The sequence below is a fragment of the Streptomyces griseorubiginosus genome, assembly GCF_001514195.1.
Lineage (GTDB): Bacteria > Actinomycetota > Actinomycetes > Streptomycetales > Streptomycetaceae > Streptomyces > Streptomyces griseorubiginosus.
In genome coordinates this window covers 109684-153691 of the sequence record NZ_KQ948734.1, presented here as the reverse complement: position 1 = coordinate 153691, position 44008 = coordinate 109684, and the positions used below count along the sequence as shown (strand labels likewise).

At 70.5% G+C, this 44008-nt stretch carries 39 protein-coding genes; 14 read left to right on the top strand and 25 right to left on the bottom strand.

The window, feature by feature from the left end; genetic code table 11:
• The first annotated feature begins 201 nt into the window (after positions 1–201).
• The 7 genes from AQJ54_RS00745 to AQJ54_RS00715 all read left to right on the top strand — a co-directional run bounded on the left by AQJ54_RS00745 (position 202) and on the right by AQJ54_RS00715 (position 8311).
• Positions 202–1143, top strand: coding sequence for a M56 family metallopeptidase (locus AQJ54_RS00745; RefSeq protein WP_062232832.1), 942 nt, complete (start codon positions 202–204; stop codon positions 1141–1143).
• A gap of 213 nt (positions 1144–1356) precedes the next feature.
• On the top strand, positions 1357–2142 hold the full coding sequence (locus AQJ54_RS00740) for a GntR family transcriptional regulator (RefSeq protein WP_062232830.1): 786 nt from the start codon (positions 1357–1359) through the stop codon (positions 2140–2142).
• Positions 2143–2173: 31 nt separating this feature from the next.
• Entirely contained in the window at positions 2174–2401 is a 228-nt protein-coding gene (locus tag AQJ54_RS00735) for a 4Fe-4S dicluster domain-containing protein (RefSeq protein WP_018568287.1), read from the top strand.
• A 16-nt stretch (positions 2402–2417) separates the two neighbouring features.
• The gene (locus AQJ54_RS00730; protein WP_062232827.1) at positions 2418–3755 is read left to right on the top strand and encodes an ABC transporter substrate-binding protein; all 1338 of its coding nucleotides are present in this window, start codon (positions 2418–2420) and stop codon (positions 3753–3755) included.
• A gap of 44 nt (positions 3756–3799) precedes the next feature.
• Positions 3800–4726: an ABC transporter permease gene (locus tag AQJ54_RS00725; protein ID WP_062232824.1), complete on the top strand. Its 927-nt coding sequence runs from the start codon at positions 3800–3802 to the stop codon at positions 4724–4726.
• The gene (locus AQJ54_RS00720; RefSeq protein WP_062232820.1) at positions 4710–5507 is read left to right on the top strand and encodes an ABC transporter ATP-binding protein; all 798 of its coding nucleotides are present in this window, start codon (positions 4710–4712) and stop codon (positions 5505–5507) included. Before AQJ54_RS00725 ends, AQJ54_RS00720 begins: the two co-directional genes overlap by 17 nt.
• A gap of 11 nt (positions 5508–5518) precedes the next feature.
• On the top strand, positions 5519–8311 hold the full coding sequence (locus AQJ54_RS00715; protein ID WP_062232817.1) for a fumarate reductase/succinate dehydrogenase flavoprotein subunit: 2793 nt from the start codon (positions 5519–5521) through the stop codon (positions 8309–8311).
• A 67-nt stretch (positions 8312–8378) separates the two neighbouring features.
• Here the strand turns inward: AQJ54_RS00715 and recQ are convergent, their stop codons facing one another.
• Positions 8379–10448, bottom strand: coding sequence for a DNA helicase RecQ (gene recQ / locus AQJ54_RS00710; protein ID WP_062232815.1), 2070 nt, complete (start codon positions 10446–10448; stop codon positions 8379–8381).
• 307 nt (positions 10449–10755) lie between these two features.
• On the opposite strand from recQ, the gene AQJ54_RS00705 reads away from it, so the two are divergent.
• On the top strand, positions 10756–11313 hold the full coding sequence (locus AQJ54_RS00705; RefSeq protein WP_062232812.1) for a hypothetical protein: 558 nt from the start codon (positions 10756–10758) through the stop codon (positions 11311–11313).
• 63 nt (positions 11314–11376) lie between these two features.
• On the opposite strand, the gene nuoN is transcribed toward AQJ54_RS00705, so the two are convergent.
• The 14 genes from nuoN to AQJ54_RS00635 are packed head-to-tail and all read right to left on the bottom strand — an operon-like array spanning position 11377 to position 27403.
• Complete coding sequence (gene nuoN / locus AQJ54_RS00700) at positions 11377–13026, bottom strand: NADH-quinone oxidoreductase subunit NuoN (RefSeq protein WP_062232809.1); 1650 nt, start codon at positions 13024–13026, stop codon at positions 11377–11379.
• Positions 13023–14594 (bottom strand): NADH-quinone oxidoreductase subunit M, encoded by a 1572-nt coding sequence (locus AQJ54_RS00695; RefSeq protein WP_062023252.1) that lies wholly within the window; start codon positions 14592–14594, stop codon positions 13023–13025. The genes nuoN and AQJ54_RS00695 overlap by 4 nt, the downstream gene beginning before the upstream one ends.
• A gap of 5 nt (positions 14595–14599) precedes the next feature.
• A complete protein-coding gene (gene nuoL, locus AQJ54_RS00690) occupies positions 14600–16564 on the bottom strand; it encodes an NADH-quinone oxidoreductase subunit L (protein ID WP_062232807.1) in 1965 nt (654 codons plus the stop codon).
• A 14-nt stretch (positions 16565–16578) separates the two neighbouring features.
• Positions 16579–16878, bottom strand: coding sequence for an NADH-quinone oxidoreductase subunit NuoK (gene nuoK / locus AQJ54_RS00685; protein WP_003974374.1), 300 nt, complete (start codon positions 16876–16878; stop codon positions 16579–16581).
• Positions 16875–17717 carry an NADH-quinone oxidoreductase subunit J gene (locus AQJ54_RS00680; RefSeq protein ID WP_062023249.1) on the bottom strand — a complete coding sequence of 281 codons (843 nt, stop codon included), beginning with the start codon at positions 17715–17717 and terminating at the stop codon, positions 16875–16877. The genes nuoK and AQJ54_RS00680 overlap by 4 nt, the downstream gene beginning before the upstream one ends.
• Positions 17714–18355 carry an NADH-quinone oxidoreductase subunit NuoI gene (gene nuoI / locus AQJ54_RS00675; RefSeq protein ID WP_062023247.1) on the bottom strand — a complete coding sequence of 214 codons (642 nt, stop codon included), beginning with the start codon at positions 18353–18355 and terminating at the stop codon, positions 17714–17716. Before nuoI ends, AQJ54_RS00680 begins: the two co-directional genes overlap by 4 nt.
• Positions 18348–19715: an NADH-quinone oxidoreductase subunit NuoH gene (gene nuoH, locus AQJ54_RS00670; RefSeq protein ID WP_062232805.1), complete on the bottom strand. Its 1368-nt coding sequence runs from the start codon at positions 19713–19715 to the stop codon at positions 18348–18350. The genes nuoI and nuoH overlap by 8 nt, the downstream gene beginning before the upstream one ends.
• Positions 19712–22216, bottom strand: a complete 2505-nt coding sequence (locus AQJ54_RS00665) for an NADH-quinone oxidoreductase subunit G (RefSeq protein ID WP_062232803.1) — start codon at positions 22214–22216, stop codon at positions 19712–19714. Before AQJ54_RS00665 ends, nuoH begins: the two co-directional genes overlap by 4 nt.
• A complete protein-coding gene (nuoF, locus tag AQJ54_RS00660; protein WP_211278480.1) occupies positions 22213–23562 on the bottom strand; it encodes an NADH-quinone oxidoreductase subunit NuoF in 1350 nt (449 codons plus the stop codon). The genes AQJ54_RS00665 and nuoF overlap by 4 nt, the downstream gene beginning before the upstream one ends.
• A complete protein-coding gene (gene nuoE, locus AQJ54_RS00655; RefSeq protein WP_062023241.1) occupies positions 23559–24419 on the bottom strand; it encodes an NADH-quinone oxidoreductase subunit NuoE in 861 nt (286 codons plus the stop codon). Before nuoE ends, nuoF begins: the two co-directional genes overlap by 4 nt.
• Positions 24416–25738 (bottom strand): NADH-quinone oxidoreductase subunit D, encoded by a 1323-nt coding sequence (locus tag AQJ54_RS00650; protein WP_062232799.1) that lies wholly within the window; start codon positions 25736–25738, stop codon positions 24416–24418. The genes nuoE and AQJ54_RS00650 overlap by 4 nt, the downstream gene beginning before the upstream one ends.
• A complete protein-coding gene (locus AQJ54_RS00645) occupies positions 25735–26478 on the bottom strand; it encodes an NADH-quinone oxidoreductase subunit C (RefSeq protein WP_062023237.1) in 744 nt (247 codons plus the stop codon). Before AQJ54_RS00645 ends, AQJ54_RS00650 begins: the two co-directional genes overlap by 4 nt.
• Positions 26475–27029 carry a NuoB/complex I 20 kDa subunit family protein gene (locus tag AQJ54_RS00640; protein ID WP_007383964.1) on the bottom strand — a complete coding sequence of 185 codons (555 nt, stop codon included), beginning with the start codon at positions 27027–27029 and terminating at the stop codon, positions 26475–26477. Before AQJ54_RS00640 ends, AQJ54_RS00645 begins: the two co-directional genes overlap by 4 nt.
• 14 nt (positions 27030–27043) lie before the next feature.
• On the bottom strand, positions 27044–27403 hold the full coding sequence (locus AQJ54_RS00635; RefSeq protein ID WP_007383963.1) for an NADH-quinone oxidoreductase subunit A: 360 nt from the start codon (positions 27401–27403) through the stop codon (positions 27044–27046).
• 733 nt (positions 27404–28136) lie between these two features.
• On the opposite strand from AQJ54_RS00635, the gene AQJ54_RS00630 reads away from it, so the two are divergent.
• Together AQJ54_RS00630 and def are read left to right on the top strand one after the other, a co-directional pair.
• Complete coding sequence (locus tag AQJ54_RS00630) at positions 28137–28943, top strand: C40 family peptidase (protein WP_062232797.1); 807 nt, start codon at positions 28137–28139, stop codon at positions 28941–28943.
• Between the two features lie 187 nt (positions 28944–29130).
• The gene (gene def, locus AQJ54_RS00625) at positions 29131–29778 is read left to right on the top strand and encodes a peptide deformylase (RefSeq protein ID WP_062232796.1); all 648 of its coding nucleotides are present in this window, start codon (positions 29131–29133) and stop codon (positions 29776–29778) included.
• A 43-nt stretch (positions 29779–29821) separates the two neighbouring features.
• On the opposite strand, the gene AQJ54_RS00620 is transcribed toward def, so the two are convergent.
• A complete protein-coding gene (locus AQJ54_RS00620) occupies positions 29822–31108 on the bottom strand; it encodes a geranylgeranyl reductase family protein (protein ID WP_030322084.1) in 1287 nt (428 codons plus the stop codon).
• Positions 31109–31218: 110 nt separating this feature from the next.
• Between AQJ54_RS00620 and AQJ54_RS00615 the strand changes: the two genes are divergently transcribed.
• On the top strand, positions 31219–31743 hold the full coding sequence (locus tag AQJ54_RS00615) for a GNAT family N-acetyltransferase (RefSeq protein ID WP_062232794.1): 525 nt from the start codon (positions 31219–31221) through the stop codon (positions 31741–31743).
• 110 nt (positions 31744–31853) lie between these two features.
• Complete coding sequence (locus tag AQJ54_RS00610) at positions 31854–32168, top strand: PASTA domain-containing protein (RefSeq protein WP_079069670.1); 315 nt, start codon at positions 31854–31856, stop codon at positions 32166–32168.
• Positions 32169–32174: 6 nt separating this feature from the next.
• Here the strand turns inward: AQJ54_RS00610 and AQJ54_RS00605 are convergent, their stop codons facing one another.
• From AQJ54_RS00605 to AQJ54_RS00590, 4 genes are read right to left on the bottom strand one after another with little or no spacing between them, the layout of a single operon-like run.
• Entirely contained in the window at positions 32175–32870 is a 696-nt protein-coding gene (locus AQJ54_RS00605) for a demethylmenaquinone methyltransferase (protein WP_062023230.1), read from the bottom strand.
• Positions 32867–34201 (bottom strand): acyltransferase family protein, encoded by a 1335-nt coding sequence (locus AQJ54_RS00600; RefSeq protein ID WP_062232790.1) that lies wholly within the window; start codon positions 34199–34201, stop codon positions 32867–32869. The genes AQJ54_RS00605 and AQJ54_RS00600 overlap by 4 nt, the downstream gene beginning before the upstream one ends.
• Entirely contained in the window at positions 34198–36447 is a 2250-nt protein-coding gene (locus AQJ54_RS00595; protein ID WP_062232787.1) for a bifunctional polysaccharide deacetylase/glycosyltransferase family 2 protein, read from the bottom strand. Before AQJ54_RS00595 ends, AQJ54_RS00600 begins: the two co-directional genes overlap by 4 nt.
• Before the next feature lie 17 nt (positions 36448–36464).
• Positions 36465–36836 carry a hypothetical protein gene (locus tag AQJ54_RS00590; RefSeq protein WP_062232784.1) on the bottom strand — a complete coding sequence of 124 codons (372 nt, stop codon included), beginning with the start codon at positions 36834–36836 and terminating at the stop codon, positions 36465–36467.
• 222 nt (positions 36837–37058) lie between these two features.
• Here AQJ54_RS00590 and AQJ54_RS00585 point away from each other — a divergent pair, with 222 nt between their 5' ends.
• Positions 37059–38066, top strand: a complete 1008-nt coding sequence (locus AQJ54_RS00585; RefSeq protein ID WP_062232781.1) for a chitinase — start codon at positions 37059–37061, stop codon at positions 38064–38066.
• 58 nt (positions 38067–38124) lie between these two features.
• On the opposite strand, the gene AQJ54_RS00580 is transcribed toward AQJ54_RS00585, so the two are convergent.
• From AQJ54_RS00580 to AQJ54_RS00560, 5 genes are all read right to left on the bottom strand, one after another.
• Positions 38125–38664: an imidazolonepropionase-like domain-containing protein gene (locus tag AQJ54_RS00580; protein ID WP_062232779.1), complete on the bottom strand. Its 540-nt coding sequence runs from the start codon at positions 38662–38664 to the stop codon at positions 38125–38127.
• A gap of 7 nt (positions 38665–38671) precedes the next feature.
• Positions 38672–39886, bottom strand: coding sequence for a cyclic dehypoxanthinyl futalosine synthase (mqnC, locus tag AQJ54_RS00575; protein WP_062023214.1), 1215 nt, complete (start codon positions 39884–39886; stop codon positions 38672–38674).
• Positions 39887–39957: 71 nt separating this feature from the next.
• Positions 39958–40686: a prepilin peptidase gene (locus AQJ54_RS00570; protein ID WP_062232777.1), complete on the bottom strand. Its 729-nt coding sequence runs from the start codon at positions 40684–40686 to the stop codon at positions 39958–39960.
• Positions 40683–42482: a serine/threonine-protein kinase gene (locus AQJ54_RS00565; protein WP_062232774.1), complete on the bottom strand. Its 1800-nt coding sequence runs from the start codon at positions 42480–42482 to the stop codon at positions 40683–40685. Before AQJ54_RS00565 ends, AQJ54_RS00570 begins: the two co-directional genes overlap by 4 nt.
• 31 nt (positions 42483–42513) lie before the next feature.
• Positions 42514–43362: a menaquinone biosynthetic enzyme MqnA/MqnD family protein gene (locus tag AQJ54_RS00560; RefSeq protein WP_062023206.1), complete on the bottom strand. Its 849-nt coding sequence runs from the start codon at positions 43360–43362 to the stop codon at positions 42514–42516.
• Between the two features lie 285 nt (positions 43363–43647).
• Between AQJ54_RS00560 and AQJ54_RS00555 the strand changes: the two genes are divergently transcribed.
• Complete coding sequence (locus AQJ54_RS00555; RefSeq protein WP_003992177.1) at positions 43648–43851, top strand: cold-shock protein; 204 nt, start codon at positions 43648–43650, stop codon at positions 43849–43851.
• Positions 43852–44008: the final 157 nt, after the last annotated feature.

Below are 44008 nucleotides of genomic sequence, written 5' to 3'. Positions count from 1 at the left end.
GCGGGGGGGCGCCGAGGTGCCGGGGGTGTCAGAAAGGTGCGTCCGGGGCGGTTGGGACTGTTCGAGTCCTGCCGCGGGAGGCCTCCTCACGGCATACTGGCCGCGGGGGGTCCGCGTGGGACGCGTCGCGACCGCCCCCGCAGCACCTCGTCACCCAGCCCCACCCTCCCCTGCCTCCGATCAGGATCCGGAGCCCGTGGCATGACACTCTGCCTGCTCCTGCTGAGCACCGTCGCCCTGGCGGCCGCCGTGCCGGTGCCGCGCGCGCTCACCCGGGCCGCCTGGCCCGAACGGGAACCGGTGGTCGGCCTGTGGGTGTGGCAGTGCCTGGTCGCCACCGTGCTGCTGTGCTGCCTCGCCGCGCTGGTCCTCGGGGCGGCCGCCGTCTTCCACACGGTCCGCGACCATGTGTTCGCCCCGGCACCGCCCGCCGTGACCGCGGCGTACGACCTCTCGGCGGCGCCGGTCTGGGCGGTCGTCTCGACGCTGCTGCTGGCGGCGGGGGCGGCCTGGACGACGGCGATGCTGGCCCGCGAGCTGGTCGAGACCCGGCGCCGCCGGGGCGCCGCGCGGGCGCAACTGCGGGAGCGGGCACCGGATCTGCCGCCGGGACTCGGGACGCTGGAGCGCGGGCCGCTGCTGGTCCTGGAGGACGAGTACCCGGACGCGTGGTGGATGCCGGGGAGCCCGCCGCAGCTGATCGTCACCACGGGGGCGCTGCACCGGCTCACCGACCATCAGCTGGACGCCGTCCTCACCCATGAGCGGGGGCACGCGCGGGCCCGCCACGACTGGCTGCTGCATCTGTCGACGGCGCTGGCCACGGGGTTCCCGCGGGTGCCGCTGTTCGCCCACTTCTGCGACCAGACGCACCGGTTGGTGGAGCTGGCGGCGGACGACACCGCGTCGCGGCGGTGCGGGCATCTGACGACGGCGCTCGCGCTGATCACGCTGAACCAGCACCGGGGGGTGCTGTCGTGTGCGTCCAGTCATCGGTTGCTGGGTGAGCGGGTGGACCGGTTGCTGGAGCCGCCGCCGAGGTTGTTGCGGCGGCAGAGGGCGCTTACGTCTGCGACGGCTGCGCTGGTGCCGTTGTTGCCGTTGCTGATCGTTTTTGGGCCTGGGTTGTCTGCGCTGGCGTAAGGGTTGTTTCGTCGGCTGCCGGCCGGTGGGGGCTTGTCGCGCAGTTCCCCGCGCCCCTGAGTGAGTGACCTCCCCCTTCGCCTTCGCCATCAGGTGGCACATCTCACCCCACAGCGGGCATCAGCGCAGCTCAGGCGGGTATCCGTCACCCCGTCAGGTGGCGCAACAAAGCGGCAACACTCCTTTTCCTACCTGCTCGGTATGGTTCCAGCCATGCCCTCCACCGACCGTATCCGGGACCACGCCGGCCAAGGAGCGACCACCGTCGCCGCCCGGGCCCGGCGCCGGCTGCGTGCGGACCAGGCGCGGCAGCTGGCCGATCTGCTGCGCCACCAGATCCTCAGCGGGGGGTTCGACAGCGGCACCCTCCCCCACGAGAGCGTCCTCGCCACCGACTACCGCGCCTCCCGCAACACGGTCCGCCAAGCCCTGGACCTGCTCCGCGCGGAAGGACTCGTCGCCCGGCACCCCGGCGTCGGCACCGTCGTCGTCGGCCAGAAGTACCCCCACGGCCTGGACCGTCTGATGGGCCTCGCGGAAACCCTCCACGAACACGGCACGGTCACCAACGAGGTCCGCACCATGGGCCCCGCCCCCGCCCCGCACCCGGTGGCCCAGCGTCTGAAGGTCGCGCCCGGCACCGACGTCCTCTACATCGAGCGGCTGCGCCGGCTGAACGGCCTGCCCCTCTCCCTCGACCTCACCTACATCCCCCTCGACATCGGGACCGCCCTGCTCGGCGCCGACCTCGAGAACACCGACGTCTTCCGGCTCCTGGAGACGATCACCGGCCAGGGCCTCGGCCACGCCGAGATCACCCTGGAGGCCGTCAACGCGGACGCCCACTCCGCCGCCGTACTGGAGGCCCCGCGCGGCGCGGCCGTCCTGATGCTGGAACGCCTCACCCACCTCGCAGACGGCCGCCCCGTCGACCTGGAGTTCATCCGCTTCCGCGGCGACCGCATCACCATGAGCGGCCAACTGCGCCGCTCCCTCTGACCTCTTTCCGAGCCGTTTCCTGGAGACAGCCATGCCCTTGGCGCCCCAGCGGGCCGATGTGCCCGTGACCATCGACGAGTCGAAGTGCATCGACGGCTGCACGCTCTGCGTGGACATGTGCCCGCTGGACTCCCTGGCGATCGACACCAGCAGCGGCAAGGCCTACATGCACGTCGACGAGTGCTGGTACTGCGGCCCGTGCGCGGCCCGCTGTCCCACTGGAGCCGTCACGGTCAACATGCCCTATCTGCTCCGGTGAGAGGTCCCGAACTCCCATGAAGATCAAACCAGTTGTCGCCACCTTCCTGCTGCTCTCACCGCTGACAGCCTGTGGCAGCGCCCAGGCCGGTGACAGCACCACGGTCACCGTCACCGTCGGCTACCAGTCCAAGACCATCAACACCGTCACCGCCGGCACCCTGCTGCGCTCCCTCGGCTACTTCGAGAAGGAACTCGACGCGCTGCACGACGGCAGGACCTACAAGGTCGACTGGCAGGACTACGCCACGGGCGCCCCCATCACCGCCCAGATGACCGCGGGGAAGATCGACATCGGCTCGATGGGCGACTTCCCGCTGCTCATCAACGCGGCCCGCGGCAAGCAGCTCGGCAAGCCGACCCACCTGGTCTCCGTCACCGGCTACAACCTCCGCGGCGGCCTCAACACCATCGTCACCGCCCCGGACTCGAAGCTCGCCTCCCTGGGGGACCTGAAGGGCAGGAAGGTCTCCACCAGCGTCGGCTCCGCCGCCGACGGCACCCTCGTACGCGCCCTCCAGCGGGCCGGCATCGACCCCGACAAGGGCATCGAGAAGCTCAACCAGCAGCCCGCCGTGGGTGCTTCGGCCCTGTCGGCGGGCAGCACCGACGCACTCTCCCAGTTCGTCGCCTGGCCCGGACTCCTCACCTACCAGGGCAAGGCGAAGGCGCTCTACGACGGTGCCGAGCTGAACCTGCCCACCTTCCACGGCGTCACCGCCCGCGAGGACTTCGCCGAGCAGCGCCCCGCGGTCCTGGAGGCGTTCCTCAAGGCCCAGGCCGAGGCCACCGACTACCTCGACGCGTACCCGGTCGCCGCCGCCGAGTCGGTCGCCAAGGCCACCGGCCTGCCCCCCGAGGTCGTCTACCTCTACAACGGCGCCCACGGCATCTCCACCTTCGACCCCGCCCTCAAGCCCCAGTTGGTCTCCGCCCTGAAGCAGGACGTCTCGGTCCTGAAGGCGGCCAAGCTCACCGGCGACATCGACGTGGACGCCTTCGTCGACGACCACTACGTCAGGAAGGCCCTCGGCTCCGGGTACGCCAAGCGCCTCGCCGCCGCCCCGGCCGCCTCCGCGAGCGAGGTCTGGCCCAGGGGCGCCACCGAGACACAGAGCTTCAAGACGCCCGTGGAACTGCTGAAGTACGTCTCCGCGCACCAGAACGGCATCCGCGCCGCCTACGTCCCGGACGCCACCACCGGCACCCTCTGGTTCGCCGACAAGGCGGTCTGGGTGGCCGACGGCGACCGGCTGCTGCCCTTCGTCGCCCCGGAGACCGCGCGAGCCTACGTCGGCGCACACGCCGGAGCCCGGACCGTCACCTACGCGCAGGCACTGGAGCAGGCGTCGTGAGCGGGCGTCCGTCGGTCAGCCGGCGTCGGGCAGGGGGCGGGCCTGTGGCTGCGGGCCGGCGTCCCTTCCCGAGGCGGCCCCTGCCGAAAGCCGGCCGGTACGCGCTCAGGGCGGCCTCGCCGGCGGCCGCCCTCGGTGTGTGGCAGCTGCTGACCAGCCTGGACATCGACCTGTGGCTGCGCTTCTCGCAGTTCCCCACGGTCGCCGACGTGGCCCGCGCCTTCGCCGAGCGGCTGTCAGGACCCGACTACTGGACCGACCTCACCGACAGCCTGACCCGCATCCTCACCGGCTTCCTCCTCGCCGCGGTGCTCGGCGTGGCCACCGGCGTGCTCGTGGCCCGCTCCCGTCTCGCCGAGGACCTGCTCGGACCGGTCCTGGAGGTGATCCGGCCGGTCCCCGCGATCGCCCTGGTCCCGGTCGCGATCCTCCTGTTCCCCTCCAACGAGCAGGGCATCGTCTTCATCACCTGCACCGCCGCCTTCTTCCCCGTCCTGGTCTCCACCCGGCACGCCGTCCGCGCGCTGACCCCGGTGTGGGAGGAGGCGGTGCTGACCATGGGCGGCGGCCGGTGGCGGATCCTCGCCTCGGTCGTCCTGCCGGGCGCCCTGCCCGGCATCTTCGGCGGCCTGTCCGTCGGCATCGGCGTCTCCTGGATCTGTGTGATCTCCGCCGAGATGATCTCCGGACAGTACGGCGTCGGCTACCGCACCTGGCAGGACTACACCGTCGTCAACTACGCGGGCGTCTTCGTCGGCATGGTCACCATCGGCGTCCTCGGCTGGCTCACCTCCACCGCCGTGGAGCTGCTGGGGCGCCGCCTGACGCGCTGGCTGCCGAGGACGTCGTACGACACCGGGGGGCGGCCCCGGAGCGCCCGCGTCGCCGTCACGGCCGTCACCGCCGGGGCCCCCGGCACCCCTGCGACCACCCCGAAGACCGAGGAGGCACGTGATGAGCACCTCGTCTGACACCACCCGCAGGCCCGCTCCCAGGGCGGCGAGCGCATCCGAGTCCGCGCACGGCACCCGCCTCACCCTGCGCGACGCCACCCTCGGCCGCCCGGACGCCCCCGTGGTCACCGGCGTCGGCCTCGACATCGCCCCCGGCGAGATCCTCACCGTCGTCGGCTCCTCCGGCTGCGGCAAGTCCACGCTGCTGCGCACCCTGGCCGGTCTCCTCCCCCTGCTGGCCGGCGAGATCACCCAGGACGGCCGCCCCCTGACCGGCCCCGGCGCCGACCGCGCCCTCGTCTTCCAGGAGGACGCCCTGCTGCCCTGGCGCACCCTGCGCGCCAACGTCGAACTCCCCCTCGCCGTCAAGGGCCTGCCCCGCGCCGAACGCCGTGCCCAGGCCGGGACCTGGCTCGACCGCGTCGGACTCGCCGACCGCGCCGGACACCTGCCGCACCGCGTCTCCGGCGGGCAGCGCCAGCGCGCCCAACTGGCCCGCGCGCTCGCCGGAGCACCCCGGGCCGTCCTCATGGACGAACCCTTCGGCGCCCTCGACGCCCAGACCCGCGCCGGCATGCAGGACCTGCTGGTCGAGGTGCTCCGGGGCACCGGCGCCACGGTCGTCTTCGTCACCCACGACGTCGACGAGGCCCTCTTCCTCGGCGACCGCGTCGCCCTCCTCGGCGGCGGCCGCCTCACCGCCGTACGCGACGTCCCCCGCCCCCGCGACCGGTCGGCGCACGACAATCCCGCGCGCCTGGCACTGCGGCGCGACGTCCTCTCCTCGCTCGGTACCTGAAAGGCCCCCCGGTGACCACCTCCTCCTCGACCACGCCCCTGGAGATCCCCGCCCTCACCGACGCCGAGGAGATCCGCTGCGACGTCCTCGTCATCGGCGGCGGCACCGCCGGCACCATGGCCGCCCTGACCGCCGCCGAGCACGGCGCGGACGTGCTCCTGTTGGAGAAGGCGCACGTCCGGCACTCGGGCGCCCTCGCCATGGGGATGGACGGCGTCAACAACGCGGTCATCCCCGGCCGCGCCGAACCCGACGACTACGTCGCCGAGATCACCCGCGCCAACGACGGCATCGTCGACCAGTCCACCGTCCGCCAGACCGCCACCCGCGGCTTCGGCATGGTGCAGCGCCTGGAGTCGTACGGCGTGAAGTTCGAGAAGGACGAACACGGCGACTACGCGGTCCGCCAGGTCCACCGCTCCGGCTCCTACGTCCTGCCGATGCCCGAGGGCAAGGACGTCAAGAAGGTCCTCTACCGGCAGCTGCGGCGGCGCGAGATGCGGGAGAGGATCCGTATCGAGAACCGGGTGATGCCGGTACGGGTGCTGACGGCTCCGGATGACGGGCGGGCCGTGGGCGCGGTCGGCTTCAACACGCGCACCGGCGCGTTCGTCACGGTCCGCGCGGGCGCGGTCGTCCTCGCCACCGGCGCCTGCGGCCGCCTGGGCCTGCCCGCCTCCGGCTACCTGTACGGCACGTACGAGAACCCGACCAACGCCGGCGACGGCTACGCCATGGCCTACCACGCGGGCGCCGAGCTCACCGGCATCGAGTGCTTCCAGATCAACCCGCTGATCAAGGACTACAACGGTCCCGCCTGCGCCTACGTCGCCAACCCCTTCGGCGGCTACCAGGTCAACCGGCACGGCGAACGCTTCGTCGACTCCGACTACTGGTCCGGCCAGATGATGGCCGAGTTCGCGGCCGAGGTCGCCTCCGACCGGGGCCCGGTGTACCTGAAGCTGAGCCACCTGCCCGAGGAGTCGATCGCGTCCCTGGAGTCGATCCTGCACTCCACCGAGCGGCCCACCCGCGGCACCTTCCACGAAGGCCGCGGCCACGACTACCGCACCCACGACATCGAGATGCACATCTCCGAGATCGGCCTGTGCGGCGGCCACTCGGCCTCCGGCGTACGGGTGGACGACCACGCCCGGACGACCGTCCCCCGCCTCTACGCCGCCGGCGACCTCGCCTGCGTCCCTCACAACTACATGATCGGCGCGTTCGTCTTCGGCGACCTCGCGGGCGCGGACGCCTCCCAGTACACGCCCTACGAGGGCGAGTTGCCGACCGACCAGCTCCGCGCGGCGCACGAACTGATCTACCGTCCGCTGCGCAATCCGGACGGCCCGCCCCAGCCCCAGGTCGAGTACAAGCTGCGCCGCTTCGTGAACGACTACGTGGCACCGCCGAAGTCCGGCGCCCGGCTGTCCCTGGCCCTGGAGCACTTCGAGCGGATGCGGGACGACATCGCCGCGATGGGCGCGCACACCCCGCACGAACTGATGCGCTGCGCCGAGGTCACCTTCATCCGCGACTGCGCGGAGATGGCCGCGCGCGCCTCCCTGGCCCGCACGGAGTCCCGCTGGGGCCTCTACCACGACCGCCTCGACCACCCCCGGCGCGACGACGACTCCTGGTTCCACCACCTCGACCTGCACAAGTCCCCCTCCGGCGCGATGGAGTTCACGGCCCGTCCGGTGGCCCCCTACCTGGTCCCGATCGACGAGTTCACCCCGGTCGGCGGCCCCTCCCGGCACCTCGGCGAGGTGCACCCGGAGCAGGTGGCCACGGCGGGGGGCCGGGATCGGGCGCCGGTGGCCGTGGAGACCGGGGTGGCGGTGGCGGTGGAAGCCGCTGTGGAGGTGGAGGCAGGAGCCGCGGTAAAGGTGGAGGCAGGAGCGGTGAACTCCCCCACCCGCCTCCTCGAACTCGTGGCCCTCGCCGAGGAACAGCCCGAACTCGACGCACTGCGGCCCTACTTGACCGACCCGGCGCCCGCCGTCCGGCGCGAGGCCGTCGCCGTGCTGACCGAGACGCTGCCGCCGGGCACCGGCCCCGCCCTCGCCGAGGCACTGCGCGACCCCGCCTCCGAGGTCCGCGCCGCCGCGGCCGCGTCCCTGCGCGAACTCGTCGAGACGCTCCCGCCCGAACCCGCCCTGCGCGACGGCCTCGCCGCCGCTCTGACCGAACCGGACCCCGTGGTCCGCACCGCCGCCCTCGATGTGCTGCGCGCCCTGCGCCTCGGTGACACGGAACTCTTCACCGGGGCCCTGACCGACGCGGACATCCCCGTCCGCATCGAGGCCGTCCGTGCCCTGGTCTCGGTGGACGCGGCGACGGAACTGGCCCGCGCCGCCACCGCCGACCCGTCCCGCGAGGTCCGGGTGACGTTCGCCAAGGCACTGGCGACGGTGTGGGCCCAACGCCCGCTGGACGCCGTCCTGGACGCCCTGACCCGGCTCACCGAGGACGCCGACGCGCTGGTCCAGGGGGCCGCCTTTGGAGCGCTGGGCACGACCGGCTGCCCGCCGGCGCTCGCCGCCCGTGCCGTGACCGCCCTGTCGGCCGCCGCCTGGCAGGTCCGCTCGGGTGCCGCGACGGCCCTTTCCGCCGCCGACCCGGAGGTGGCGGTCCCGGCCCTCGCCAAGGCCCTCGCCGACCCCAACGCGGACGTCCGCAAGGCCGCCGTCCTGGCCCTGACCCGCCACTCGGCCACCGAGGACGCCCGCGCGGCCCTGGCCACGGCGACGACGGACCCGGACGCGGACGTCAGGGCGTATGCGGCGCGCGCCTTGTGACGGGAGGTGAGGCCGACGCGCGCTGCCAGGCCTCACGCCGGAGTCCTGCGACGGCACGTCGAGTCGGCTACATCCAGTCGTCCTCGGGCTCCGGGGCCGCGTCCATCTCGGGCCAGTGGTCGGCTCCGGGGTCCGGGTCCGGGTCCGGGCCCGTAGCCCGGCCCGGTGCCTGCGAAGCGTGGCCGGTGTCGGCCGTCCCCGCGCCGACCGCCCCACCGTCGGCCGTCCCGCCACCCCCGGTCCCGCCGTCCGCCAGTCCGGCGAGGACCTCGATCACGCCCTCCCCGTACGTCGCCAGCTTCTTCTCGCCGACGCCACCGACGGAACCGAGCTGTGTCACGGACGTGGGCCACGCCGTGACGATCTCCCTGAGCGTGGCGTCGTGGAAGATGACGTACGCCGGGACGCCCTGCTCCCGTGCCTGCTCGGCGCGCCAGGCCCGCAGCGCCTCGAACGCGGGGACCAGCGCCTCGGGCAGTTCGGCCACCGCGGCCTTGGCCCTGCCCCGGCCGGACGAGGTATTCGACTTGGCGGTCGCGGGCTTCTTCGGTTCCTTGCGCAGCGGCACCTCCCGCTCGCGCCGCAGCACCGTCCCGCTGGCCTCGGTCAGCACCAGCGTGCCGTAGTCCCCCTCGACCGCGAGGAGTCCCTGGGCGAGCAACTGCCGTACGACGCCCCGCCATTCGCCCTCGGTGAGTTCCTCTCCGATGCCGAACACGGACAGCTGGTCGTGGTCGAACTGGATGACCTTGCCGGTGCGTTTGCCGAGCAGGATGTCGACGATCTGCACCGCGCCGAACTTCTGTCCCCTCTCCCGCTGGAGCCGCACCACCGTGGACAGCACCTTCTGGGCGGCGACCGTGCCGTCCCAGGTCTCGGGCGGGGTCAGGCAGGTGTCGCAGTTGCCGCAGCCCGTCGGCTCGGGCTCCTGGCCGAAGTAGTTGAGGAGCTGACCGCGCCGGCACTGAGAGGTCTCGCACAGCGCGAGCATGGATTCCAGGTGGGCGGCGGCCCGGCGCCGGAACGCCTCGTCGCCCTCGCTGGACTGGATCATCTTGCGCTGCTGTATGACGTCGTTGAGGCCGTAGGCCATCCAGGCGGTGGAGGCTAGGCCGTCACGGCCGGCGCGGCCGGTCTCCTGGTAGTAGCCCTCGACGGACTTGGGCAGGTCGAGGTGGGCGACGAAACGGACGTCCGGCTTGTCGATGCCCATGCCGAAGGCGATGGTCGCCACCACCACCAGGCCGTCCTCGCGCAGGAAGCGGGACTGGTGGGCGGCGCGGGTGCCCGCGTCGAGGCCCGCGTGGTAGGGGACCGCCTCGATGCCGTTGCGTGAGAGGAACTCGGCGGTGGCCTCCACCGACTTGCGGGAGAGGCAGTACACGATGCCCGCGTCGCCCGCGTGTTCCTCCCGGAGGAAGGCCAGCAGCTGCTTCTTGGGGTCGCTCTTGGGCACGATCCGGTACTGGATGTTGGGCCGGTCGAAGCTGGCCACGAAGTGCCGGGCCGTCGGCATGTCCAGTCGCTGGGTGATCTCCTCGTGGGTGGCCCGGGTGGCCGTCGCGGTGAGGGCGATCCGGGGGACGTCGGGCCAGCGCTGCCCGAGCACCGACAGGGTCAGGTAGTCGGGCCGGAAGTCGTGGCCCCACTGGGAGACGCAGTGGGCCTCGTCGATGGCGAAGACGGCGATCTTGCCGCGGGACAGGAGATCCTGGGTGGCGTCGAGGCGCAGCCGCTCCGGGGCCAGGTAGAGCAGGTCGAGTTCGCCGGCGAGGAACTCGGCCTCGACCACGCGCCGCTCGTCGAAGTCCTGCGTGGAGTTCATGAACCCGGCGCGCACGCCGAGTGCCCTGAGGGCGTCGACCTGGTCCTGCATCAGGGCGATGAGCGGTGAGACGACGATGCCCGTGCCGGGTCTGACCAGGGAGGGGATCTGGTAGCAGAGCGACTTGCCGCCGCCGGTCGGCATGAGGACGACGGCGTCCCCGCCGGCCACCACATGCTCGATGATCTCTTCCTGTTCGCCGCGGAAGGCGTCGTATCCGAAGACCCGGTGGAGCGTGGCCAAGGCCTCGCTGTCGCTGTCGCTGTCGGCCGGTGTCCCGGTGATCCCTGGCATCTCGCTGATCCCGCCCATCGCGCCTGTCGCGCCCATCGTCCCGTCCCCCGTACGTCGTCCCTCGACCACTGCTTCCACGATAGGGGTCCGCACCGACACCGCCGGAGTTATCCACAGGCCGGCCCCGTGGCGGTTCGCCGGCGGACCAAGGTCATTCGTTCGGCCGCTGTCACATGGCGCACTCGTTCGAGGCGAGGAGATGCTGCTGGGGCGGGCCGGTGCGGTCCGTCCCTCCCGGCCGACGGCGTGTCCCGCGTGTGCGTGTCTCCCCGTCCCGCACTGCTCACGCGCGTCCCGTACTGCTCACGCGTTCAAGGAGAACCTCATGGCCCCTCGGCCCCTGAAGGCAGCCCTCACCCTCGCGGCCGCCGCGGCCCTCTCGCTGTCCGCCGTCCCGGCCCAGGCGGCCGACCCGGCCCCGTCGGTCTGGACGGACCTGACCCCCACGTACACGGCCACCGGCGCGTACGGCTATGCGCCGCTCGCCGTCGCCGACGGCTTCGTGCCCTCGCCCTGTGTGCCCGGCATGGGCTACCACTACGTCAACGCGGACAACGTCGGGGAGACCGACCCGGAGCGGCCCGCGGCGCTTCTGTACGACGACGGTCCGCACGGGCGCCGGCTGCTGGGGGTGGAGTGGATCGTGCCCGCGGGGTCCGGGGTGACCAGGCCGACGATGTTCGGCCAGGAGTTCCAGGGACCGGCCGATGTGCCCGGCGTGGGTTCCAGTTACACCTTGCACGCCTGGATCTACCGGACGAACCCCAGCGGGCTCTTCAACCCGACGGACCCCGATGTGACGTGTGCTCCGGCGTCGGCCCCGAGCACGGCACCCGAGCCCAGCTGGCTCGCCGACATCGACTGGACCGATCTGGTCACCTGAGCGCGCGCAAAGGGCCCGGCTCCCTTGGAGAGAACCGGGCCCCTCGCCCGAGAACGCCGCCGGTCAGCGCACGAACACTCCCGCCTGGTTGGCCAGGTCCAGGAAGTACTGCGGTGCCACACCCAGGACGAGCGTGACCGCGACGCCGACCGCGATCGCCGTCATCGTCAGCGGTGACGGCACGGCGACCGTCGGCCCCTCCGGCCGGGGCTCGCTGAAGAACATCAGCACGATCACGCGGATGTAGAAGAACGCGGCGATCGCGGACGAGATCACACCGACGACGACCAGCGGGGCCGCCCCGCCCTCGGCCGCCGCCTTGAACACGGCGAACTTCCCGGCGAAGCCGCTGGTCAGCGGGATGCCGGCGAAGGCCAGCAGGAACACCGCGAACACGGCCGCCACCAGCGGGGACCGCCGGCCCAGTCCCGCCCACTTGGACAGGTGGGTGGCCTCGCCCCCGGCGTCGCGGACCAGGGTGACGACCGCGAAGGCGCCGATCGTCACGAAGGAGTACGCGGCCAGGTAGAAGAGGACGGACGACACCCCGTCCGGCGTGGTCGCGATGACACCCGCGAGGATGAATCCGGCGTGCGCGATCGACGAGTACGCCAGCAGGCGCTTGATGTCGGTCTGGGTGATCGCGACGATGGCGCCGCCGAGCATGGTGACGATCGCGACGGCCCACATGACGGGCCGCCAGTCCCAGCGCAGGCCCGGCAGCACGACGTAGAGGATCCTCAGCAGCGCGCCGAAGGCGGCCACCTTGGTCGCCGCCGCCATGAAGCCGGTGACCGGGGTGGGCGCGCCCTGGTAGACGTCCGGGGTCCACATGTGGAACGGGACGGCGCCGACCTTGAACAGCAGGCCCATGACGATCATCGCGGCGCCGATCAGCAGGAGCGCGTCGTTGCCCATGGTGTCGGCGAGCGCCGGGTCCACGGTGGCGACGGTGCCGTCGACGACGCGCGCGATGGTGCCGTAGGACACCGAGCCCGCGTAGCCGTAGAGCAGGGCGATGCCGAAGAGGGTGAACGCGGAGGCGAACGCGCCGAGCAGGAAGTACTTGACCGCGGCCTCCTGCGACATGAGCCGCTTGCGGCGGGCCAGGGCGCACAGCAGGTACAGCGGCAGCGAGAAGACCTCCAGGGCCACGAACAGCGTCAGCAGGTCGTTGGCCGCCGGGAAGATCAGCATGCCGGCGATCGCGAAGAGCAGCAGCGGGAACACCTCGGTGGTGGTGAACCCGGCCTTGACGGCGGACTTCTCGCTGTCGCTGCCCGGCACGGACGCGGCCTGGGCGGCGAAGGAGTCGACCCTGCTGCCGTGCGTCTCGGGGTCGAGGCGCCGCTCGGCGAAGGTGAACAGGCCGACGAGGCCCGCCAGCAGGATCGTGCCCTGGAGGAACAGGGCCGGTCCGTCGACGGCGATCGCGCCCATGGCGGCGATGCCGGCCTTGGTGGTGGCGTATCCGTCGGCGGCGAGCGCCACGACCGCCGCGAAGGCGGCGCACAGCGCTACGACGGACACGAACAGCTGGGCGTAGTAACGGGACTTGCGCGGGACGAAGGCCTCGACCAGCACTCCGATGATCGCCGCGCCCACGACGATCAGGGTGGGCGACAATTGCCCGTATTCGATCTTCGGCGCGTCGATCTTCGAGATCGGGTCGGCCGCGGTTGTCCACAGGCTGTGGACGGCTACTGCGCTCACTTGGCCGCCTCCACCTCGGGCTTGGGGTCCTTCTTGTGTACGTCGGACATGGTCGACTTCACCGCCGGGTTCACGATGTCCGTGACCGGCTTCGGGTAGACGCCCAGGAAGATCAGCAGGACGACCAGGGGGGCGACCACCACGAGCTCACGCATCCGCAGGTCGGGCATCGCGGAGACCTCCGGCTTCACCGGGCCCGTCATCGTCCGCTGGTAGAGGACGAGGGTGTAGAGCGCGGCGAGCACGATGCCGAAGGTGGCGATGATGCCGATCACCGGGTAGCGCGCGAACGTGCCGACCAGGACCAGGAACTCACTGACGAAGGGCGCGAGCCCGGGCAGGGAGAGAGTGGCGAGGCCGCCGATCAGGAAGGTGCCGGCGAGCACCGGGGCGACCTTCTGGACACCGCCGTAGTCGGCGATGAGCCGCGAGCCGCGCCGCGAGATCAGGAAGCCGGCCACCAGCATCAGCGCGGCCGTCGAGATCCCGTGGTTGACCATGTAGAGCGTGGCGCCGGACTGGCCCTGGCTGGTCATCGCGAAGATGCCCATGATGATGAAGCCGAAGTGGGAGATCGACGCGTACGCCACCAGGCGCTTGATGTCCCGCTGGCCGACCGCGAGCAGCGCCCCGTAGACGATGCTGATCAGCGCGAGGACGAGGATCGCGGGTGTGGCCCACTTGCTGGCCTCCGGGAAGAGCTGGAGGCAGAAGCGGAGCATCGCGAAGGTGCCCACCTTGTCGACGACCGCGGTGATGAGGACGGCGACCGGGGCGGTGGCCTCCCCCATCGCGTTGGGCAGCCAGGTGTGCAGGGGCCACAGGGGCGCCTTCACCGCGAAGGCGAAGAAGAACCCGAGGAACAGCCAGCGTTCGGTGTTGGTCGCCATGTCGAGCGTGCCGTTGGCGCGCGCTTCGGCGATCTCCTGGAGGCTGAAGTTCCCGGCGACCACGTAGAGGCCGATCACCGCGGCCAGCATGATCAGCCCGCCGACCAGGTTGTAGAGGAGGAACTTCACGGCGGCGTACGAGCGTTGGGCCGCCGCGTTCTCGTCCGAGCCCGCGTGGGCGCGGTCCCCGAAGCCGCCGATGAGGAAGTACATCGGGATCAGCATGGCTTCGAAGAAGATGTAGAAGAGGAAGACGTCGGTGGCCTCGAAGGAGATGATCACCATCGCCTCGACGGCCAGGATCAGGGCGAAGAAGCCCTGCGTCGGCCGCCACCGCCTGCTTCCGGTCTCCAGCGGGTCGGCGTCGTGCCAGCCCGCCAGGATGATGAACGGGATCAGCAGCGCGGTCAGCGCGAGCAGCGCGACCCCGATGCCGTCCACGCCGAGTTCGTAGCGGACCCCGAAGTCCGCGATCCAGGCGTGGGATTCGGTGAGTTGGTAGCGGGCGCCGTCCGGGTCGAAGCGGACCAGGACGGTGATCGCGAGGGCGAGGGTGGCGAGCGAGACGAGCAGCGCCAGCCACTTGGCGGCGGTGCGTCGCGCGGCCGGCACGGCGGCCGTGGCGATGGCCCCGACCGCCGGGAGCACCGCCGTCGCTGTCAGCAGAGGAAAGGACATCGGTATCAGACCGCCCTCATCAGCAGGGTCGCGGCGACGAGGATGGCCGCACCGCCGAACATCGAGACCGCGTACGACCGCGCGAAGCCGTTCTGGAGCTTGCGCATCCGCCCGGAGAGGCCGCCGACCGAGGCCGCCGTGCCGTTGACGACTCCGTCGACCAGGGTGTGGTCGACGTAGACCAGGGATCGCGTGAGGTGTTCGCCGCCGCGGACCAGGACGACGTGGTTGAAGTCGTCCTGGAGCAGGTCGCGCCGGGCGGCCCGGGTGAGCAGGGACCCGCGCGGGGCGACGACCGGGACCGGCCGCCTGCCGTACTGGAGCCAGGCGATGGTGACACCGACGACCATCACGGTGACCGTGGCCGCCGTGACGGTGGCCGCGCTGATCGGCGCGTCTCCGTGGCTGTGCCCGGTGACGGGCTCCAGCCAGTGCAGGAAGCGGTCGCCGATGCTGAAGAAGCCGCCCGCGAAGACCGATCCGAAGGCCAGCACGATCATCGGGATCGTCATGGACCTGGGGGACTCGTGCGGGTGGGGCTCGGCGTGTTCGCCGTGGGTCTCCGCGGCCGGTTCGACGCTCGGCTCGGCCGGGGACGGGGTCTCGGACCGGCGCCAGCGCTCCTCGCCGAAGAACGTCATCAGCATCACGCGCGTCATGTAGAAGGCGGTGATGGCCGCGCCCAGCAGGGCGCAGGCGCCGAGGATCCAGCCCTCGGTGCCGCCCTTGGCGAAGGCCGCCTCGATGATCTTGTCCTTGGAGAAGAAGCCGGACAGGCCCGGGAAGCCGATGATGGCGAGATAGCCGAGGCCGAACGTCACGAAGGTGACCGGCATGTACTTCCTGAGGCCGCCGTACTTCCTCATGTCGACCTCGTCGTTCATGCCGTGCATGACCGAACCGGCGCCGAGGAACAGCCCGGCCTTGAAGAAGCCGTGCGTCACCAGGTGCATGATCGCGAAGACGTAGCCGATGGGGCCGAGTCCCGCGGCGAGGACCATGTAGCCGATCTGCGACATGGTCGAGCCGGCCAGCGCCTTCTTGATGTCGTCCTTCGCGCAACCGACGATCGCACCGAACAGGAGCGTGACCGCGCCGACGACGGTGACGACGAGCTGGGCATCCGGCGCGAGGTTGAAGATGTTGGCGGAGCGGACGATGAGGTAGACGCCCGCGGTCACCATGGTCGCCGCGTGGATGAGGGCCGAGACCGGGGTCGGGCCCTCCATCGCGTCCCCGAGCCAGGACTGGAGCGGCACCTGGGCGGACTTGCCGCAGGCGGCGAGCAGCAGCATCAGGGCGATGCCGGTCAGCGTGGCCTCGGAGGCGCCGGTGACGAGTCCGGGCTTCTCGTGGCTGCCGAGGACCGGGCCGAAGGCGAAGGTGCCGAACGTCGTGAACATCAGCATGATCGCGATGGACAGGCCCATGTCGCCGACGCGGTTGACCAGGAAGGCCTTCTTGGCGGCGGTGGCCGCGCTGGGCTTGTGCTGCCAGAAGCCGATCAGCAGGTAGGAGGCGAGACCGACGCCCTCCCAGCCGACGTACAGCAGCAGGTAGTTGTCGGCGAGGACGAGTAGGAGCATCGCCGCGAGGAACAGGTTCAGGTAGCCGAAGAAGCGGCGGCGGCGCTCGTCGTGCTCCATGTACCCGATCGAGTACAGGTGGATGAGGGAGCCGACGCCGGTGATCAGCAGCACGAACGTCATGGACAGCTGGTCCAGGCGGAAGGTGACGTCCGCCTGGAAGCCCTCGACCGGGATCCAGCTCCACAGGTGCTGGGTGAGCGTGCGGTGCTCCGCGTCCTTGCCGAGCAGGTCGGCGAAGAGGATGGCGCCGAAGACGAAGGAGGCGCCGGCGAGCAGGGTGCCGATCCAGTGGCCGACGGCGTCCAGCCGTCGGCCGCCGGTCAGCAGGACCGCCGCTCCGAGCAGGGGCGCCGCGATCAGCAGCGCGATGAGGTTCTCCACGATTCAGCGACCCCTTACAGCTTCATCAGGCTGGCGTCGTCGACCGAGGCCGAGTGGCGGGAACGGAACAGCGACACGATGATCGCGAGCCCGACCACGACCTCCGCGGCGGCGACGACCATCGTGAAGAAGGCGATGATCTGGCCGTCGAGATTGCCGTGCATCCGGGAGAAGGCGACGAACGCGAGGTTGCAGGCGTTGAGCATGAGCTCGATGCACATGAACACGACGATCGCGTTGCGCCTGATCAGGACGCCGGTGGCGCCGATCGTGAACAGCAGGGCGGCGAGGTAGAGGTAGTTGACCGGGTTCACTTCGACGCCTCCCTCTTGAAGGTGGCCGGTTCGATCTCGGTCCGCTCCAGGCGCTCCTCGGCGCGCTGTTCCAGCGCCTTGAGGTCGTTCAGCGCCTCGGTGGACACGTCACGGATCTGGCCGCGGTCGCGCAGGGTCTTGCTGACCGTGAGCTCGGACGGGGTGCCGTCGGGCAGCAGGCCCGCGATGTCCACCGCGTTGTGCCGGGCGTAGACGCCGGGGGCGGGCAGCGGCGGGACGTGCTTGCCCTCGCGCACCCGCTTCTCGGCCAGCTCGCGCTGGGTCAGGGCGCGTTCGGTGCGCTCGCGGTGGGTGAGCACCATGGCGCCGACGGCGGCCGTGATCAGCAGGGCGCCGGTGATCTCGAAGGCGAAGACGTACTTGGTGAAGATGAGGGTCGCAAGGCCCTCGACGTTGCCGCCGGAGTTGGCCTGACCGAGGCCGTTGAACTGGTGGAGGGAGGCGTTGCCGAGGCCGGCGAGGAGCAGGACGCCGAAGCCGACTCCGCACAGCAGGGCCAGCCAGCGCTGGCCCTTGATGGTCTCCTTGAGGGAGTCCGCCGCGGTGACGCCGACGAGCATGACGACGAACAGGAACAGCATCATGATCGCGCCGGTGTAGACGACGATCTGGACGACGCCGAGGAAGTAGGCGCCGTTGGCGAGGTAGAACACCGCCAGGATGATCATGGTGCCGGCGAGACAGAGCGCGCTGTGCACGGCCTTCTTCATGAAGACGGTGCACAGGGCGCCGATCACGGCGACGGTGCCGAGGACCCAGAACTGGAAGGCCTCACCGGTGGAGGTGGTGGAGGCGGCGAGCTGGAGGGGCGCGCTCATCGGCCGATCACCTTCTCCGACGCCGGTTCGTCCGCACCGAAGGTGGAGTCGGCCTCCTGGACCACCTCGCCCTTGGACACGGCGACCTGGGGGACGGTGCCGGGCGCGGCCTCGGTGACCAGGCCGCGGTAGTAGTCCTGCTCGTCCGTGCCGGGGTAGATGGCGTGGGGCGTGTCGACCATGCCCTCTTCGAGGCCGGCGAGCAGCTGCTCCTTGGTGAAGATGAGGTTGGCGCGGCTGCTGTCGGCCAGCTCGAACTCGTTGGTCATCGTCAGCGCGCGCGTGGGGCACGCCTCGATGCACAGGCCGCACAGGATGCAGCGGGCGTAGTTGATCTGGTAGACGCGCCCGTACCGCTCGCCCGGGGAGTAGCGCTCCTCGTCGGTGTTGTCGGCGCCCTCCACGTAGATGGCGTCGGCGGGGCAGGCCCAGGCGCACAGCTCGCAGCCGACGCACTTCTCCAGGCCGTCCGGATGGCGGTTGAGCTGGTGCCGTCCGTGGAACCGGGGAGCGGTGGTCTTCTGCTGCTCCGGGTACTGCTCGGTCAGCCGCTTCTTGAACATGGCCTTGAAGGTCACGCCGAAGCCGGCTACCGGATTCATGAAACCGGGCTTGGTCTCCTTGGGCTCCTCAGCCATCGGACGCCTCCTTTCCCTCCGTAGATCCGCCGTCACTCTGAGTATCGGACCCACCACTGACAATCAGCTCCCGCTCCCGGTGCGGGCGGCGCCTGGGCACCGGCGGCAGCTCCTGTCCGGGCAGCGGCGGTACGGGGAACCCGCCGGCCATCGGGTCGAAGCCGGCCGGTTCCGCTGCGGTCTCGGCGGCCGCCCTGGACTTCTCGCGGAACATGTCGGCGACGAAGGAGAGCAGCAGCAGGACCAGGACCGCGCCGCCGACGTAGAGGGCGATGTCGGCGAAGTCGTAGTTCTCGTTGCGCAGGGTCCGCACGGTCGCGACGAGCATCAGCCAGACCACGGAGACCGGGATGAGGACCTTCCAGCCGAGCTTCATCAGCTGGTCGTAGCGGACGCGGGGGAGCGTGCCGCGCAGCCAGATGAAGAAGAACAGCAGCAGCTGCACCTTGATAACGAACCAGAGCAGCGGCCACCAGCCGTGGTTGGCGCCCTCCCAGAAGGTGCTGATGGGCCAGGGGGCCCGCCAGCCGCCGAGGAAGAGCGTGGTCGTCACGGCGGAGACCGTCACCATGTTCACGTACTCGGCGAGCATGAACATCGCGAACTTGATCGAGGAGTACTCGGTGTTGAAGCCGCCGACCAGGTCGCCCTCGGACTCCGGCATGTCGAAGGGGGCGCGGTTGGTCTCGCCGACCATCGTGATGACGTAGATGACGAAGGAGACCGGCAGCAGGACGATGTACCAGCGGTCCTGCTGGGCCTCGACGATCGCCGAGGTCGACATCGACCCGGAGTAGAGGAACACCGAGGCGAAGGCGGCGCCCATGGCGATCTCGTACGAGATCATCTGGGCGCAGGAGCGCAGGCCGCCCAGGAGCGGGTACGTCGATCCGGAGCTCCAGCCGGCGAGGACGATGCCGTAGATGCCGACCGAGGCGACCGCGAGGACGTAGAGCATCGCGATCGGGAGGTCGGTGAGCTGCATCGCGGTGCGGTGGCCGAAGATCGAGATCTCGTTGCCGGACGGGCCGAAGGGGATCACCGCGATCGCCATGAAGGCCGGGATCGCCGCGACGATCGGCGCGAGGACGTAGACGACCTTGTCCGCGCGCTTGACGATGACGTCTTCCTTCAGCATCAGCTTGATGCCGTCGGCGAGCGACTGGAGCATGCCCCAGGGGCCGTGCCGGTTGGGGCCGATGCGCAGCTGCATCCAGGCGACGACCTTGCGCTCCCACACGATGGAGAACAGCACGGTCACCATCAGGAACGCGAAGCAGAAGACGGCCTTGACGACGACGAGCCACCAGGGGTCGGTGCCGAACATCGAGAGGTCTTCCGCGGCGAGGGACGGGCTCATGCCTCCACCTCCTTGGGGACGTCGGCGGCGAGGGGGGCCGGGCCGATGCGGACGAGGGAACCGGGCACCGCTCCGGCGTCGGAGGCCACTCCCCCGCCGGTGGAGTTCAGCGGGAGCCAGACCACGCGGTCGGGCATCTCGGTGACCTCGAGGGGCAGTTCGACGACTCCGGCGGGTCCGGTCACGGCGAGGAGGTCGCCGTCCTTGACACCCGCCTCGGCGGCCGTCGCGGCCGACACCCGCGCGTGGGCGGCGTGCCGGGTCCCGGCGAGCGCCTCGTCGCCCTGCTGGAGGAGACCCTGGTCGAGCAGCAGCCGGTGTCCGGCCAGCACGGCCTCCCCGGCGGCGGGCCGCGGCAGCTGGGCCCCGGTCTCGAAGGGTTCGGTGGCGCGCGGGCCGTCCCAGGGCCCGAGCCGGTCGATCTCCGCGCGCGTGGTGCGCAGATCCGGCAGGCCCAGGTGGACGTCCATGGCGTCGGCCAGCATCTGGAGCACCCGGGCGTCGGTGGGCGCGAGGCGGCGGGTCATCTGGTCGGGCTTGAGGGCGGCGTCGAAGAAGCGCACCCTGCCCTCCCAGTTGAGGAAGGTGCCGGGCTTCTCGGCGACCGCGGCCACCGGCAGGACGACGTCCGCGTGCTCGGTGACCTCGCCGGGCCGCAGCTCCAGCGACACCACGAAGCCGACCTCCTGGAGCGCTTCACGCGCGCGTGCCGGATCGGGCAGGTCGGCGATCTCGACGCCGGCGACGACCAGCGCCTGGAGCTCGCCGGACAGCGCGGCCTCGACGATCTGACCGGTGTCGCGGCCGTAGCGGTGCGGGAGTTCGGCCACGCCCCAGACGGAGGCGACCTCCTCACGCGCGCGCGGGTCGGTGGCCGGGCGTCCGCCGGGCAGCAGGGAGGGCAGCGCGCCCGCCTCGACGGCACCGCGCTCCCCGGCCCGCCGCGGGATCCACACCAGCTGGGCGCCGGTCGCGGAGGCGGCCCGTACCGCGGCGGTCAGGGCGCCCGGCACAGCGGCGAGGCGTTCGCCGACGACGATCACCGCGCCCTCGGCGCGCAGCGCCTCGGCGGCCCTGCTGCCGTCGTCCGCGAGACCGACCCCGCCGGCCAGCGCGTCCAGCCACTCGGTCTCGGTGCCGGGAGCGGCCGGCAGCAGCGTGCCACCCGCCTTCTCCAGGCCGCGGGTGGCGTGGGTGGCGAGCGAGAACACCTTCTGGCCGTGCTTGCGCCAGGCCTTGCGCAGCCTCAGGAAGACGCCGGGCGCCTCCTCCTCGGCCTCGAACCCGACCAGCAGGACCGCGGGCGCCTTCTCCAGCGTGGTGTACGTGACGCCCGTACCGTCGAGGTCACGGCCGCGGCCGGCGATCCGCGCGGCCAGGAAGTCGGCCTCCTCGCTGCTGTGCACGCGCGCGCGGAAGTCGATGTCGTTGGTGTCGAGCGCCACGCGCGCGAACTTGCTGTACGCGTAGGAGTCCTCGACGGTCAGGCGGCCGCCGGTGAGGACGCCGGCCCGGCCGCGTGAGGCGAGCAGGCCCTGGGCGGCGATCTGGAGCGCCTCCGGCCAGGAGGCCGGCACCAGCTCACCCTCGGGGTTGCGGATCAGCGGGTGCTCCAGCCGGTCGCGCTGCTGCGCGTACCGGAAGGCGAAGCGCCCCTTGTCGCAGATCCACTCCTCGTTGACCTCGGGGTCGTTGGCCGCGAGCTTGCGCATGACCTTGCCGCGCCGGTGGTCGGTGCGGGTGGCGCAGCCGCCGGAGCAGTGCTCGCACACGCTCGGGGACGACACCAGGTCGAAGGGGCGGGAGCGGAACCGGTACGCCGCCGAGGTGAGCGCGCCGACCGGGCAGATCTGGATGGTGTTGCCGGAGAAGTACGACTCGAAGGGGTCGCCCTCGCCGGTGCCGACCTGCTGGAGCGCGCCCCGCTCGATCAGTTCGATCATGGGGTCGCCCGCGACCTGGTTGGAGAAGCGGGTGCAGCGCGCGCACAGCACGCACCGCTCGCGGTCCAGGAGCACCTGGGTGGAGATCGGTACGGGCTTCTCGTAGGTCCGCTTCTTGCCCTCGAACCGGGACTCGGCCTGGCCGTGGGACATGGCCTGGTTCTGCAGGGGGCATTCGCCGCCCTTGTCGCAGACCGGGCAGTCCAGCGGGTGGTTGATGAGGAGCAGCTCCATCACACCGTGCTGGGCCTTCTCGGCGACCGGCGAGGTGAGGTGGGTCTTCACCACCATGCCGTCGGTGCAGGTGATGGTGCAGGAGGCCATCGGCTTGCGCTGGCCCTCGACCTCGACGATGCACTGGCGGCAGGCGCCGGCCGGGTCGAGGAGGGGGTGGTCGCAGAACCGGGGGATCTCGATGCCGAGCTGTTCGGCGGCCCGGATGACCAGGGTGCCCTTGGGCACGCTGATCTCGGCGCCGTCGATGGTCAGCGAGACGAGGTCTTCCGGCGGGACCGCCGCCTCTCCCCCTCCTGAGGGAGCGCTGGTGGTCACGGTCATGCGTTCACCTCCGGGCGGTCGGCCCAGGCCGTGGACTTCGCCGGGTCGAACGGACAGCCCCGGCCGGTGATGTGCTGCTCGTACTCCTCGCGGAAGTACTTGAGGGAGGAGAAGATCGGCGAGGCGGCGCCGTCGCCGAGGGCGCAGAACGACTTGCCGTTGATGTTGTCGGCGATGTCGTTCAGCTTGTCGAGGTCGTTCATCGCGCCCTTGCCGGCCTCGATGTCGCGCAGCAACTGCACGAGCCAGTAGGTGCCTTCCCGGCACGGGGTGCACTTGCCGCAGGACTCGTGGGCGTAGAACTCGGTCCAGCGGGTGACGGCGCGAACCACGCAGGTCGTCTCGTCGAAGCACTGGAGGGCCTTGGTGCCGAGCATGGAACCGGCGGCGCCGACGCCCTCGTAGTCGAGGGGGACGTCGAGGTGCTCGTCGGTGAACATCGGCGTGGAGGAGCCGCCCGGCGTCCAGAACTTCAGCCGGTGACCGGGCCGCATCCCGCCGCTCATCTCGAGCAGCTGGCGCAGCGTGATGCCGAGCGGGGCCTCGTACTGGCCGGGGCTCGCGACGTGGCCGCTGAGCGAGTACAGCGTGAAGCCCGGGGACTTCTCGCTGCCCATCGACCGGAACCATTCCTTGCCCCGCGCCAGAATCGCGGGAACCGACGCGATCGATTCCACGTTGTTCACCACAGTCGGGCACGCGTAGAGGCCCGCGACCGCAGGGAAAGGGGGACGGAGCCGCGGTTGACCACGGCGGCCTTCGAGCGAGTCGAGCAGTGCGGTCTCCTCACCGCAGATGTACGCGCCCGCGCCCGCGTGCACGGTGATGTCGAGATCGAGGCCGCTGCCCAGGATGTCCTGTCCGAGGTAGCCGGCCGCATAGGCCTCGCTCACGGCCGAGTGCAACCGCCGCAGCACGGGGACGACTTCACCCCGCAGATAGATGAAGGCATGCGACGACCTGATGGCGTAACACGCGATGATCATGCCCTCGATGAGGCTGTGCGGGTTCGCGAAGAGGAGCGGGATGTCCTTGCAGGTCCCCGGCTCCGATTCGTCGGCGTTGACAACCAGATAGTGCGGCTTTCCGTCTCCCTGCGGGATGAACTGCCATTTCATCCCGGTGGGGAATCCGGCGCCGCCGCGACCGCGCAGACCGGAGTCCTTGACGTACGCGATCAGGTCGTCCGGCGACATCGCAAGCGCCTTGCGGAGCCCCTCGTAGCCGTCGTGCCTCTTGTAGACGTCCAGCGTCCAGGACTTGTCCTCGTCCCAGAAGGCCGACAGCACGGGTGCGAGCAGCTTCTCGGGGCTGTTGTTCCTGAGTTCGGGTGCCAAGGTCATCACTCCCCCTCCTCGGCGGCGGGCCCGGCCGGGTGGGCCGGGTCGGAGGCCGACGTGTCCTGTGGCGCGTCATGTGAGCTCAAGTGCTCCGACGGGGACGGCTCGTGGACATCCCTGTCCTCAGGGGCGCCCTCGCGCGGATGGACCACGCGAGCCGGTCCGGCCTCTCCCCTGGCCAGGCGGAGGCCCACCAGCGACGCCGGCCCCGCTCCGCCGGTCGCCTCGACGGCTCCGGGCCGCTCGTCTGGGAAGCCCGCGAGGATCCGCGCGGTCTCCTTGAAGGAGCACAGCGGCGCCCCGCGCGTGGGCTCGACCGGGCGCCCCGCGCGCAGGTCGTCGACCATGCGCTTCGCGCTCGCCGGGGTCTGGTTGTCGAAGAACTCCCAGTTGACCATCACCACCGGCGCGAAGTCGCAGGCCGCGTTGCACTCGATGTGCTCCAGGGTGACCTTGCCGTCGTCGGTGGTCTCGCCGTTGCCGACGCCCAGGTGCTCCTGGAGCTCCTGGAAGATCGCGTCGCCGCCCATCACCGCGCACAGGGTGTTGGTGCAGACGCCCACCTGGTAGTCGCCCGAGGGCCTGCGCCGGTACATGGTGTAGAAGGTGGCGACGGCGGTGACCTCGGCCGTGGTCAGCCCGAGGACGTCCGCGCAGAACTGCATCCCGGTCCGCGTGACGTGGCCCTCCTCCGACTGCACGAGGTGCAGCAGCGGCAGCAGGGCCGAGCGGGAGTCCGGGTAGCGGGCGATGATCTCGCGCGCGTCCGTCTCCAGGCGGGCTCGGACGTCGTCCGGGTAAGCGGGTGCGGGCAGTTCGGGCATGCCCAGGCTGACGCCCCGCTCGGAAGAACTGGTGGTCACCGGTCGACGCCTCCCATCACGGGGTCGATGGACGCGACGGCGACGATGACGTCGGCGACCTGGCCGCCCTCGCACATCGCCGCCATGGCCTGAAGGTTGGTGAAGGACGGGTCGCGGAAGTGGACCCGGAAGGGGCGGGTGCCGCCGTCGGACACGGCGTGAACCCCGAGTTCGCCCTTGGGCGACTCGACGGCCGCGTAGGCCTGTCCCGGCGGTACCCGGAAGCCCTCGGTGACCAGCTTGAAGTGGTGGATCAGGGCCTCCATGGAGGTGCCCATGATCTTCTTGATGTGGTCGAGGGAGTTGCCGAGCCCGTCGGGGCCGAGCGCGAGCTGGGCGGGCCAGGCGATCTTCTTGTCGGCGACCATGACCGGTCCCGGCTGGAGCCGGTCCAGGCACTGCTCGACGATCCTGAGCGACTGGCGCATCTCCTCCAGGCGGATCAGGAAGCGGCCGTAGGAGTCGCAGGTGTCGGCGGTCGGGATGTCGAAGTCGTAGGTCTCGTAGCCGCTGTAGGGCTGGGCCTTGCGCAGGTCGTGCGGCAGGCCGGTGGAGCGCAGGATGGGGCCGGTGGCGCCGAGGGCCATGCAGCCGGCGAGGTCCAGGTAGCCGACGTCCTGCATACGGGCCTTGAAGATGGGGTTCCCGGTGGCGAGCTTGTCGTACTCCGGGAGGTTCTTCTTCATCTTCTTCACGAACTCGCGGATGTGGTCCACCGCGCCGGGCGGCAGGTCCTGCGCGAGTCCGCCGGGGCGGATGTACGCGTGGTTCATCCGCAGGCCCGTGATGAGCTCGTAGATGTCGAGAATCATTTCACGATCACGGAATCCGTAGATCATGATCGTGGTGGCGCCGAGTTCCATGCCGCCGGTGGCGATGCACACCAGGTGCGAGGAGAGCCGGTTCAGCTCCATCAGGAGCACCCGGATGATCTCGGCCCGGTCGGGGATCTGGTCCTCGATGCCGAGGAGCTTCTCGACGGCGAGACAGTAGGCGGTCTCGTTGAAGAAGGACGTCAGGTAGTCCATGCGCGTCACGAACGTGGTGCCCTGCGTCCACGTGCGGAACTCGAGGTTCTTCTCGATGCCGGTGTGGAGGTAGCCGATGCCGCAGCGGGCCTCGGTGACCGTCTCGCCGTCGATCTCCAGGATCAGCCGGAGCACCCCGTGGGTGGAGGGGTGCTGCGGGCCCATGTTAAGGACGATGCGCTCGTCGTCGGCACGGGCCGCGGCCTGGACGATCTCGTCCCAGTCGCCGCCGGTGACCGTGTAGACGGTGCCCTCGGTGGTCTCACGAGGAGAGGCGTGGGAAGTGCTCACGAGTACGACCTCCGCTGGTCCGGAGCCGGGATCTGGGCGCCCTTGTACTCGACGGGGATGCCGCCGAGGGGGTAGTCCTTGCGCTGCGGGTGGCCCTGCCAGTCGTCCGGCATCATGATCCGCGTCAGGGCCGGGTGACCGTCGAAGACGATCCCGAAGAAGTCGTAGGTCTCGCGCTCGTGCCAGTCGTTGGTCGGATACACGGAGACCAGGGACGGGATGTGCGGGTCGGCGTCCGGGGCGCTGACCTCCAGGCGGATCAGCCGGTTGTGGGTGATCGAGCGCAGGTGGTAGACGGCGTGCAGCTCGCGGCCCTTGTCGTGGAGGTAGTGGACCCCGCTGACGCCGGTGCACAGCTCGAAGCGCAGGGCCGGGTCGTCGCGCAGGGTCTGCGCGACGCGCAGCAGGTGCTCGCGCTCGATGTGGAAGGTGAGCTCGCCGCGGTCGACGACCGTCTTCTCGATGGCGTTGTCCGGGAGCAGTCCCTGCTCCTCGAGTGCGCCCTCCAGTTCGTCGGCGACCTCGTCGAACCAGCCGCCGTAGGGACGGGTGGCCGCCCCGGGAAGCCTGATGGAGCGGACCAGTCCGCCGTAGCCGGAGGTGTCACCGCCGTTGTTCGCGCCGAACATGCCGCGCTGGACGCGGACCTCCTCGCCGCCGTCACCGCGCTGACCCGGGAGGTTGGAGCCGCTGAGGTCCTTCTCCGGGTTGGCTCCGTTGGTGCCGTTCGCGTCGCTCACCGCAGCAGCCCCTTCATCTCGATCGTGGGCAGGGCCTTGAGCGCCGCCTCCTCCGCCTCACGGGCCGCCTCCTCGGCGTTCACGCCGAGCTTGGAGGACTGGATCTTCTGGTGGAGCTTGAGAATGGCGTCCATCAGCATCTCGGGCCGTGGCGGGCAGCCGGGCAGATAGATGTCGACCGGCACGATGTGGTCGACGCCCTGCACGATCGCGTAGTTGTTGAACATGCCGCCCGAGGAGGCGCAGACCCCCATGGAGATGACCCACTTGGGGTTCGGCATCTGGTCGTAGACCTGCCGGAGCACCGGCGCCATCTTCTGGCTGACCCGGCCGGCGACGATCATGAGGTCGGCCTGGCGGGGTGAGCCGCGGAAGACCTCCATGCCGAAGCGGGCCAGGTCGTAGCGTCCGGCTCCCGTGGTCATCATCTCGATGGCACAGCAGGCCAGGCCGAAGGTGGCCGGGAAGACGGACGCCTTGCGCACCCAGCCCGCGGCCTGCTCGACGGTGGTCAGCAGGAAGCCGCTCGGCAGCTTTTCTTCGAGTCCCATGAGTTAAAGGCCCCTCAGTCCCATTCCAGGCCGCCGCGCCGCCATACGTACGCGTACGCGACGAAGACGGTGAGCACGAAGAGCAGCATCTCCACGAGCCCGAAAACACCCAGGGCGTCGAAGGTGACGGCCCAGGGGTAGAGGAAGACGATCTCGATGTCGAAGACGATGAAGAGCATCGCCGTCAGGTAGTACTTGATGGGGAAGCGCCCGCCGCCGGCCGGCGTGGGGGTCGGCTCGATGCCGCACTCGTAGGCCTCGAGCTTGGCCCGGTTGTACCGCTTCGGACCGATCAGCGTGGCCATGACCACGGAGAAGATCGCAAAGCCTGCCCCGAGGGCTCCCAGTACGAGGATGGGCGCATAGGCGTTCACCGCTCCTCGCTCCTCTCAGTCGGCACTGACTGCTGGCGATGGCATCGGACTCACACCCGTCTCATACGTCCCTCCAACCTCCGCCGTCCCGACGAAGATCGCGAACATGTGAAGCAGGTCACAAGCCCAACTGACCCGCATCCTATGCCCGCCGGTCTGTGATCTGCGACACGGGGTATTGCACAAGCTTTGTGATCTCCACCACCTGATGAAGGATCATGGAGACCGAACGGCGACGATCTTCATACGAGAAGCGCCCGAGTGATCACCAGAAGTGACATTTTCGCTAGTCGATGCAGGTAAGAGAAGGCGTCTCAATATCAAGAGAGTTCCCCTGCATGCAAATTGGTGCTGGACGAGAGCGCTTGGTAGAGGACCGCGTTCACACATCAGGGGGAGCCGCGAGGACGGATGTGGACGCGTGCGCACATTCACGAGCGGTGGCCGACTCAGGACGCAACCGCCGCCGTAACCGTTGCGTGACCTCCGCCACATGCGTGAGGGCCCCTCAGGACCGGGGCTTGGCCAACGGCCTCAACCGATGGTAGATGCGGGTCAATTCGGGCGTAACAGCGAAAGCCCATGATCACAGGCTTGATCACGTGCGTCCGCAATGTCCGTTACGGCGTCAATAAAGAGCCGCCCACCATGAATTCGGGCCGCCGATTGAACAACTGTGGCGCAGCCCACGTTTCTTGAAGGTATGGAGGAGCCCCTGATACCAGTTGGTCTCATGTCCCACACCGCTCACATACGCAGCCACCGGAAACCCCGCCGCAGCGCGACGACTTCGATCGCCGTGCGTGCCGGAGTCGCCGGTGGCGTTCTCAGCATGGCAGCGGCGGGCGCGTCGGCTTCGGCGTTCGCCGCCGAGTCGACGACGCAGACCATCGAACTGCCCACCCTCTCGGCCGACCTGGGCAGCCAGGTCGCCGAGTCCGCCGACGCCATGCAGCAGGCGGCCGCCAACTACCAGCTCCAGGCGGAGCGTGACGCGGCCGCCGCGAGCGCCGCCAAGCAGGCCAAGGCCGACCTCGCCGAGGCCAAGAAGAAGGCGGAGGCCAAGAAGAAGGCCGAGGAGGCCCGCAGGGCCGCCGCCGAGGAAGCCGCCTCACGCAGCTCCGCGCGGGCCACCCTGTCCGCCTCGGCGGGCGCGAGCGTCTCCACGAGCTCGTCCACGGCGACCGGTTCGGCCGCGGCCGTCATCGCCTTCGTGAAGGCGCAGATCGGCGACGCGTACGTCTCCGGCGGCACCGGCCCCAGCTCCTGGGACTGCTCCGGTCTCGTCCAGACGGCCTTCAAGCAGGTGGGCATCGACCTGCCGCGCGTCTCGCAGGACCAGTCGACGGCCGGCACCCAGGTCTCGCTGAGCAACCTTCAGCCGGGCGACATCCTGTACTGGGGCAGCGCGGGCAGCGCGTACCACGTGGCGGTGTACGTCGGCGACGGCATGTTCGTCGGCGCGCAGAACCCCTCGACGGGCGTCGCCGAGAAGCCGCTGTCGTACGACCCGCCGACCGGCGCGGTGCGGGTGCTCTGACACCGGGACACCTGGGACATCGAGTCACAGAACAGCACGAACACACGGAAGGGCCGCAGCCGCTCGGGGGCTGCGGCCCTTCCGTCGTCCTGTCCGGGATCGGAGGCCCTGCCGTCGCCCTGTCCGGGGTTGGATGGGTGCGGGCGGCGCACCTGCGCACCGCCCCTACAGGACAGGAGACTTCACCATGCCCAGTGTGTTCGTACAGGGCCGTCCCACCGACTCGTACCCGCGGCTCGCGCCCGAGGCCCGGCGCAGGCGGGTCCGGCGCATCACGGAGGTCGGCGAGGAGATCCTGCACCGGCCGTGCCGGGACGTGACCGAGTTCGGGCCCGACCTGGCCGCGCTGATCGACGACATGTTCCTCACGATGTACATCGCGGACGGGGCCGGACTCGCGGCCAACCAAGTCGACGTCGACCTGCGGCTGTTCGTGTACGACTGCCCCGACGACGACGGTGTCCGACATGTCGGACACATCGTCAACCCGGTCCTCGACCCGCTCGACCCGTCCGCGCGCAGGCTGGTCGACGACGGCGAGGGCTGCCTGTCCGTGCCGGGTGCCGTGATGGACGTACCGCGTCCGGACCGGGCCGTGGTGCGCGGGTTCGACAGGGACGGCGAGCCGCTCGTGATCGAGGGGACCGGCTACTTCGCGCGCTGCCTGGCGCACGAGACCGACCATGTGAACGGGCACGTGTATGTCGACCGGCTGTCCGGGCGGGACCGCAAGGAGGCGTTGCGGCAGGCGGCGGACCGGCGGGACGAGGTGTTCGCCCGCCGGGCCGCCAACGTGGAGGCGCTGAAGGGCGCTCAGGGCGCCCTGGAGGCCTGAGGGGCACCGGCCTCCAGGGCGGCGCCCGACTCCCGGGCGCGCGTCACGCCTTCGGCGCCACCTTGCTCAGCCCGTTGATGATCCGGTCCATCGCGTCGCCGCCCGTGGGGTCGGTGAGGTTGGCGAGCATCTTCAGGGTGAACTTCATGAGCACCGGGTGGGTCAGCCCGCGCTGGGCCGCGATCTTCATGACCTTCGGGTTGCCGATGAGCTTCACGAAGGCGCGGCCCAGCGTGTAGTAGCCGCCGTAGGTGTCCTTCAGGACGCGCGGGTAGCGCTGGAGGGCCATCTCGCGCCCGGCCGGGGTCGACCGGGCGTGGGCCTGCACGATGACGTCGGCGGCGATCTGGCCGGACTCCATGGCGTAGGCGATGCCCTCGCCGTTGAAGGGGTTCACCAGGCCGCCGGCGTCGCCGACGAGCAGCAGGCCGCGCGTGTAGTGGGGCTGGCGGTTGAAGGCCATGGGCAGGGCGGCCCCGCGGATCGGCCCGGTCATGTTCTCCGGCGTGTAGCCCCAGTCCTCGGGCATGGAGGCGCACCAGGCCTTCAGCACCTCGCGCCAGTCGAGCTCCTTGAAGGAGTCGGAGGTGTTCAGCACGCCGAGGCCGACGTTGGAGGTGCCGTCGCCCATGCCGAAGATCCAGCCGTAGCCGGGCAGCAGCCGGTCCTCGCCGGGTCCGCGCCGGTCCCACAGCTCCAGCCAGGACTCCAGGTAGTCGTCCTCGTGGCGGGGGCTCTCGAAGTACGTCCGTACGGCGACGCCCATCGGGCGGTCCTCGCGGCGGTGCAGGCCCATCGCGAGGGAGAGCCGGGTGGAGTTGCCGTCGGCGGCCACCACCAGGGGCGCGTGGAAGGTGACTTCGCGCTTGTCCTCGCCCAGCTTCGCGTGGACGCCGGTGATACGGCCGGTGCGCTCGTCGGTGATCGGGGCGCCGACGTTGCAGCGCTCGTACAGCCGGGCCCCGGCCTTCTGGGCCTGGCGGGCGAGCTGCTCGTCGAAGTCGTCGCGCTTGCGGACCAGGCCGTAGTCGGGGAAGGAGGCCAGATCAGGCCAGTCCAGCTGGAGCCGCACCCCGCCGCCGATGATCCGCAGGCCCTTGTTGCGCAGCCAGCCGGCCTCCTCGGAGACGTCGATGCCCATGGCGACGAGCTGTTTGACGGCACGCGGGGTCAGGCCGTCGCCGCACACCTTCTCGCGCGGGAACTCGGTCTTCTCCAGCAGGAGCACGTCGAGTCCGGCCTTGGCGAGGTGGTAGGCGGTGGTGGAGCCGGCCGGCCCCGCGCCGACGACGATGACATCGGCGGTGTTTTCGGAGAGCGGCTCAGTCACGACGGGATCTCCCCAAGCTCGGAATCAAGTTCGGAATCCGTGTGCCGAGCGGCACTGGACATGGGCAGTCTATTCAGCAGAATTGATCACCCGGCTGAAGGGCTGCCCCAGTGAACCGAGCTCTGCCCGTAGTAGCGCTGCGCGTCCCCACCGACGAGGACGCCGTCGCCTGGCACCGGGTCTTCGACGACCCGGACGTCATGGAGTTCCACGGCGGGAAGTCCGCGGAGCTGTCCTTCTACGAGGAGCTCACCGCGCGCCAGCGCCGGCACGACGCCGAACTGGGTTTCTGCCTGTGGACGATGGTCGACGAGGGCGGCCGGGTCATCGGCTTCACGGGTGCCCAGCCATGGCCGCGGGACTGGGGACCGACCGGCGAGATCGAGATCGGCTGGCGGCTCGGGCGGGAGTACTGGGGCAAGGGGTACGCCACCGTGGCCGCGCGGATGACGCTGGAACGGCTGCGGGCGGCGGGCGTCACGGACGTGGTCGCGATGGTCAGACCCGGCAACGAACGGTCGATCGCGGTCACCAAGCGCCTCGGCATGGACCTCGCGGAGACCTTCCCGGACCCGCGGGTCCCGGAGGACGCCCTGTGCTTCCGGCTCTCCCTGCGCGACGGTGACGCGGAGTAGCGGTCTGCTACAGAAAGACACCCGGCACTTCCGGGTGCCGGGGCGCCGGAGTTACCCTGCCAGTACCGCTGGGGGTGACATCTGTGCGAATAACACCCAAAACGCCCGAGGTGCGCGTACCGCGTCTGGTCGGACTCATGGCAGTGGACGCGCGAACGACGGCCCAGGCGCAGGGCCTGCTGATCAACGCCCCGGACCGCAAGGACTTCCACCTCGCCGTCGTCGACTACGTGGTACGCCAGTACCCGCAGCCCGGTGCCGAGGTGCCGCGCGAGTCGATGGTCTACGTGTGGTTCGACTTCGGCCCGGGCGAGGGTGGTGGCGGCGGGATGCGCGAACCCCGGGTGCCCAGGCCCCCGACGGGCGGTCTCCGGCGCGAGCTGGAGGAGCCCGGGGACCCGTGCAGGGTGTGCCTCGGCTCCTGAGGGGCCTCAGCTCGCCTTGACGCCCCGGTGCAGCGCCACGATCCCGCCCGTGAGGTTGCGCCACGCCACCTTGGACCAGCCGGCCTTCTGGAGACGCTCCGCCAGGGCCGGCTGGTCGGGCCAGGCGCGGATGGACTCGGCGAGGTAGACGTACGCGTCGGGGTTGGAGGAGACCGCGCGGGCCACCGGCGGCAGGGCGCGCATCAGGTACTCGGTGTAGACCGTGCGGAAGGGCGCCCAGGTGGGGTGCGAGAACTCGCAGATCACGACCCGGCCGCCGGGCCTGGTCACCCGGTACATCTCGCGCAGCGCCGCGTCGGTGTCCTGGACGTTGCGCAGCCCGAAGGAGATGGTGACGGCGTCGAAGGTGTCGTCCTTGAAGGGCAGCTTCGTCGCGTCGCCCGCCGTGAGCGGCAGCCACGGGTGGTTCTTCTTGCCGACCCTGAGCATGCCGAGGGAGAAGTCGCAGGGGACGACGTAGGCGCCCGTCCGCGCGAAGGGCAGCGAGGACGTGGCCGTGCCCGCCGCCAGGTCCAGGACCTTCTGCGCGGGGCGGGCGTCGACGGCCTTGGCCACCTCCTTGCGCCACGCCCGGTCCTGGCCGAGCGAGAGCACGTCGTTGGTCAGGTCGTACCGTTCCGCCACGTCGTCGAACATCGAGGCGACTTCGTGCGGCTGCTTGTTCAGGGAGGCGCGGGTCACGGGCTCATTCTTGCAGGCCGCCTTCCCGGAAGGAGCTGCGGCTTCTTCTTCCCGGCCACGTCCTCCACCCAACCGCACACCAGCACGAACACGGCGATCAGCACCCACCCGACGCCGAACAGGAACCACTGGCTCTCCAGCGGCAGCCACTTCTCGAAGGCGGGCACGTCCCAGAACAGGTCGATCAGCGGCACGGCGAGGATCAGCGCGATCTCGTGCCACAGGTAGATCGTCACCGCGCGGGAGTTGAAGACGGTGACGAGCCGGTCGGTCCGCCGGAAGCGGGTGAGCCACGCGAAGTCGATCCCGAAGTACGCCTTGGCCCACATCAGCAGCGTCACGTACCCGGCGGACCAGAAGGCCTGGGCGAGCGGGATGTCGTCGAGGTCGTACGACCCCGTCTCCGCCTGGTGGGTGAAGGCGTACCAGCCGCCGAAGCCGAGCGCGGCGAGCGAGAGCACGACGACGGCGAAGGGCTTCAGCCGCTCCAGGACCCCGTCGCGGTGCGCGAAGCCGAGGATCCAGCAGAACAGGAAGGTCGCGAGGTCGGTCAGCGCGCTGCCGAGACGGTCGTCCGGCGGCTCCCACAGGAACTGGAGGACCACGATCGGGGCGAGGGACAGCAGCAGGACCGGCACCGGGGCGAGCCGGAACACCCGGAGCAGCAGCGGGGAGAGCAGCACGAACCAGAGGTAGGTCCTCAGGTACCAGAGGATCTCCCAGGCCTGCTCGCCCCACGCGTTGCCGGGCGGATCACCGAGCGGCAGGACCCAGAAGACGATCTGCCGGCCCGGCATCCAGCCGTGGACCAGCATCGCGAGGACCACGAAGACGCCCCAGAACCAGAACGGCGGCAGCAGGCGCCGCATCCGGCTCCTGACGACCTCGAACGCCGGTCTCTCCAGCGACTTGGCCATCAGGGTGCCGGCCAGGCCGAACATGATCCCCATGGACGGGAAGACCAGGCCCGCCCAGGCCCACCCGAAGGTGTGATAGCCGACGACCCGGATCAGGGCGACGGCCCGCAGGGTGTCGAAGTACCGGTCCCGGCCCGGGGGCCGAGGCGGAGGCTTCTCCTCCTCCGCCTCGGCGTCAACGGGGGCTTCCCGGGGATACGGCGGCTGAGCGGGATCCGGCTGCTGCGGGAGGTACGGCTGCTGGACGGTCTCCGGCTGCTCCTGGGGATACGACTGCTCGTGGGGATACAGCTGCTCCTGGTCCTGGGGATACGGCTGCTGCGCCCACCCCGAGTACCCGTACTCGGGGTCGTATCCCGGCGAGGGCCAGGTCTGCCGGTGACCCTGCTCGTGGGCCTGCTGCTCCCAGCTCACCGGCCCACCCCCGCCGGTGTCCCGACCTCACCCGTGCGCTTCAGCTTCTGCCACCTGAGCCGGCCGCCGGTGAGGGCGGTGACACAGGAGTGGATCAGGACGAGGTACATCATCTGCCGGTAGGCCAGCTGCTGGAGCGGCATCATCAGCAGGTACCGGTACTTCTCCCGGTCGAGCCGGAAGGCGTACGCGGCGCACACCAGCTGGATGCCCAGCACCGCCAGCCACGCGTACAGGGCCGCCCGGAAGTCGATGAAGATCATCGAGTAGGCGGTGAACACGTCGATGAGCGGGGCGAAGACCGGCGTGACGATCTGGAAGATCACCACCAGCGGCATCCCGACCCGGCCGAAGCGACCCGAGGGCCCCCGGTCGGTGAGGGACTTGCGGTGCTTCCACAGCGCCTGCATGGTGCCGTACGACCACCGGTAGCGCTGCGACCACAGCTGCTTGAGCGAGCCCGGCGCCTCCGTCCACGCACGCGCGTGCTCCTGGTAGACGACCCGCCACCCGGCGCGGTGCATCGCGATGGTGATGTCGGTGTCCTCGGCGAGGGTGTCCTCGCTCATCCCGCCGACCTGGAGCACGGCGTCCCTGCGGAAGGCGCCGATCGCGCCCGGGATGGTGGGCATGCAGCGCATCAGGTCGTACATCCGGCGGTCCAGGTTGAAGCCCATCACGTACTCGATGTGCTGCCAGGCCCCGATGACCGTGTTCCGGTTGCCCACCTTGGCGTTGCCGGCGACCGCGCCGACCTCCTCGTCGGCGAAGGGCTGCACCAGCTGTCGTACGGTGTCCGGCTCGAAGACGGTGTCGCCGTCCATCATCACGACGATGTCGTGACGGGCGCTGCGGACGCCGTTGTTGAGGGCGGCCGGCTTGCCCGCGTTCTCCTGGCGGATGATCCGCACGTTGGTCATGCCCAGTCGGCGGGCGGCCTCGCGGGCGATCTCGGAGGTGCCGTCCGAGGAGCCGTCGTCGACGACGATCACCTCGATGGGGTGGGTGCTTCTCGCCAGCGACTCCAGGGTGTTGGCGATGCACTCCTTCTCGTTGTACGCCGGGACGATCACGCTCACCGGGCGGGTGACCTCGGGCCCCCAGCAGAAGCGGCGCTTGTTGCGCTGTCTGTAGTGGCGGCGGGCGAGGACCAGCATCATCCCGAACCGGCCCAGGACGGCCACACCGACGACCACCAGGCCGACCGAGAGCGTGGGCACCGTGTACTCGGCGACGGCGACCGCGGCGACGAGCGCCTTGCCCTCGTAGAGGGTGGTGCCGGTGGCCTCGCGGTGGGCGGCCTGGAGGCGGTCGGTGGCGTTCCGCTCGCCGGTCCCGTTGCCCGCCGGGATCCGCACGTCCGCGTTCTGCGCCTCGACGACTCCGCTGATGGTGGTGAAGGTGTACCCCTTCGCCCGCATCTTCTCGATGTACTTCGGCAGCGCTTCGAGGGTCTGCCCGCGGTCGCCACCGGCGTCGTGCATCAGCACGGAGGCGCCCGAGGTGCCGGTCGGCGTGGCCCACTGGACGATCTTCGAGACGCCCGGCTTCTTCCAGTCGTCGCTGTCGGTGTCGACGAAGACGCTGGTGTAGCCCTCCTCGCCGAGCTTCTTGTAGACGGGCCAGCTGTAGTTGTCGATCGCGTCCGTCTCCGAGGAGTACGGCGCCCGGAACAGCGTGGTGGTGATGCCGGCCGCGCCCGCGAGGGCGAGCTGGGTCTGGGTCATCTCGCGCCGGACCCGGGCGTCGCTCTGGTAGGAGAGGTCGACGTGCGTGAAGGTGTGGATGCCGACCTCATTGCCCTGGTCGACCATGTCCTTCACGATCTCCGGGTAGCGCGAGACCATCGAGCCGACGAGGAAGAAGGTGGCCGGGACGTCGTACTTCTCCAGGATCTTCAGGACCTGGGGCGTGTACGTCGGGTTCGGGCCGTCGTCGAAGGTGAGCGCGATCGTCTTGGCGGGCACGGAGGTCGTGGTGGCCCGGCCGCCCCGGAAGCTGATGATGGGCCCGCCGTCGAGGATCTCTTCGGGGACCTTGCTGGAGCTCGCGCCGTCGCGGACCCGCTGGTCGCCGCCGACCTCGGCGCGCAGATAGCCGTCGAGGAGCATCACGCTGGTCAGGCCGAGCAGGAGCAGCAGGGCGAGGATGACCCGCGGTTTCTGCAACGCCGCGGCCCTGCCCGCCGCCCGCTCCATGCGGGTGGGGGCACGCCGGCGGCCGCGGGAGGGCGTCGTCGTGGTCATGTGGTGGGCCGTTCAGGTCAGTTGGAGGCGGTCGCTGAGGCGGTCGGCGCGGCGGTCTGCGGGGTGCCCGTGGGCAGCGCCGGCGGGCTGCCGATGCCGCCCTGCGGCTGGAGGCCGCCGGGACCGGAGCCGGAGCCGGCGCCCGGTCCGCCGCCCGCGAAGGGCAGCAGCGAGCTGCTGGAGACGCCGATGCCCAGGAAGGCGAGGCCGAGCACCACGGCGTAGCCGAGGCACAGGACGCCGAGGAGGACTCCGATCCGGCGCAGCAGCTTGGAGCGGCGTCCGGAGTTGTCGACGAACACGGGACCCTCGGCGGGCTCGTCACCGCCGCGTTTGCGGCGGCGGCCGCGCGAGGCCGCACTCTTTTCGGTGCCAGGCTCGAAATGCATTCCGCAGAGATTAGGGAGCCTTTATGTGTCCACATGTGGCGCGCTTGTGAGGCGGATACGAGAAATCCCTTGCGCTGTCTGTTCCCTGAGAGGTTTCCCGATTCGCCCTTTACCAGCCCGCTTGTCTGTGCGGCGGCTGTTCGGAGAACGTCGTCATGGACTCAGGAGGGTGTGAGACATTCGCTGCTCCCGAGACGGACAACGAGAGCGGGTGCATGAACCATGCGGGGATTCCTGAGGCCGGCCGCCGGGCTCACATGCCTGTTCTTGCTGGCCGGCACGGGGTGTTCCGCGAAGGCCGCACCCGCGCCGGGAGCCGCCCCCGCGACACCCCGGGAGACCGCGTCGCAGACCCCGTCGGCCGCCACCGCCTACGCCCCCTACGTCAATGCGACCGAGGCCTCCGGCAACGACTCCGCGGGGTCGCCGTCCGTCTACAACCTCGCGTTCGTGATCGCCGACGGGAGTGACTGCACGCCGTCCTGGAACGGTACGGCGGCTGTCGGGGACGCCTCCGTCAAGTCCCGGGTCAGCGCGCTGAAGAAGAGCGGGGCGAAGGTACGGGTGTCGTTCGGCGGAGCGTCCGGGAAGGAGCTGGCCGAGACGTGCTCCGGCGCGGCCGAGCTCGCGGCGGCGTACGGCTCCGCGCTGGACGCGGCCGGCTCCTCCCTCGCCGACTTCGACATCGAGGGGGACGCGCTGACGGACTCCGACTCGGTGGACCTGCGGTCGGAGGCGATCGCGCTGCTCCAGAAGGAACGGACCGATCTCGCCGTCTCGTTCACGCTGCCGGTCATGCCGTCGGGGCTCGACGACGGTGGCGTGGCACTGCTGGAGTCCGCGAACGACCACGGCGTTCAGGTGTCGACGGTCAACATCATGACGATGAATTACGCGGAGTCCTACGACGGGGACATGGGGCAGTACGCGATCACTTCGGCGAAGGCGGCGCAAGGGCAGTTGAAGTCGGTCTTCGGTACGTCGGACTCCACTGCGTGGGGGGCGTTGGCGCTCACTTCGATGATCGGGACGAATGATGTGGACGGGGAGACGTTCACGTTGTCAGACGCCGCGCAGGTAAGGGAGTTCGCTGAATCGAAGGGGGTTTCGTGGGTGTCGATGTGGGCTACGTTCCGGGATCAGCAGTGTGAGGAGGGGGATGACGCGTTGACGAATTGCAGTGGGGTTTCTCAGGGTTCCGGGGACTTTGGGGAAGCCTTCTCCGGTTGAGTTTCGGGTGCGGCTGGGTGGGGGCTGGTCGCGCAGTTCCCCGCGCCCCTAAAGGCTCTTACCTGCGCCGGTGTAGCAAGCGGCCCCTGATGACCGTTGCTACGCATTCCGTTGCGTCGAAGATCGCGAAGGTCGCGTCCCCGCCGGGTCGCAGCGGCATCGGTGTGACCCCGTGCTCGATCCGCAGCCCCGACCTGTGCACCGCGTCGATCACCGCGGGGCGGCGCAGTGGGCCGGTCACCGCCACCGCGCCCTGGGCCAGCAGCCGTTGCACCCCCCGCCTCGCGCTCGCGCCCCATCTCGCCTCGGTCATGTCGAGGGATGAGAGGGCCTCGCCCGTGAGGGGTTCGCTGCCCAAGTCCTCGCGTGGGTCCGGGTGGTAGGACCGCTCCAGGAGTTCCGGGCCGTCCGGGTTCAGCAGGCCCGGGGTGATGGTTCCCGGCCAGCGGCGGACCCTTGCCGTGGGGTGGGCGGCGGTCAGCTCCCCGTAGGTCCCCACGGCGGCGATCGCGCGGCCCTCGACCAGGACCGCCCCGCCGGGCACCGAAGGGCTCTCGCCCCCCGGAGCCAGGACGTCGGCGGTGTGGATCGTCAGCAATGCGGGCCTAGTTGGAGGCGAGGATCTTCAGCTCGGGGTGGGCCGTGCCGCCCTCGATGGCCGTGGAGGAGATGTGGGACTGGACGCGCGCGTCGACCGGGTCGTTCGCCGGGTCGTCGTGGACCACGAGGTGCTCGTAGGTCGTGGAGCGCTGGGCCGGGACGCGACCCGCGGTGCGGATCATGTCGATCATTTCCTGGAGGTTGGAGCGGTGCTTGGCACCGGCCGCCGAGACGACGTTCTCCTCCAGCATGACCGAGCCGAGGTCGTCCGCGCCGTAGTGCAGCGTCAGCTGGCCCGCGTCCTGGCCGGTGGTGAGCCAGGAGCCCTGGATGTGGGCGATGTTGTCCATGAAGAGCCGGGAGATCGCGATCATCCGCAGGTACTCGAAGATCGTGGCCTGGGTGCGGCCCTTCAGGTGGTTGTTCATCGGCTGGTACAGGTACGGGATGAACGCCCGGAAGCCGCCCGTGCGGTCCTGGACGTCACGGATCATCCGCAGGTGCTCGATGCGCTCGGCGTTGGTCTCGCCGGTGCCCATCAGCATGGTGGAGGTGGACTCCACGCCCAGCCGGTGCGCGGTCTCCATGATCTCCAGCCAGCGCTCGCCGGACTCCTTGAGCGGGGCGATGGCCTTGCGGGGGCGCTCGGGGAGCAGCTCCGCGCCCGCGCCCGCGAAGGAGTCGAGGCCGGCCGCGTGGATGCGCTGGATCGCCTCCTCCACGCTCACCTTGGAGATCCTGGCCATGTGCTCGACCTCGGAGGCACCGAGGGAGTGGATGACCAGCTGCGGGAACTCCTTCTTGATGGCGGCGAAGTGCTTCTCGTAGTACTCGACGCCGTAGTCCGGGTGGTGGCCGCCCTGGAACATGATCTGGGTGCCGCCGAGTTCCACGGTCTCCGCGCAGCGGCGCAGGATGTCGTCGAGGTCGCGGGTCCAGCCCTTGTCCTTGGCGGTGGGCGGGGCGTAGAACGCGCAGAACTTGCACGCCGTCACGCAGACGTTCGTGTAGTTGATGTTCCGCTCGATGATGTACGTGGCGATGTGCTCGGTGCCCGCGTACCGCCTGCGGCGCACGGCGTCCGCCGCGGAGCCCAGCGCGTGCAGCGGGGCGTCACGGTAGAGGTCGAGCGCCTCCTCCGGAGTGATCCGCCCACCCTCGGCGGCACGGTCGAGGACGGCTGCGACATCAAAAGACGTAAGGTCGGCCTTCTCGGTCACCGGGGCGTGCCTTTCGTCAAGGGTTCTCACGGACCAAGCCAGCGTACGCCAGCCCTGTGACAGGCCCGACCTCAGGCCGTGTACGCGCCGATCAGCAGCCCCGCGTACGCCCCCACGATCAGGAACGGCCCGAACGGGATCGCCGTCTTGCGGCCCGCCCTGCCCACGAGAACCAGGGCACCGCCCCACAGCGCGCCGAGCAGGAACCCGGCGAAGGTCCCGAGCAGCACGGTGTCCCATCCGTACCACCCGAGGACCGCCCCCGCGCCGAGCGCCAGCTTCACGTCGCCGAAGCCCATGCCGCCCGGGTTGATCCGCCACAGCACCCAGTACCCGGCGCCGAGCACGAGGGCGCCGAGCAGGGCGTCCGTCCAGCTCCCGGCGTGTTCGGGGACGAGCGAGACCAGGCCGAGCAGGGTGAGCGCGGCGGCCGCGAGGGGGAGCGTGAGCGGGTCGGGCAGCCGTCGTACCCGCAGGTCGATCACGGCGAGGAGCACGCCCGCGGGGGCGAGCAGCAGCCAGACGGCGAGCTCCGGGCGGGTGCCGGTGGCGGCGGCGAGAGCGGCGCAGACGAGGGCGGTGACGGTGGCGAGCAGGAGCGCACCGGGGCCGTACGACCGCCCCCTGCCGCAGGTGGGGCAGCTCACCGGGCCGAGCCAGCCGCCCAGCCGGTGGCCCTCGGGACACGTGCGCCGCCAGGGTTCCCCGCTGGGCACGGAGAAGCGGTGGGCGGCGCGGGGCAGCAGGGCGCCCGCCGCCGCTCCCCACAGTGCGGCGAGGGCGACGATCAGCCCGGTCACTCCTCGACCTTCGACATCCGTGCCTCGGGGTATCCCTCGGCGGCGCTCTCCGAGGTGTACTTCAGGGCGTCGCCGTCCGGGGTGAGGCGGACGGTGTGCGCGGTGGGGTTGCAGCCCGCGTGGTTGTCGGGGGCGCCGACGGCCGTGGTGACGAGCCCGGTGTCGGTGATCTTCTTGAGGGTGAGGATGTCCGTGCACACGGCGCCGATCGGGTCGGTCTGCACCAGCCGGCCCAGCTCCTTGCCCACGGCCACGTCCTTGACGGTGATCCGGAAGGTCCCCATCGGCACGCTCCCGCCGAGTCCGCTGCCCTCGCCCTCCCAGGTGCCGAGGTAGCGGGCGGGGACCTCGGCCGCGCCGCTCGCCGCATCGGTCGCCGTGTCGCTCGACGACGGGGAGACCGAGGTCGCGGAGGCCTCGGGCGCGGGCGGTCCGGAGGCCGACGGCTCGGAGGTGGGGGCCGACGAGTACGCGTCGCTGCCGGTCGGAGCACCCGCCGAGTCGTGGTCGCCCCGCCCCGGCAGCAGGTCGAACAGGAAGACCGACCCCACGGTCACCGCGGCCAGCGCCCCGGCGACCGCGAGCGCCACGGTGCAGCTCATCCGGCGTCCGCGGCCGCCCTCACCGGGTGTGGCGGTGGCCGCGACGGAGACGGAGAGCCGGCCGGGCTTCTTGTCGGAGGGCACCACCGTCTCGTCCGGCGTCGCGTCCCGGGGCTCCGGCACGACCGGCCCGGTGGGCACACCGAGAGGGGTGGGCGGCGTGACCGGGAACGCCGGGGGTCCGGCCGCTTCGGCCGGCGGCGCCCCCGCGGACACGGCCGGCATCACCGGCGGCGGCCCGAACGCACCGACCGACGGGGAAGTGAACTCCACCGGCCCGGACAGCACCTGCTCCCCCGCCGCCTCGAGATTCAGCAGCTGTACGGCACTTCGCCCCACCTGCTCGACCAGCGCGCCCGGCAGCCAGCCCGCCGCCACCAGCCGGGCCGCGCCCTCGGGAGCGAGCCGTCGGGCCAGCTCCCCCGGAGCCGGCCGTTCCTGGGGCGACTTGGCGAGGCAGGACTCCACGACGTCCCGCAGCTCGCCGCTCAGCGAGCCGAGTTCGGGCTGCTCGTGGACGACCTTGTAGAGGAGGGACGCCGAGGAGTCCCCGGGGAAGGGGGGCGCCCCCGTGGCCGCGTACGCCAGCACCGCGCCCAGCGAGAAGACGTCCGCCGCGCCGGAGATCCCCTTGCTCAGGATCTGTTCGGGCGCCATGTAGCCGGGGGAACCGATCGAGACGCCGGTGGAGGTGAGCGACGCCGTGCCGTCCGTGGCGCGGGCGATGCCGAAGTCGATGAGGAGCGGGCCGTCGACGGTGAGCAGGACGTTGGAGGGCTTGACGTCCCGGTGGACGAGCCCCAGTTCGTGCACCGCCGCCAGCGCCTCGGCGAGGCCCGCGCCCAGGACCCGTACGGAGTGCTCGGGCAGCGGGCCCCCGTCCGCGACCGCCGTGGCCAGCGAGGGGCCCGCCGCGTACCCCGTGGCGACCCACGGGACGGCGGCCTCCGGGTCGGCGTCCAGCACGGGGGCCGTCCACGCCCCGCCCACCCTGCGTGCCGCGTCCACCTCGCGCCGGAAGCGGGCGCGGAACTCCTCGTCGAGCGCGAAGTGCGGGTGCACGATCTTGACGGCGACGGTGCGGCCCCCCGCGCTGCGGCCGAGGTAGACCCGGCCCATGCCGCCGGACCCGAGCCGGCCGAGCAGCCGGTAGGGCCCCACGGCGGTGGGCTCGTCGACTCCCAGCGGCTGCATACCGGCCTCCCCCATAAGGTTCAGATGCAGGTTAGGGCTGAAGCAGTTCCACCTTCACGTCCCCGGGGAAACCCGTCGTGGGCCCCACCCGGCGGGCGAACTCCGCGACGGCCGCGAGCTGGGGGCCGCCGAAGCTGAAGTCCAGGGTCGTGAAGTACTTCTCCAGGACCTCCTCGTCGAAGTCCTCCCAGCGGGCCGCCTGTTCGGCGACCTTGCCGACCTCCTCCAGGGAGAGGTTGCGGGAGGCGAGGAAGGCCTCGTGGACCTTGCGGGTGATGAACGGCTCGCGCTCCAAATAGTCCCGGCGGGCGGCCCAGACGGCGAAGACGAACGGCAGCCCGGTCCACTCCTTCCAGAGCGCGCCGAGGTCGTGCACCTGGAGGCCGTACTTCGGCCCGTCGAGGAGGTTCGCCCGCAGCGCCGCGTCCCCGATGAGTACGCCCGCCTCCGCCTCCTGCATCATCAGGCTGAGGTCGGGCGGGCACGTGTAGTAGTCGGGCCGGACGCCGTAGCGCTCGGCGAGGAGGAGCTGGGCGAGACGGACCGAGGTGCGCGAGGTGGACCCGAGGGCCACCTTGGCGCCGTCCAGCTCGTCCAGCGGGACCTGCGAGACGATGACGCAGGACATGACCGGGCCGTCGCAGCCGACGGCGATGTCGGGGAAGGCGACCAGGTCGTCCGCGTTCCTGAGGAACTCGACGAGGGTGATGGGTGCGATGTCGAGGTCTCCCTGCACCAGCTGCTCGCTGAGCTTCTCCGGGGTGTCCTTCGTGAGCTCGAAGTCGAGGAGCGTGCCCGTCCTCGCGAGCCCCCAGTACAGGGGCAGGCAGTTCAGGAACTGGATGTGGCCGACGCGCGGCCGGGTGCGAGAATTGTCCACATCGCGACACTAGACCCCTTGGGGTACGCTTCGAACTTCGGCCCCCGAGTCAAACCCCGACACGATCTTCAAACATCCGGGTGACGTGATCTTGGCCTCTATTGCTTTCGGCTGCCCGCGTGCTAGGCTCGCCGCAAGTTGCAGTTTGGTTTCCCTTGCAGTACAGAGCCTGCGGAGCATGTAACCGCGGGCTCTAGTCGTTTTCAGACGTATGCAGTTGTGCGGCACTGTTTCACACTTGCAGGTTCTGGAGCAGGGCAACCCTTTTGGGCCCAAGGAGGGCTTATGGCTACCGGAACCGTGAAGTGGTTCAACGCCGAAAAGGGCTTTGGCTTCATCGCCCAGGAAGGTGGCGGCCCGGACGTCTTCGTCCACTACTCCGCCATCAACGCGAGCGGCTTCCGCTCGCTGGAGGAGAACCAGCAGGTCTCCTTCGACGTGACCCAGGGCCCGAAGGGCCCGCAGGCGGAGAACGTCACCCCCGTCTGAGCGATCCCGTCTCCGAGGCACTCCAGCCTCTGATCCGGACCTGAATGCAGTACACAAGGAGCCCCGCGCCGCACGGCAGCGGGGCTCCTGCCTTTGCCGTGGCAGGCGCGGGCGGTCGGACCGGGTGAGTGTCAGTGGGGGCCGCTAGGGTCCCCGG

What these genes read in the sequence shown, in the direction of transcription:
- AQJ54_RS00555 (WP_003992177.1), top strand. Translation starts at nt 43,648, where the DNA reads ATGGCTACCGGAACCGTGAAGTGGTTCAACGCCGAAAAGGGCTTTGGC.
- AQJ54_RS00595 (WP_062232787.1), bottom strand. Translation starts at nt 36,447, where the DNA reads ATGACCACGACGACGCCCTCCCGCGGCCGCCGGCGTGCCCCCACCCGC.
- AQJ54_RS00730 (WP_062232827.1), top strand. Translation starts at nt 2,418, where the DNA reads ATGAAGATCAAACCAGTTGTCGCCACCTTCCTGCTGCTCTCACCGCTG.
- AQJ54_RS00665 (WP_062232803.1), bottom strand. Translation starts at nt 22,216, where the DNA reads ATGACCGTGACCACCAGCGCTCCCTCAGGAGGGGGAGAGGCGGCGGTC.
- AQJ54_RS00695 (WP_062023252.1), bottom strand. Translation starts at nt 14,594, where the DNA reads ATGTCCTTTCCTCTGCTGACAGCGACGGCGGTGCTCCCGGCGGTCGGG.
- AQJ54_RS00630 (WP_062232797.1), top strand. Translation starts at nt 28,137, where the DNA reads ATGTCCCACACCGCTCACATACGCAGCCACCGGAAACCCCGCCGCAGC.
- recQ (WP_062232815.1), bottom strand. Translation starts at nt 10,448, where the DNA reads ATGGGCGGGATCAGCGAGATGCCAGGGATCACCGGGACACCGGCCGAC.
- AQJ54_RS00565 (WP_062232774.1), bottom strand. Translation starts at nt 42,482, where the DNA reads ATGCAGCCGCTGGGAGTCGACGAGCCCACCGCCGTGGGGCCCTACCGG.
- nuoH (WP_062232805.1), bottom strand. Translation starts at nt 19,715, where the DNA reads ATGAGCCCGTCCCTCGCCGCGGAAGACCTCTCGATGTTCGGCACCGAC.
- AQJ54_RS00680 (WP_062023249.1), bottom strand. Translation starts at nt 17,717, where the DNA reads ATGAGCGCGCCCCTCCAGCTCGCCGCCTCCACCACCTCCACCGGTGAG.
- nuoI (WP_062023247.1), bottom strand. Translation starts at nt 18,355, where the DNA reads ATGGCTGAGGAGCCCAAGGAGACCAAGCCCGGTTTCATGAATCCGGTA.
- AQJ54_RS00585 (WP_062232781.1), top strand. Translation starts at nt 37,059, where the DNA reads ATGCGGGGATTCCTGAGGCCGGCCGCCGGGCTCACATGCCTGTTCTTG.
- AQJ54_RS00740 (WP_062232830.1), top strand. Translation starts at nt 1,357, where the DNA reads ATGCCCTCCACCGACCGTATCCGGGACCACGCCGGCCAAGGAGCGACC.
- AQJ54_RS00590 (WP_062232784.1), bottom strand. Translation starts at nt 36,836, where the DNA reads ATGCATTTCGAGCCTGGCACCGAAAAGAGTGCGGCCTCGCGCGGCCGC.
- AQJ54_RS00720 (WP_062232820.1), top strand. Translation starts at nt 4,710, where the DNA reads ATGAGCACCTCGTCTGACACCACCCGCAGGCCCGCTCCCAGGGCGGCG.
- def (WP_062232796.1), top strand. Translation starts at nt 29,131, where the DNA reads ATGCCCAGTGTGTTCGTACAGGGCCGTCCCACCGACTCGTACCCGCGG.
- AQJ54_RS00705 (WP_062232812.1), top strand. Translation starts at nt 10,756, where the DNA reads ATGGCCCCTCGGCCCCTGAAGGCAGCCCTCACCCTCGCGGCCGCCGCG.
- AQJ54_RS00745 (WP_062232832.1), top strand. Translation starts at nt 202, where the DNA reads ATGACACTCTGCCTGCTCCTGCTGAGCACCGTCGCCCTGGCGGCCGCC.
- AQJ54_RS00735 (WP_018568287.1), top strand. Translation starts at nt 2,174, where the DNA reads ATGCCCTTGGCGCCCCAGCGGGCCGATGTGCCCGTGACCATCGACGAG.
- AQJ54_RS00640 (WP_007383964.1), bottom strand. Translation starts at nt 27,029, where the DNA reads ATGGGACTCGAAGAAAAGCTGCCGAGCGGCTTCCTGCTGACCACCGTC.